Consider the following 41,573-nt stretch of genomic DNA (forward strand, 5'->3'; position numbering starts at 1 on the left):
CCAAGGTGCGTGGACCTTTATTGAACCCAACATTGAATGGGTCCTGTCCCGTATCGATGCAAAACACACGCGCCCGACCTATGCCGGTCGCGCCACATCGGCCTCGCCCGCAACGGGGCTGGCCAGCCAACACAAAGCCCAACAAGAAGCGCTGGTAAACGAAGCGCTGAGCATTGAAGGAAAGTAAGCGATGACGATTGAAGTTCGTGTTCCCACGCTTGGCGAATCGGTCACCGAAGCCACAGTTGCAACCTGGTTCAAAAAGCCCGGTGATGCGGTCGCCATGGATGAGATGCTGTGTGAGCTGGAGACAGACAAGGTCACCGTCGAGGTTCCTTCACCCGCAGCGGGTGTAATGGGTGAAATCGTGGCAGCCGAAGGCGAAACCGTCGGTGTTGATGCCTTGCTGGCAACGATTGCGGCTGGAGAAGGCGCAGCGCCAGCTGCAGCTCCGGCAGCGGCACCTGCCGCATCGGCCGGGTCGGTTGACGTGATGGTGCCGACACTTGGTGAATCTGTGACAGAAGCAACCGTTTCGACCTGGTTCAAAAAGGTTGGCGACAACGTCGCGCAGGACGAGATGCTGTGCGAATTGGAAACCGATAAAGTCTCGGTTGAAGTTCCCGCACCGACTTCGGGTGTTCTTGCAGAAATCGTTGCTCCAGAAGGTTCGACCGTGGATGCGGCTGCCAAGCTGGCTGTCATCTCCGGAGCAGCCGCTGGTGCAACAGCCGCGCCGGCCCAGGCAGCGGCGGCTGCGCCCGCAGCAACCAGCACAGGAAAAGACATCGCAAACGCGCCGTCAGCCCAGAAGGCAATGGCCGAAGCCGGACTGTCAGCTGATCAGGTCACCGGAACAGGCCGCGACGGTCGCATCATGAAGGAGGACGTGGCCAAAGCCGTTGCAGCAGTTTCGGCCCCGGCACCTGTGGCGGCTGCCCCCACCCCTGTGGCCCAAGCCCCGCGCGCCCCTGTGGCTGCCGAGGACGAGGCACGCGAAGAACGCGTGCGGATGACCCGCCTGCGTCAGACAATCGCCAAGCGTCTGAAAGATGCACAGAACACAGCCGCGATCCTGACCACCTACAACGAGGTGGACATGACCGAGGTCATGGCCCTGCGCAATCAGTACAAGGACCAGTTCGAGAAGAAGCACGGCGTAAGGCTGGGCTTTATGTCCTTCTTCACCAAGGCCTGCTGCCATGCCCTGAAAGAAGTGCCCGAGGTCAATGCCGAGATTGATGGGACCGACATCGTCTACAAGAACTTCGTGCATATGGGCGTCGCCGCCGGTACGCCGCAGGGTCTGGTCGTGCCTGTCATCCGCGATGCGGACAGCATGTCCTTTGCCGCGATCGAAAAAGCCATCGCCGAAAAGGGCAAGCGCGCCCGTGACGGCAAGCTGAGCATGGCTGAGATGCAGGGTGGCACCTTCACCATCTCGAATGGTGGTGTCTATGGCTCGCTGATGTCCTCGCCGATCCTGAACCCCCCGCAGTCGGGTATTCTGGGCATGCACAAGATCCAGGACCGTCCGATGGTCATCAATGGTGAGATCAAGATCCGCCCGATGATGTATCTGGCCCTGTCCTATGACCACCGGATCGTCGATGGCAAAGGTGCCGTGACCTTCCTCGTCCGTGTGAAAGAGGCGCTGGAAGACCCGCGCCGCCTGCTGATGGACCTGTAAGCATGGCAACGCATGTCCTCTGGCAGGCCGATGTGGCCGATTTCAATGCTTGGCTGAAAGTGTTCCGCGAGGACAAACCGATGCGCAAGGCCGCGGGTATCCGCGACCTTCATGTCTGGCGCGACCCCGACCAAAAGGACCACGCCATCGCGATGTTCGAGGTTACAAACCTGGACAAGGCCAAAGCCTTCTTTGGTTCCGAAGAATTGGCGATGCATCACGAGCGGGGCGGAATTGCCCATATCTCGATCAAGCTGCTGGAACCTGTTTGACAAAGACTATTTCCGACCCGCCAAATCGGGCCGGGGAAGCGCCGGATCGTCCGGTCGATTTAGGAGAATGTAATGGCAAATTATGACGTCATCGTAATCGGCGCCGGACCCGGCGGCTATGTCTGCGCGATCCGCTGCGCTCAACTGGGTTTGAAAACCGCCGTGGTCGAAGGGCGCGAAACACTGGGTGGCACTTGCCTGAACGTGGGCTGCATTCCCTCTAAGGCGCTGCTACATGCCAGCCATCAGCTGCACGAGGCCGAGCATAACTTTGCCAAGATGGGCCTGAAGGGCAAAGCGCCTTCGGTCGATTGGAAGCAGATGCAGGCCTACAAGGACGAAGTCATCGACGGCAACACCAAGGGCATCGAATTCCTGTTCAAAAAGAACAAGATCGACTGGCTGAAAGGTTGGGGATCAATCCCTGCCGAAGGTCAGGTAAAAGTGGGTGATGAAGTCCACGTGACCAAGAACATTATCATCGCATCCGGGTCGGAACCATCTTCCCTGCCCGGTGTTGAAGTTGATGAGAAAGTTGTCGTGACCTCGACCGGTGCTTTGTCACTGAACAAGATCCCGAAGAAAATGGTTGTGATCGGCGCGGGTGTGATCGGTCTGGAGCTGGGATCGGTTTACAGCCGCCTGGGCGCTGAAGTTACCGTGATCGAGTTCCTCAAGGAGATCACGCCGGGCATGGACCCAGAGGTGCAAAAAACCTTCCAGCGCATTCTCAAGAAACAGGGCCTGACATTTGTCATGGGCGCGGCGGTGCAGAAAACCGAAGCGACCAAGACCAAGGCCAAAGTTACTTACAAGCTGCTCAAAGACGACAGTGAACATGTGATCGACGCCGACACTGTGCTGGTTGCCACAGGCCGCAAACCCTATTCGGATGGTCTGGGACTGGACGCTCTGGGCATCGAGATGACACCGCGTGGTCAGATCAAGGTTGGTGCCGACTGGCAGACCAACGTGCCGGGCATCTATGCAATTGGCGACGTGACCGAAGGCCCGATGCTGGCGCACAAGGCCGAAGACGAAGGCATGGCCGCAGCCGAGCAGGTTGCAGGCAAGCACGGTCATGTCAACTATGGCGTGATTCCGGGCGTGATCTACACCTGGCCCGAAGTCGCCAATGTCGGTGAAACCGAAGCGACGCTCAAAGAACAGGGTCGTGCCTATAAGGTCGGCAAGTTCATGTTTATGGGCAATGGGCGTGCCAAGGCGAATTTTGCGGCAGACGGGTTCGTCAAGATTCTGGCCGACAAGGAAACCGATCGCATCCTGGGTGCCCATATCATCGGCCCCGGCGCGGGCGATCTGATCCACGAAGTTTGTGTGGCAATGGAATTCGGTGCTTCTGCCGAGGATCTGGCGCTCACCTGCCACGCGCATCCGACGTATTCAGAAGCGGTGCGCGAGGCTGCCCTGGCCTGCGGAGACGGCCCGATCCACAGCTAACACCCCTGACCCCGGCGGCGATCAGCTTGCCGGGGTCAGCCATGCATCCAGATATGTTTCCAGTCTGTCTGTGAACGTTGTCGCTGAATGCAGCGCGCAATATTGTAAGGACATGGCCTGAATGGCAAAGGCCTGCACGCCTTCTGCCAACAGCTCAGATGGTACATCCTTGCGCACCTCTGCGGTTTCAAGCCACATCATCACGACCCGAAAATATCGTTCAAAACAATAGGCAATCGGCCCAATATCTGCGATAGCCGTTGCCCCCGAGTATCTGATCAACAGATCGAACACGTACCGTTCGGACGTCATGAATTCGTGGACCGGTTCCAGCGAAGCGATGATCTCTGGTACCGTTTTGGGTGGAGTTCCGGATTGGGCCAGATCCAGACACGCATTCAGCTTGTCCGCTATCAAGATTTCCATCAGCGCGTCCTTGTCGCGGAAATGCGCAAAGAAGGTCCCCTTGGCAACACCCGCGGCCTTTACAACTTCATCCACCCGCAAAGCTTCATATCCGCCGTGTCGGATAACCTCTTCCGCAGCTGAGAGAAGCTTGGCGCGGGTCTTGATGGTACGTTTCTGGATCGTTTTTTGCATAACGCCCAATCGCACATTTTTTGACCGTGGTCAAATTTTATATTGACCGTGGTCATTTTTTGATTCTATAAACTGACCACGGTCATTTTTAGGAGAACTACAATGCACCCCAAGAAAATCCTCATCCTCGATGGACATCCTGCAGAAAGCAGCTTGTCACGCACATTCGCAGAAACCTATGGCGAGGCAGCCCGCAAAAACGGACATGACGTCCGGATAGTCCATCTGAGCGACCTACAGTTCGATTTTGATTTCGGTCAGGGCAACTATCACGACTTCAAGCCGCTTGAACCGGTTCTGGAACACGTGTTGCAGGACTTCGAATGGAGCGATCATTTGGTCCTGACCACACCTATGTGGTGGGGCGGGCTGCCTGCAAAACTCAAAGGATTGATTGACCGGATGTTCATACCTGGACGGACATTCGACACCCGCAACACGACGATGGCCGGCCTGCCAGCCCCGATGCTGACCGGACGCACCGCGCGCGTTATCCTGACCTCAGATACGCCCGGCTGGTTCATGCGTCTGATGTACAGGCAAGCGCTTATTCGGCAGGTTCGCGGCCAGATCCTCGGGTTTGTTGGCTTCAAACCAACGCGGTTTACGTACTTTTCAGGCGCAAGCTATCCCAAACCGGGCAGCGTTGATCGCTGGATCAAAAAGGTGTCCAGAATCGGAGCCGCCGCAGCTTGACTGAACAGCCGTCCGTTACCTACCACATTGTTTTGGCGGCGCGTGCAGCCCAGTCTTTGTCATATTGCGCGCCGCCCTCTTCACCTTCTGACGCCTCGGACAGAAGCTGCCCAATCGTCGGAAGGTCCTTGCTTTCGTCGCCACAAGTCCAAGTTCGGGCGCGTATCAGTGCACGCGCGCACTGGCTGTAAATTTCATCAATCTGCACAACGATAACCGTCGCCGGAACCTTGCCAGCCTTTTCGAACTGGTTGCGCAATGCCGCGTCTGCGGTCAATCGGGCCGTTCCGTTCACCCGAACGACATTGTCAGAGCCCGGCACAAAGAACATCAGCGAAACGCGCGGGTCCCGAACGATGTTACGCAAGCTGTCCAGGCGGTTGTTTCCCCGCCAGTCAGGCAGCGCCAGTGTTTTTTGGTTCAATTCGCGCACAACAGCACCATCGTCCCCGCGTGGGCTTCCGTCCACCCCCTCGGGACCAACTGTACTGAGAATGCAAAGACGCGAGGCTTCAATCCACTTGCGATAGAGCGGAGTTAAGTGTCGAACGACCTTTCGTAACGAAGCAGCACCTGGCGTTCCGTACAACGCCTCGAGAGCTTCTACTTTTTCAATGAATTCCATCAGGATCAAACCCCACTTCGCGCATCAACTCGTTCGAGCGTGTTTCAATCACTTTCTCCAACCGCGCGAGGAACTCATCGCGGGCAACACCCGGTTTGATCGGCTCCAGAAAATCTACAATGGCAAGGCCGGGTTTACGCAAAACGCCTGTGCGGGGCCAGAACACGCCAGCATTCGTCGCAACCGGAACGCACGGAAAACCAAGGCCTTCATACAGAATCGCCGTACCAACCTTGTAGGGTTTCTTTGCGCCCGGCGCCACACGCGTGCCCTGCGGATAGATTACCAGCTGTCCAGGTTCAGAAAACTCTTTTGAGACGTCCTTGACCATTTTTGCCACAGCCGCACCGCGCTTGCCTCGATTGACCGGGATACAGCCAAGGCGTCGCGCATACATGCCAATAACGGGTGTGAACAACAGCTCGCGCTTCATGATAAACTTGCCGTGCGGAATGGCGTCGAAAATCATGATGATATCAAGAAACGACTGATGTTTGGCCCCGATGACCACTTCATTCGTCGGGGCATTGCCCCGCACCTCGCAACGGATACCAACCATCCACCGGGCCAGCCACATGGTGCTTTTGGCGTAGGTTTTACACGCTTTCAGCGCACCGTTTCTGGAAAACAGCGCATAAGGCAGAAACGCGATGCCAAGGACCAGCATCCAGGCATAGATTACAATCATGAAGATGAGGGAACGAACCCACTGAATTGCCATCAACATCAGGAAAGCTCCTTCAACTTGCGTCGGGCTGCGGCCCATGTGGCAACAAAGGCAACGGCTGCCCCAAGGACGGGGATAAGAACCGGCAACACCCAGTCTTTACCCTGAAATCCAACTCCGGTCAGAAATCCACCCGCATCCGAAGCTTCGGGCAAAAGCAAGACACCTGTCATTCCCAGAAGGGTCCCAACCGAGGCGCCGAAAAACGCGCGATAGGTAAACCGCCGTACAAAAGCACCTGCGATGAAACCATCCTGCGCGCCAACCAATCGCAGAACTTCGATAATCTGCGCATTGGCCGCGAGTGATGCGTTGGCCGCAAGAGTGATCATCGCAGCGGTCGCGCCACCGATCAGCAGGATTGATATCCACCCCAGACGACGCAGGGACATCGCAGCATCGACCAGCGGTTCGCGCCATCGCGTGTGATCATCAAGAACCGCGCCGGGCACCTCGGCCCCCAATCGCAATCGCAGTCCGATTGCATCCAGCCCCGGTTCACCCTCGATGATCTCTATCAGCTGCGGGATTGGCAAAGTATCCAACGGCAGGTCCGGCCCGAACCAAGGTGACAGCAACGCGGCTTGTTCATCTGCGCTAAGCGCACGGGCAGACGCGACACCGGGTGTCTGGCTGAGGACGGTCAATGCCGCTTCTGTTTGGGCAGCAAGCTGCTCGGCCGGTGCATTGATGCGTAAGGTTACGGCGCCCGCCAGTTCCGAAGCCCACCGATCCGCGATGCGGCCAGAGGCGAGGGACAAAGCCAAAGCGAAAACAGCAAGAAATGCCATGGCACCAGCGACAAACAGGGTCAGGTGGGCGGTGTAGCCGGTTGGCGGAACAACGCGGTCAGCACGGGTATCGCCGCGCAGCAGGTTTCGGATATCAGCCCCAGTCACAGGTCTGCCCCCGCCAGATGCAGCTTTCGCTGCGAAATCCGCAAAACACGCGCCTGAACATGGCTTTTTGCAGCTCGGATCAGGCTCAGGTCATGGGTGGCAATCAGAACGGTCTTTCCCATGCGGTTCAGCTCAACCAGCAGGTGCAGCAAACGTTGCGACATCTCCCAATCGATATTGCCCGTGGGTTCATCCGCCAATATGACATCGGGCGACAGGATGACGGCACGCGCCAGAGCTGCTCGTTGACGTTCACCGCCGGATAATTCCGGTGGCCGTGCTTCGAGACGTGCACCAAGCCCCACCCAGCTAAGCAGTTCGGTCAGATTGTCTTGCCCGGACGATTCCCCGCGCCCGGACACCATCAGTGGCAAGGCGACATTTTCAGCAAGCGTCATATGGTCAAGAAACTGGCAATCCTGATGCACAACGCCGACACGGCGGCGCAGCACGGCCAGCTGATCCCGATCAAGGGTCGAGACGTCCTGATCAAACACGCTAAGACGCCCTGAGGTCGGCAACAGCGCCCCGTAACACAACTTGAGCAATGTCGTCTTGCCCGCCCCCGACGGCCCGGTCAGAAAATGGAACGACCCTGGCTGTAATTGAACCGAGACATCGCTCAGCAACTCGCCGCCACCGTAGGTATAGCTGACATTTTCCAGCTCGATCACACGTGCCCCCAATATTTTGCCGCTCTTCTTGCCCGAGCAGGGCGACGGTTTCAATGGCTCTACCGAGTCCAATTGGTGACACTTGACCTATGAAACCGAAAACGCCCTTTGCTGTTGGGTCTTAACGGAATATCATCCCTGAAAAAACTATTATCGGCCCTTCACCCGGTCGAGGAGGCAGTATGCGTCTTACATGTCCGAATTGCACTGCGCAGTACGAAGTTCCTGACGAGGTCATCCCCGAGGAAGGCCGCGACGTGCAGTGTTCGAACTGCGATCAAACCTGGTTTCAGGCCAAGCATCCATCCGAGCCGACGGTTGAACCGAACGCGCCCGAGGACAAGCCTGTTGTGGCAGATACACCTGACACCGAGGTCGAGGCCCAGAAGGACGCCGAGCCCGCAGAAAAAACAGCGCCAGAGGTTGAAAAACCTGCTGCATCCACAGGAAATGTTGCCCCATCAGTCGCCAGTATCCTGAAAGAAGAAGCCGCACGAGAAGCAGAGTTGCGCGCGCAGGAAGGCGGCGGCCTGGAAAGCCAGCCCGATCTGGGCCTAGAAGCCCCACCAGAGCCAAAGGTCAGGCCCAAACGCCCTGCAACTTCGGAAACCGCCGTTGATGCCGGGCAAAAGGATGCACTGCCGGATGTCGATGCCATCAACTCGAGCATGCGGTCCGACCCCGCAGAAGATGTGGCGCAGGCGCCCCGCAAGTCCGGTGGGTTCTTGCGTGGTTTTGCGCTGATGCTGATCATCGGCGTGGTTCTGTACCTGATCTACGGGAATGCCCGCCAAATCAGCGAGGCTGTACCGCAGGCCGATCCGCTGCTCAGCTCATATGTGTCGCTGGTGGATCAGGCGCGAATCTGGCTCGAAACTCAGGCAGGATCTGGAGCGCAGAACTGAGAGCTAGAACCGCTCCAGCAACCGCTTGAGGTATTCCAACTCGATCTGGGGACGGTCTGTTTCACCGGTCCGGCGACGGATTTCATCCAGCAACTCGCGGGCCCGGCGATAGACATCTTCGCCTTGCAACAGGTTCTCGTCGGTTGAAATCGAACCCGCAGCACCCGGGTTTCGGCCCAGCGGATCGCGGTTGTTGGCCTGCATGTCGCCGTCTTGTGTTCCCTGCCCCGGTTGGTTCTGCTGTTCCTGCGCCATAGCTTCACCCAGCGACCGCATCCCTTCGCGCAACGCTTCCATCGCTTCGGACTGACGGTCGATAGCTTCGGCGAGATCATCGCCACGCAGGGCCTGCTCGGCCTCGTCCATGGCACGCCCGGCCCGATCCAGCGCTTCGCGGGCGGCGTCACCTTCGGGTGTGCCGACACCGGGCAGTCCTTGTTGCTGGCGACCCAGCTCGTCTCTCAACGCTTGCTGTCGGTCGGCGAGCGAACCTTGCCCCTGCTCACCGTCTCCGGCCTGATCCGAACCTTCACCCTGTCCGCCCTGCCCTTCGTGGCTTTGCCCCCGACCTTGACCACCGTTGCGACCTTCGTTCCCTTGGCTTTCACCTGATTGCGCGCCGGGGTTGAACTGTTCCTGCAAATCACGAAAGGCCTGATCGCTAAGACCCTGCTGTTCGCGCAGGGTTTCGGCGAGACCTTCCATGGCCTGCTGGCCTTCAGATTGCTGCCCTTGGCCCTGACCCTGAGTTACACGCATGTTCTCCATCATCTGCTGGAATTCTTCCAGCGCCTGCTGAGCTTCGGCCATGCGACCTTGTTCCATCAGTTCCTGAATACGGTCCATCATGCGTTGCAGGTCATCCTGCGTCATTTGCAAAGATTCACCATTCTGGCCGGGCTGACGCTCGCCGTCTTCACCATTTTGCTGTGCCAGCCGTTGTAATTGCTGCAGGTAATCCTGCGTCGCCTCGCGCAATTCCTGCATCAACTCCGCTATTTCTTCATTGCTGGCCCCGTTCTTCATCGCTTCGGTCAGACGTTCCTGCGCGCGGCGCATTCGTTCCAATGCATCCGCCAGCGTCCCGTCCTCGATCAGTACGGCAAGGTCCCACAGGGCCTGTGCAATCTCCTCTTGTTGTTTGGGTTTCAACCCGTATCGATGAAAAGTTTCCAATCGCCGCAGAACAACCCGCAGACGCAGATAGGCTGTGTCAGAACGAAACAGTTCCTCAGGGCGGTGCGACACAGCCCTCAGGACTTGCGAGACACGAGGCGCATTGGAACGCGACCAAAGCAAGTCGCGCCTTTGCTCAATCACGGCTGCCGCCAGCGGATCAAAGAAGCGCCGTGCTGGCAATGCCGTCGCATAGGGATCCGAAGACGTTTGCTGATCCGCTGCATCTGTTGCCCTCAAGGTAATCCTGACCGGCAGATGCGCCCACGGATGTTGCGAGAAATCCTCGATCAGGTCTTCGGTGAAATCTGCGCGGTCACCGGTGATCGGCATGGGTAATTCGATTTCGATCACCTCGCGCGGCTCTGGCTCGACCGCCAGTCCGTACCGACGGTCAATCGCCGCCTGATCCAACTCGATCCGGGCCAAGCCCGAAACCACGCCGTAATCATCGCTGGCGGAAAATGGCAGCTTCATCTGCCCGCCCGCTTCAGACTCGGCGGTTCCGGAAACCGCGATCTTCGGAGCCGCGTCATCAATGACCAGCACCGACCAGTCCTGCCCCGCCGGTCCATCTATGCGCAACTGACCCGAGCGTTCGGCGACAAACTCCAGTTCCGGGTCTGTTGCCGCCTCGGTTCCGCTGGCAGAACTGCTCTCGGTCAGACTATGTGCGCCGACCTCACCGTACAGTCTCAAGGTGATGCGACTGCCCTTGGGAACAGAAAGCGCCGCCCCCGTTTGGTCGGCAAGATATAAGGTCGGCAAACCTGTGTATCTGGGGGGTTCCACCCATCCTTCCCAAGTTGGACCCTGTCCAGCCACGGCCGTGCCCGGGGTCATGTCCGCCACTGAACCCACACGCCACAACGATCCAAAGATCAGCGCCACAACAAATGCCAGCAGAGCGGCATAGCGCAACGCATACGGGTCGCGCGACGCAAGCCGAAGATCTGGTTTCACAGCCTCAGCAGTGGCCGCACGCTGTGCCATGCGGGCTTTGTGCGCCTGCCACAAGGCAACCGAGTCCCCATCGTTGGCACCGATTGCCTGATCATCGAGCAAAGCCTGAATCGGTCGACCGGGCAGAGCCTCATCCAGCCGCGCCAGCGCATCAGCGCGGGACGGCAGTTTGAATTTCGTGACACCCCGGACAGATGCTGCACCAAAAGATATCAACGACAGCGCACCAGCACCCCAGACAATTTCAACGGGCAGATGATCCTGCAACCCCAGCATCAGAGCGGCGAGCAAAGCCAGAACAATCGAGAACGCAGGCCAGAACGCGCGCAGCACCTGTTCAGCCACCATACCGAGATGGGTTAGCCACAGGGACAGGCGCGGAATGGGCAGGTTCGTTCTGTTGGTCAAGACGGGCCTCCGGGACGGGCCCGCGCGGTTATCGCGTCAAAGCCACGATGGTATGGTATCGCGGTTTATGATTTCGTCAAAGCTTGGCCGTTCACGAATGACTGCAAATTGATCGCCATTCACCAGAACTTCGGGGATCAACGGGCGGGTGTTGTATTCGCTGGACATCACCGCACCGTATGCACCCGCGCTGCGAAATGCGACCAGATCACCCGATTTCAGCGGCGGCATATTGCGCTGCTTGGCAAAGGTATCCCCGGATTCGCAGACCGGACCGACAATGTCGTAAGGGCGCTGTTCCACACCGGCGACAGGTTCCTGCACCGAAACGATATCGTGGTAAGCTTCGTACATTGCGGGGCGGATTAGGTCGTTCATCGCCCCATCAAGGATCAAAAAGTCGCGACCTTCGCCTGATTTCACATAGATCACCTTGCTGACCATGATCCCGGCGTTGCCCGCGATCAGGCGTCCGGGCTCAATCTCGATCTCACAGCCCAGATGGCTCAGTGTTTTCTTGACCAGCGCACCATATTCAATCGGCAATGGGGGTGCGTTGTTCGACCGGGTGTAAGGAATGCCCAGACCGCCACCCAGATCAAGACGCCGAATGTTGTGACCTTCAGAGCGGAGTCGTTCGGTTAGCTCGGCCACCTTTGTGTAGGCCAGCTCATACGGTTCAAGTTCGGTCAGTTGCGAGCCAATATGAACGTCGATGCCGATCACCTCCAGCCCCGGCAGGCTGGCGGCGTGGGCGTAAACTTCCGAGGCACGGGCAATCGGAATGCCAAACTTGTTCTCAGACTTGCCGGTGGCAATCTTAGCGTGCGTCCTGGCATCGACATCCGGGTTCACCCTGACGGTGATCGGCGCGATTACGCCAAGCTCAAGCGCAATGGCGTTGATCACTTCCATCTCGGGCTCGGACTCGACGTTGAACTGGCGAATGCCACCGCTCAGCGCTATGCGTATCTCGTCCGCTGTTTTCCCCACACCTGAGAACACGATTTTGTCACCGGGAACACCAGCCGCCTTCGCCCGCAGATATTCTCCGCCCGAGACCACGTCCATCCCAGCGCCTGCTTGGGCCAATGTCTTAAGGATCGCCTGATTGCTGGCCGCTTTCATCGCGTAGCAGATCAGGTGATCGGTGCCGTCCAACGCGTCATCGAACAGTTTGAAATGCCGCAACAATGTAGCCGTGGAATAGACGTAGAACGGTGTTCCAACCGCGGCTGCAATTTCGGAGACGGGGACATCCTCGGCGTAAAGCGCGCCGTCGCGGTACAAAAAGTGATCCATGCTTGCGCGCTTAGACCATAAAAGGACTTCGGATCAATGGATTCCGTATCCTTGGTCGCGGTTTAGTTTTGAGTTGAAACACCAACTCGGCCATAGCCCGAGATAGAAATGCCGGTGCCCGATTGTTTTGGTTCGGCCGCAGGTTCCGGGCGTCGCGCTGACGAAGGCTCACAGGCCGCCAAAACCGCAAGTGCACAAACCAGTCCCAGAATTCTCATCTCAATACCATTCCTTTGTGTGACAGGTTATCGATACGCGCGCGCAACATGAGGTGTCAGGACCGGAGGCGCAACACGCAAAGGGGTCAGAATCCAAGATAAATGCCCAGCGGCCCGCGACTTAGCCCGACACCTCCGCCGACATACGCACCGCTTGATCCAACCCCGATTGTGGCACTGACCGTGGGCTGAGGGGCAGTTGGTTGGTCAGGCTCGCCATCAGCCCCGCACCCGGCCAGTACCAGGCCGGAAACCGTAATCAGGATCGCACGTAGCGCGGTCGTCATACCATTGCCTTCCATCGTTCGATCTGGACCCGCACCTGATCGGGGGCGGTACCGCCGTAGGACTGGCGCGAGTTTACCGAATTGTCGACGCCAAGGACAGAGTAGACGTCATCCGAAATTTCACCATGGACCGATTGCATATCGTCCAGTGTCAGGTCGGGCAGGTCACAACCCATACCCTCGGCCATGGCCACCAGTGATCCGGTGACGTGATGCGCATCCCGGAACGGCAGGCCCAGCACGCGTACCAGCCAGTCGGCCAGATCCGTCGCGGTCGAGAAACCCGAGCCGGCGGCGGCGGCAAGGCTGTCGTGGTTGGCGGTCATGTCCTTGACCATCCCTTCCATCGCCGCCAGCGCCAGCATCCAGTTGTCGGCGGCGTCAAAGACCTGTTCCTTATCTTCCTGCATGTCCTTTGAATAGGCCAGCGGCAGGCCCTTCATCACCATCATCAGCGCGGTGTTGGCCCCATAGATGCGCCCAACCTTGGCGCGGATCAGTTCAGCTGCATCCGGGTTCTTTTTCTGCGGCATGATCGACGAGCCGGTCGAAAACCGGTCGGACAGGGACACGAAACGGAACTGGGCCGAAGACCAGATCACCAATTCCTCGGCAAAACGCGACAGGTGCAAGGCGCAGATCGAGGCGGTCGACAGGAATTCCAATGCAAAATCGCGGTCGCTGACGGCATCCAGCGAGTTGGCGGCGGGGCGATCAAAGCCCAACGCCCGCGCTGTCATATGGCGGTCGATGGGGAAGGATGTGCCTGCCAGCGCGGCAGCCCCCAACGGGGATTCGTTCATTCGGGCACGGGCGTCGCGGACTCGGCTCAGGTCGCGGCCAAACATCTCGACATAGGCCATCATGTGATGCCCCCAAGTTACGGGTTGCGCAGTTTGCAGATGGGTAAAGCCCGGCATGACCCAATCGGCGCCTGCTTCGGCCTGCGCCAAAAGCGCGCGGATCAGGGCCAGAATACCGGACTCCGCCGCATCAAACTGATCCCGGACCCACAGTTTGAAATCCGTCGCCACCTGATCGTTACGCGAACGCCCTGTGTGCAAACGGCCTGCCGGCTCGCCAATGATCTCTTTCAGCCGCGCCTCGACATTCATGTGGATGTCTTCCAGCGCGGTCGAAAACTGAAACGTGCCGCTCTGGATTTCTGACAAAACGGTGAGCAGCCCTTCCCGAATGGCCTGCGCATCACTATCACTTATGACGCCTGTGGCAGCCAACATGGCCGCATGGGCGCGCGAGCCTGCGATGTCCTGGGCTGCCATCCGCTGATCGAACCCGATCGAGGCATTGATCGCCTCCATGATCGCGTCTGGACCGGCGGCAAAGCGGCCGCCCCACATCTGGTTCGAGGATTGATCGGTCATGTAAGAAAACCCGGAGTTGATATGCGCCTAATTCGTTTGATCCCCCTTTATATGGCCCTTGCGCTGGGTGCAAACGCCGCTTTTGCGACCGATGCAGAAACGCTGGCTCCTCTGCGGGAAGACAGCCTGAAACGTCTGATCCTGCACGAGGAGCCCAAACCGGCAAAAGTGATCGAGTTTCAGCGGGAAGATGACGGGGGTGTCGGCACGCTGGCCGATTATGAGGGTAAGTATGTTCTGCTGAACTTCTGGGCCACCTGGTGTGCCCCCTGCCGCAAAGAAATGCCGCAGATCGCCGAATTGCAGGACGAGTTTGGGGGTGACAAGTTTCAGGTCCTGACCCTTGCCACAGGCCGCAACTCACCAGCAGGGATCAAGAAGTTCTTTGAAGAGAATGGCATCTCCAACCTGCCGCGTCATCAGGACCTCAGCTCGGCTGCCGCGCGCGAGTTTGGCATCATCGCGTTGCCCATCACGGTCATTCTGAATCCCGAAGGTCAGGAAATCGCGCGGCTGATCGGTGATGCTGAATGGAACTCGGATAGCGCGAAGGCGATTATCTCGACGCTTGTTGGCGCAGAAAACTGAGGAAATAGCCTTAATATCAGCAAATCTTGATTTCCTCCGGGCATTCAACTCGGAGGATTTTTGATGAATTCTATTGCAGGAGTTGCCGCGATGGCGGGTGTTTTTTGGATGGCCACCGATGCTGCTACCACCAAAGATGTACGCAAGAGAGGCAAGGGAGATCAAGTAACCTACATGATCTCCGACTAGTATTCCTGCTTGTCGGATGGCTGCGATCAAAGCCTTGGTTTTGGAACACAGCTGACGCGACGCCACCTTTGACAGTGTTTCGACTCCTTTGCACTCTGCGCTAAGGAGGACGGAATGCCGCTGGAAATTCTATTGGTGTTGGTCGTTGGGGGCATAGCCGGGATTACGCTGTTGCTGCATCTGACAGGCAAGTCGCGGTTGCATGTGCTGACGCCGGACACGGCGCCACGCCAGTGGCTCCGGCATTTTCCCGATGACACGGTGATCGGCGTGACAATCGCCCATGACGGTCACGCGGCGCTGGTGCGGACACAGAATGGGGCCGGGTTGATCTGGTCCTTCGGGGCCGACACCGTTGCGCGGCAACTCCAGGATTTCGACTGGCTTGAGACTGCCAATGGCATCGAAGTTCGGTTTCACGACTTCAGCACCCCACGCGCGACCCTTCACCTTGACCAGACCGAACGCCAACACTGGCAACACTTGATGAGGCCCGCATGACAGACCAGGTAAGCTTCCCCGATGCGGTGCAATGGGCCGTCCCGTTTTTCATCGCTGCTATTCTGGCAGAATTCCTGTGGATCGCAGTCAAAGGCAAAGGCGGTCGGTATGAAACGCGCGATGCGGTGACCTCGCTGATCATGGGGGCCGGGAACATCGCGTCGGGCTTTTTGCTGGGCTTTATCGCCTATGCGTTTTTCATGTGGCTTTGGCAGATCACTCCTCTGGATCTTGGCACGTCAATTCCCGTTATCATTCTGTGCTTTGTTCTGGATGATCTTCGCTATTACTGGGTACATCGTTTTGGGCATCGCATTCGCTGGGTCTGGGCCAGCCATGTCAACCACCACAGCTCGCAGCACTACAATCTGACCACAGCGCTGCGGCAAACTTGGACCTATACCTTTACGTTCATGATGGTCGTTCGCGCGCCGCTGATCCTGCTGGGTTTCCATCCGGCCATGGTTCTGTTCGTTGGCGGATTGAACCTGATCTATCAGTTCTGGATTCACACCGAGGCCATCGGCAAGATGCCCCGATGGTTTGAGGCGGTCATGAATACCCCCAGCCATCATCGCGCGCATCATGGCCGAAACGCACGGTATCTGGATTGCAATTACGCCGGAGTTTTCATCATCTGGGACAAGATGTTCGGGACATTTGTGCCTGAACAGGAAAACGACCGGGTCGATTACGGGCTGGTTCACAATATCGGCACCTTCAACCCTTTGCGCGTTGCGTTTCACGAATGGGTCGGCATCTGGCACGACGCCACGCAGCCCGGCCTGACACTGCGGCAACGTCTGGCCTATTGTTTCGCACCGCCGGGTTACAGCCACGACGGCAGCCGCGACAACTCGGAACAGATAAAAGCTAAGCACCTGGCTCGCCACCCCGAGGACCGGGGAACGCCCGGATTTGAGCAGGTCGACAAGATCCTGCCGAAAGGACAGGCGGAACAGGCCTGACACAGCTGTCAGGCCCCACTACGACTTGAACTCCAGCCTTTGCACGCCATATCGGTCATTGAATGTGGCGCATAGTTGAGCGAGGGGCGGCATGAAACGTTTGGCAACCATTTCGACCTTCGTCGGGTTATTTGGCCTGTTGCTGGCCATGCTTGCCGCGCTCGGCAGCTTTGTTGGCACGCTGATCGCACTGGGTTTTGTCCTGATGATTCTGGGTGCGACAGGAGCCCTTCTTGGAGCCGCGGTATCACTGGCCCGTGCCGGACATTCCGCGCGCTGAAACCGCATTAAGCAACTTCTTCTGACGCTTTAACCGCAGATTCATCTGTTTGCCCCGAAACTGTGTCAAAACACCTGTTTCGGACACAAGAGAATCTGCGCCTATGGGAAACAAAAAGCTCGCCAATCTTCCCGAAGGGTTGGACACCCCTTTGAATGCAGCAGTGTCAACACGGGATCGTTCGGTGGTTCAGATGGCAACCGATGCTGTGAAGCACAAGCAATGTCGGTTGGCCTTTCAGCCAGTTGTTCAGGCGCACCCGCCGCATGGCATCGCGTTTTATGAAGGGTTCATTCGCGTGATGGATGAAACAGGGCGTGTTATACCCGCCCGCGAATTCATGCCGCAGGTTGAAAACACCCCGATCGGACGTGATCTCGACTGCGTCGCGTTGGAACTTGGTCTGCGCACGTTGGTGAAGAACCCCCAGATCCGCCTGTCGATCAACATGTCCGCCCGCTCGATCGGTTATTCCAACTGGTCCAGTATACTGGACCGGTTTCTGAAACGGGACCCGCAGCTGGGCGAACGGCTGATCCTAGAAATCTCCGAAAGCTCTTCCATGCAGGTGCCTGAATTGGTGGTCGACTTCATGGACCGCCTTCAGGATCGCGGCATCGCCTTTGCGCTGGACGACTTTGGTGCCAGCAACTTCAGTTTCCGCCACTTTCGCGAATTTCTGTTCGACGCCGCAAAGATCGATGGTCAGTTTATCAGGGGTATCAGCGACAGCCCCGACAACCAGGCTTTGGTGCGGGCCTTGATTGCCGTGGCGCGTGAGTTTGAAATTCTGGTCACTGCCGAATCGGTCGAAACACAGAAGGATGCGGCATTTTTGCTTGCAAGTGGCGTGGATTGCATGCAGGGCTTTTTGTTCGGTGCGCCCAGTGTTTCACCCCCGTGGAAGCAGGAAAGAAGTTCAAAAACAGCAAGTTGATCCGTGGGTGATCGACATTTTTCCGCCATTTCCCAAGCTGAGACAAGCTGCCCGTTGCTGCAAGTGCAGCATTACGCTATTGCAGAAGTACTTGAGCGGGGGATAACGGGGCGCTCTTGTTTCGAGAGGGAAACTCTCGGCCTGCGCCGTCAGACATTCCGCCAGATAATGACGGTAAAGGACTGATCATATGACCAACGTAGTAATCGCATCCGCCGCACGAACAGGTGTTGGCAGCTTTAGTGGTTCGTTTGCGAACACCCCCGCACATGATCTGGGCGCGGCCGTCCTGCAAGCAGTTGTCGAGCGCGCCGGGATTGAAAAAGGCGAAGTCAGTGAAACCATCATGGGTCAGGTTCTGACTGCGGCTCAGGGCCAGAACCCGGCTCGGCAGGCGCATATCAACGCCGGTTTGCCGCAGGAAAGCGCCGCCTGGGGAATCAACCAGGTTTGTGGCTCGGGCCTGCGTGCCGTCGCATTGGGCGCTCAGCACATCCAGCTGGGCGATGCCGATATCGTCGCCGCTGGTGGCCAAGAGAACATGACCCTGTCACCCCACGCCGCCGCCCTGCGCGCGGGTCACAAGATGGGCGATATGAAGTATATCGACACCATGATCCGCGATGGTCTGTGGGATGCCTTCAACGGCTATCACATGGGTCAGACGGCGGAAAATGTTGCCGAGAAATGGCAGATCAGCCGCGACATGCAGGATGAATTCGCTGTCGCTTCGCAGAACAAGGCCGAGGCGGCGCAAAAAGCTGGCAAGTTTGTCGACGAAATCGTGCCCTTCACCATCAAGACCCGCAAGGGCGACATCGTGATGGACAAGGACGAATACATCCGCCACGGCGCTACAATGGAAGCCATGGCAAAGCTGCGCCCCGCCTTTACCAAGGACGGATCGGTCACAGCTGCAAACGCTTCGGGCCTGAACGACGGCGCCGCCGCGACCCTGTTGATGTCGGCTCAAAACGCAGAAAAGCGCGGAATCGAACCTTTGGCTCGCATCGCGTCCTACGCAACTGCCGGGCTGGACCCGTCGATCATGGGCGTTGGCCCGATCTACGCTTCGCGCAAGGCATTGGAAAAAGCAGGTTGGTCCGTCGACGATCTGGACCTGGTTGAAGCCAACGAAGCCTTTGCGGCGCAAGCCTGCGCAGTGAACAAGGACATGGGCTGGGACCCGTCGATTGTGAACGTGAACGGCGGCGCAATTGCCATCGGCCACCCGATCGGTGCATCAGGTTGCCGCGTTCTGAACACGCTGCTGTTCGAAATGAAGCGCCGCGACGCAAAGAAAGGTCTGGCCACTCTGTGCATCGGCGGCGGCATGGGTGTCGCCCTGTGTGTGGAGCGCGACTAAGTGCGCCAATAACCAAATAGAAAAGGGCGTCCATGGGACGCCCTTTTTTGTTACACTGGGGTCGTACCCCTTAGATGCGACGATATTGCCATCCGAAATAAACACCTTAACGACGAAACAATATTGCGCACAAGCATCTCTCAAAGTAACAGCATTACCAAGGCGACTAAAATTGGAGGAGTCCTAAATGGCACGTACAGCACTCGTTACCGGCGGTTCTCGCGGCATTGGCGCAGCAATTTCCAAGGCGCTCAAAGCCGAAGGATATAACGTTGCGGCCACCTATGCAGGGAATGACGAAGCCGCCGCGAAATTCACCGAAGAGACCGGCATTAAGACCTACAAGTGGAACGTCGCCGATTATGACGAATCCAAAGCAGGTATCGAAAAGGTTGAGGCCGAGGTTGGCCCCATCGATATCGTTGTCGCCAACGCTGGCATCACCCGTGATGCACCTTTCCATAAAATGACACCCGATCAGTGGAAAGACGTGATCGACACCAACCTGACTGGCGTGTTCAACACTGTGCACCCTGTCTGGCCTGGCATGCGCGAGCGCAAGTTTGGCCGTGTCATCGTCATCAGCTCCATCAACGGTCAGAAGGGCCAGTTCGCTCAGGTGAACTATGCTGCGACCAAAGCTGGCGATTTGGGCATCGTGAAATCTCTGGCGCAGGAAGGCGCGCGGGCGGGCATCACGGCCAACGCAATCTGCCCCGGTTATATCGCAACCGAGATGGTGATGGCGGTGCCTGAAAAGGTACGCGAATCGATTATTGGCCAGATCCCTGCCGGTCGTCTGGGCGAGCCTGAAGAGATTGCACGCTGTGTGACCTTCTTGGCCTCGGACGAATCTCAGTTCATCAACGGCTCGACCATCTCGGCCAACGGTGCTCAGTTCTTCGTCTGATCCAGGCTTGTGAACAAAAAAACGGGCCGGCCCCTTTGGACCGGCCCTTTCTGATCCCGTAAGAACGCGCGCGCTGCGATCAGCGGGAACCCAATACCCAATTCCACATCTGCCGGACCACCTTGCCACGCTCTTCATGAGCGCGCAGGATCGCCACTTGGGCGGCGGGATTTGTTGTCATCTCGATCATGGCAGCCGCCTTTCAATTCAGTTTTGCTTGACCTGATGTGAATATGAAGGTCACTTAAAGCCGTGACAAACGAAGTTTCCTGAACCTTCAGTTAAGAATTTCTTGGCTATGAGTGATTATCTGCCCCCACTTACCGCGCTTCGGGCTTTTGATGCCGCGGCCCGGCACATGTCCTTCGCGAAAGCGGCGGAAGAGCTGCACGTGACGCCAGCGGCCCTGTCCTTTCAGATCAAATCGCTTGAGGAGCATCTGGGCCGCCCTCTGTTCCGCCGTCTGAACCGCGCTGTGGAACTGACCGATGCGGGCCGCGCCCTGGCCCCCGGCGCGGCAGAAGGCTTTGCCACCTTGCAAGCCGCGTGGCGTGCCGTACGCAGGCAGGAGGATGGCACCGGACTGACCGTCACCGCAGGTCCGGCGCTGACCGCAAAGTGGCTGGCGCCTCGCCTTTACGAGTTTGCCCGTGCGCATCCGGAAATCGATCTGAAATTCTCGGCCACGTTGCGCAACATGGATCTGGAGCGGGATGATGTAGATGTTGCCATCCGGTTTGGCAATTCCGCCGATGAGGGGCTGTATTCCGTACCTGTAAGAAAGGAGTGGCTGACCCCAGTCATGACCCCGGAGCTGGCGGAACAATTCACCACGCCAGACAGCCTGCGCGACGCACCGTTGATCCACGACGATTCGATCAACTTTCTGACCCCACCCTGCGACTGGCCTGCCTGGTTCCGCGCTGTGGGTATCGATTTCATACCCACTCATGGGGCGTATTTTTCCAACGCAGATCACGCGATTGACGCCGCTGTCGCCGGTGTTGGTGTCGCCCTTGGACGGCGTGCCATGATCCTCAAGGACTTGACCGAAGGTCGGCTGGTTGCCCCCTTCAAGGTCGCGCTGGAAACGCAGGGCCGGTTCCGATTCCTGTGCCTTCCGGGGGCCGAGAAACGTCCTCAGATCGCAGCATTTCGGGATTGGTTCCTGACCGAGATTGAAAAGACCGCACATATTTCGGATGAGTTCGACATTATTCCGATCGAAGAGGTTCCCGGATCATGACCAAAACGCGCGCAACAGCCATCGGTTTTGGGGCCGTACTATTATGGGCTTTGCTGGCGCTTTTGACCGTCGGCTCTGCACCTACACCGCCTTTGCTGCTGAACACGATCTGCTTTTCGATTGGTGGTACACTTGGGTTGATCTGGACAGCCGCAACCGGTGGGTTCAGCGGGTTGAAACAGATCCCCTGGACGACCTACCTGTTCGGTTCATTGGGCCTGTTCGGGTACCACGCATTGTATTTTTCAGCCCTACGCATGGCCCCCGCGGCCGAGGCCGGACTGATTGCCTATCTCTGGCCCCTTCTTATCGTTCTGTTTTCCGGCCTGCTACCGGGCGAGCAGCTTCGCGCTGGTCACTTGATTGGGGCGTGCCTTGGCTTTGCTGGGGCTGCTTTGATCATCACCGGAGGCGGGAGCGCAGGTTTTCAGGCGCAACATCTGCCAGGATACACATTGGCCCTGCTTTGCGCGATGACATGGTCAGGCTATTCAGTTCTGTCACGCAGATTGGGTGATACACCCACCAGTTCGGTTGCGGTCTTTTGTCTGATGGCTGCGTTGGCTTCGGGTCTGCTGCATCTGGCCGTTGAAGACACCGTGCTGCCCGACTCGACACTAGGGTGGGTTTCTGTACTGGCACTTGGCCTTGGGCCCGTTGGGCTGGCCTTTTATGTTTGGGATATCGGGGTGAAGCAGGGTCATATTCAAATGCTCGGGACCTCATCTTACGCGGCCCCGCTATTGTCGACACTTGCTTTGGTGATGGCCGGGATCGCTGCCCCATCCTGGGGGCTGGCGATCGCGGCTTTTCTGATTACCGGCGGGGCCTTGATCGCGGCCCGTTCCAGTTTGAAATCTTAAGCAGACAGTCGCTCGATCTCTTCCTTCAGCTTGAGCTTCTGTTTCTTCAGCTGGGCTATGTGGAGATCATCGATGCCTGGCGAGCGTTGGGCTTGTTCTACTTCTAGACCGAGAGATTCATGCTTTTTCTTCAGTTCTGTCAGATGTGCGCTCACGCTCATTGCGATCCTCCTTTTATACGTGTCTGTATGTCACGTAAGAAGTTGATCACATCGTTTCCACCCTGTCACGCTGCAGACGCACAGAATCTGAAACAAATCCGACAAAATCGGCTGGACATTGCCGGTCGTCGTCAGAACCCGGGCAGGGCAGCGGCCTTCCGAAGCACAGCCGAAACCGCATCCGTATAGCTTTCGCCGTCTTTTTTGTGACGTTCACCCGCGTGCAGAATCAAAGGTGGGTGGAGGCGAAATGCCGCACGCCCTCCTTTGCGGGCGCGCAGAATGATCAGTTCAGCCTCTCGCCCTGTCCGTGGGCTTAGCGGCAACAACTCTACCGATCCCAATCTCCCTTGGCACGCTGCCAGCATGTCGGGCAGTCGATCGGCTTTCTGGATCATGTGCAGGTACCCTTTTTGCGCAAGGCGTCTGGCAGCCACTGCAATCCAGTCGGCCAACTGGGTGTCTTCGCTCAGGGCCACACTTCTTCCAGCATCCTTTGCAGGGCTATGCGCCCCCGCCCGATAATAGGGCGGATTCGCAATGACGTGATCGAACTGGCGCTGCCGAAGCGCCTCGGGCAAAGCGGTCAGGTCAGCTTCGACAACTTCCAGTTCTATCCCGTTGATTTCCGCGTTTCTACGGGCCAATTCCGCATAGGCGGGCTGGAGCTCGATACCTGTCACGTGCAAACCGGGCACTCGTGAGGACAAGCAAAGAATGGCGGCACCGGCACCGCACCCCAGCTCCAACACAGACTGACCTGCCCTGACCGGAACGGATGCGGCAAGCAATACCGGATCGACCCCGGCACGATAACCCGACTGAGGTTGCAGCAACCGGATCCTGCCCCCCAGGAAATCATTGCAGCTGAGTTCACTATCGGAAAACCGGTTCATCGGCCCAGCGGAATTTCATTGTCGCGCATCACACGTTCGGCACGGGTCAGGTCTTCGGCGCGAACCATCAGTCGGCGGGGAAAGATCCCGATCCCACCTTCGAGGATGCTCATATTTACGTCCATCTGAAAGCAGTCTATATCCTCGCCTTCAAGGAGAGCGGATGCAAAGGCCAGGATCGTCGGATCGGTACTGCGCAATAGTTCTTTCATGGGGATGGATGTAAGGGCAAGGCGGGGCGGAAGTCGAGCCTTGTATCAGGAGTGTGATGACCGTCGGCATGATCTCAAAACCGCATGAGCGCCTCGCTGAAATTCTGGCGGGTGAAATGGAGGCTGTGAACACGTTGATCCGCGCCCGGATGGCGTCGGACCATGCCCCACGTATCCCCGAAGTGACCCAGCACCTGGTCGAGGCAGGCGGAAAGCGCCTGCGCCCAATGCTGACATTGGCAGCGGCGCGGCTGTTTCGCTATTCAGGTGAGCACCACGTGCGCCTTGCTGCCACGGTCGAGTTCATCCACACCGCCACCCTTCTGCACGACGACGTTGTGGATGAGAGCGCCCAACGGCGCGGACGCCCGACCGCAAATCTACTTTGGGATAACAAATCCAGCGTGCTGGTCGGTGATTACCTGTTTTCCCGCAGCTTCCAATTGATGGTCGAAACGGGTTCGCTGCGGGTTCTGGATATCTTGGCTAATGCCTCAGCAACCATCGCCGAAGGCGAGGTGCTGCAAATGACCGCGGCAACCGACCTGCGTACAGATGAAAGCGTTTACCTACAGGTCGTGCGCGGCAAGACAGCAGCTTTGTTTTCAGCTGCGACCGAGGTGGGTGGCGTGATCGCCGGTGCATCGGAAGAACAGATCAAAGCTCTGTTCGATTATGGTGACGCATTGGGGATCGCATTCCAGATTGCGGACGACCTGCTGGATTATCAGGGTGACAGCAAGACAACCGGCAAAAATGTGGGCGATGATTTCCGCGAACGAAAGCTGACCCTGCCTGTCATCAAGGCAGTTGCACAGGCCACGCCCGAAGAACGCGCGTTCTGGGAGCGTACGATCGAAAAGGGCCGCCAACAGGAAGGCGATCTGGATCATGCGCTGGGCCTGATGGACAAATACGCAACGCTGGAAGAAACCCGGCAGGACGCATTGGGCTGGGCGAACAAGGCAAAGGCATCTTTGGATGTTCTACCTGATCATGAAATTCGCAGCCTGCTGCGCGAACTGGCCGATTACGTGGTCTCGCGCCTTAGTTAAGCTGCGTCGCGCGGCACCACCAATCAGGATGCGCCGCACCGATCTCATAGGCCGCGAAATGCGCGTCTTTCATTGTGGGGTACAGCGCATAACAGGTCGAGCCGGAGCCCGACATGCGCGTTACAAGGGCACGATTGGTCATGTTCAACTCGTCCAGAACCTGCTCGATCTCAGGTGCAACGCCCATGGCAGGTACCTGCAGGTCATTGCGTTGATCACGCAACCACAGGGCACAGACTTCAGCGTCTACAAAATCTGGGACTAACTCAGGCATCGGCGGATTGTCTCTGGACGACAATGCGTTGAAAACGGCATTTGTCGGCACCGGCACATTCGGGTTGACCAAAAGGGCGGGTAAGTGCGGAAGGTTCACCGCCGCCAAACGATCGCCAATGCCTTGCATTCTGATCGCCCGGCTTTCCAGGCAAACGGGCACATCTGCCCCCAGTGACAACGGCAAGTCAGGCGGGACGTCACATCCCTGCCCTGCCAATGTCCAAAGCGTGGCGGCCGCATCCGATGACCCACCCCCTATACCTGCCCCGTGGGGCAGCGACTTGATCAGGTCTACATGCCCGGTCCAGCCGACGCCTTCGGCCGCTTTCCAGACCAGATTACGGTTGTCCGTGGGCACGCCTTCAGCAAACTCCCCAATCACGTCCATAGACAGTTCGGGGCCGGGTGTGAATGTCAATTGATCGCCCAGATCAGCAAAAACCACTAACGAATCCAACAGGTGATAACCGTCCTTACGACGTCCGGTCACATGGAGGGTCAGGTTGATCTTGGCGGGCGCAAACGCCTTAATTTCCATTTGCGACTTTCAAAGGTTCCGCACCTTCTTCGGCCAGAACGGCGCTTAGTCCGACTTCGATCTTGCGTCGAATGCGATCCGGGTCAGCCTCGCCATCCGTGTCTTCGGGGTCAACGAAGGACAGAGCCCGTTTCCACTGGAACTCGGCCTCACGCGCTCGTCCAACAGCCCAATAGACGTCCCCCAGATGATCATTGACGACCGGATCAACGGGCATCAGCTCGACCGCGCGCTCCATATGCTCGACCGCTTCTTCGTAACGACCCAGACGGAACAAAACCCAACCCAGACTATCCACGATGTAGCCACTATCCGGGCGGGCCTCGACCGCGCGCTGGATCATGTCCAGCGCTTCATCCAGCTTTTCTTTCCTTTCTACCAAAGAATAGCCCAGATAGTTCAGCACCTGCGGCTGATCCGGATTCAACTCCAGCGCCCGGCGGAAATCGGATTCAGCCTGATCCCACTGCTTCAGCCGCTCGTGGCTTATACCGCGCGCGTAGTGCAGGAACCAATTCCCGCCTGCCTGACTGTCCGTCAAACCAATCGCAGTGTCATAAGAGGCAACCGCAGCCGCATAGTTTTCCTGACGACGTTGAAGATCTGCCAGAGAAACATGGACGCTGGGTAAATCAGGATTTTGCAGCGCCAGGTTTTGCAGAACTTCAATGGCCGCATCGGTTTTTCCGGACTTGTCCAGGATTTCGGCCCGTCCAAGTTCTGCGGCATGGTGGTCATTACTGCCGGCTGGGACCATGCGATAGGCGGCAACAGCCAGATCATACTGTTGAAGCTTATCCAGCAATTCCGCGCTCAGCAGAATGGCGTCCACGTGGTCAGGGCGCAGAAAACTCGCCAGTCGTGCGTAAAGCAGGACGTAGTCAGCCGAAGCCTCGCTGTTCAATGCGGCACCAACGGTAAAGAATATTTCCGCCATTCCATCCAGCGCAGAACCAGCGTGGGTGAACGGAAGCGTCTCGCCCGCAGTCAATTGGCCGGTATAGGCTTCAATGGTCGGATCGCTACCGGAAACAAACACATCGTCCAGAAACTGTATGGCGTCTTCGTTGCGATCCAGCTGTGACAGCACCTCTGCACGGGCCAGCGCGGCCCGACGCGAGAACCGCGCAACCGCGCCGTTGTTATCCGCAAAAATCACCTCGGCACCTTCGAAATCGCCGATAGAGGCCAGTGCCATGGCTTTGTGATACAGCGCAAATTCCCTGAGGCCTTCCTGCGTTGCCACGGCATCGAACTGATCCATGGCCTTTGTCATTTCACCTTGCCCCAGATGGGCCCATGCGATCATCAGCCCATCAACCAAAGGACCGATCCCCTGCGTTTCAGGGTCACGCGCCAGAAGTTCGTCAAACTTGCCGTCTGCGATCAAATTGGCCGAAATCGCCATGCGTGCGGCCTGGCTTGGAATGTTGGCTTCCTCGATCTGCTTTGCAACAGGCAAAGCACGGGCAATTTCCCCCAGCGCAAGGCGGGCGACAACAACGCTTTCCAAGAGCAGCGCGTTTTCCGGATCAAACCTGAGAGCTTGGGCGTAGTATCTTTCCGCCGCAGAATAGTCGCTTTCGTAGATCGCCTGACGCCCGGCCAGATAAGAACCGGCACCCGATTCTGAAAAGGCCGGAACTGCGACCGACGACATGAGCAGCACGGACAATGCCGCGCGACGAACCAGGGAAACCACCGAAATCCTGCCTTGCTATCGTTGACTGACGGTTAAGCTAGGGCTTCGGTCGGCAAGAGGCAATGGCAGAGCCTTCACGACCCTGCCATTACCGGTTTTTTGCTTACATGTTCGGATAGTTTGGTCCGTCGCCACCCTGCGGCGTGGTCCAGGTGATATTCTGGCTTGGATCCTTGATGTCGCAGGTTTTGCAGTGAACGCAGTTCTGGAAGTTGATGACGAATCGCGGACCGTTGTCATCCTCGACCATTTCGTACACGCCTGCCGGGCAATAGCGCTGCGCCGGTTCGTCGAACTTGGGCAGGTTGACCTTGACCGGGATATCCGGGTCCGTCAGGCGCAGGTGGCAGGGCTGGCTTTCCTCGTGATTGGTTGCCGCAAAGGACACGTTGGTCAGACGGTCAAAGGACAGCGTCCCATCGGGCTTGGGATAATCGATCGGCTTGTGCTTGCTGGCTTCCTCAGTCGACTGGGCATCGTTCTTGCCGTGTCCCAGCGTACCAAAGAACGAAAAGCCCAATGTGTTGGTCCACATGTCCAGACCACCCAGCACTAGCGAGGGGATCATGCCCCACTTGGACCACATCGGCTTGACGTTGCGCACCTTCTTCAGGTCCTTGCCAATCGCGCCATTGCGAACATCGGCCTCGTAAGCGGTCAGCTCATCGCCCGAACGGTCAGCATTGATCGCGTCATAGGCGGCCTCGGCGGCAGCCTTGCCCGATAGCATCGCATTGTGGTTGCCCTTGATGCGCGGCACGTTGACCATGCCCGCTGAACAGCCCAGCAGCGCTACGCCCGGCGCCACCAGCTTGGGCATCGACTGAAGACCACCCTCGGTGATCGCACGGGCACCGTATGCCACGCGCTTGCCGCCTTTCAGCAGCTCGGCCACCATCGGGTGATGCTTGAAGCGCTGGAATTCCATATAGGGGTACAGGTGCGGGTTCTTGTAGTTCAGGTGAACCACAAAACCGACATAGACCTGATTGTTTTCAAGATGGTAGATGAACGATCCGCCGCCTGCGTTGCCGCCCAGAGGCCAGCCCATTGTGTGCGTGACCGTACCTTCCTTGTGCTTGGCCGGGTCAATCTCCCAGATCTCTTTCATGCCGACGCCGTATTTCTGCGGCTCTTTGCCGACAGACAGGTCATATTTGGCGATGACTTCCTTGGACAGTGATCCGCGCACACCTTCCGACAGGAAGACGTATTTGCCGTGCAGTTCCATGCCCGGCTCAGTATTGGGGCCATAAGAGCCATCCGCTTCCAGACCAAAGACACCAGCCACGACGCCTTTGACTTCGCCATTGTCGCCGTAAACCAGCTCGGAACAGGCCATGCCGGGGAAGATTTCCACGCCCAGCTCCTCGGCCTGCTCGGCCATCCAGCGGCAGACATTGCCCATCGACACGATATAGTTGCCATGGTTGTTCATCAGCGGCGGCATCGGGAAGTTGGGGATTCGGATTTTGCCTGCCTCACCCAGCATGTAGAAATTGTCTTCATGCACCGGCACGTTCAGCGGAGCACCTTTTGCCTTCCAATCCGGGATCAAAGCGTCCAGCCCGCAGGGATCGAGAACTGCGCCAGACAGGATATGAGCGCCCACTTCTGAGCCTTTTTCCAACACGACAACATTCAGATCCGCGTCCAACTGTTTCAGTCGAATGGCCGCCGACAGGCCCGCAGGACCTGCGCCTACGATCACCACGTCATATTCCATTGCTTCGCGTTCAATCTCGGCCATCGCGGGCTCCCTAGCTTACTTTCCGAATTGGCGCTGTCACTGCAGGATCTGCGCAATTTTGTTTCACGGCTGATTACATGGTCAGAAAGACTTTGGTCAATCGAAACACGGCGTAACAAGGGCGCTATTCGACACATCAGTCCTCTGGTGCATCACCCATCAGGTATCTGGGACCGCTACCATGGGATTTTGCCCTGTCATCGGGGTTATAAAGCTTGCATTTCGGCAAGCTGAGGCATCCGCATCCGATGCAGCCGTCCAGATTGTCGCGCAATCGCATCAGGGTATCGATTCGCTGGTCCAGATGAGTGCGCAACCGCACGCTTATGGCTTTCCAATCCTGCGGTGTCGGTGTTCGCTTTCCCGGCAAGCCCGACAAGACCTCGCGGATTTCAGGTAAAGTCAGGCCGAACTGCTGCGCGATCATGACAAAGCTCAGCCGCCGGATATCTGCCCGCTGGTAACGTCGCTGCCTACCCGCATTGCGCCAGGGCGCAATCAAACCCTGTGCTTCGTAATACCGTATCGCTGAAACGGCCAACCCCGTACGTCGGGCCAATGCCCCGATTGCCAACCCTTCTGAAACAGCCATGTCATCCTCGAAGAAATACCTTGACCTAAAGTTAGGTTTAGAAATTACGGTGAGTCGAAACAAGCCAAAAAGGAGATCCCATGATGGCAACGCTTGAGCATACCAATTTCACTGTCAGCGACCCACAGGCCTCGGCCGCCTGGATGCAGCAGGTCTTTGGCTGGAAAACACGGTGGGAAGGGCCCGCAATATCAGGCGGATATACAGTGCATGTCGGATCGGCACACACCTATCTTGCGCTTTACAAACCCGATGCGCCGAAACCATTGGTCGAAAGCAGCTACGATGTCGTCGGCGGGCTGAACCATGTTGGTGTTCTGGTCGAAGATATCGACGCAACCGAGGTCAAGGTGCGCAAGGCGGGGTTCGAACCCCATAATCATGCCGATTACGAACCGGGGCGTCGGTTCTATTTCAGGGATGACAACGGCATCGAGTTTGAAGTGGTTCAATATGATTGAGATGCTGTGGCTCTGCACGCCTTCGAGGCGATGGTGCAAGGGCGGGCAACCGGACCATCGCCACAGGCCACACCCGAAACAATCCAGACGGCACGATGTTGCGAATTGATCGCTGCACCTGCTGACACCTCTTGCAATTCACGTGGTATTTGGGTCAGGTAATCGTCAACCTAGGACTCGCCCCGACGCTTCTGTGCGGCGGGGCGAGTCAGTTTATGCGTGGACGTAGAGAGTATGGAAAAGATCCCTATGACGCCTGCGGGCAATGCCGCACTCGCAGCTGAGCTGAAGAACCTCAAATCCGTTGAACGCCCTGCGATCATCGAAGCCATCGCATCGGCGCGTGAACTTGGCGACCTGAAAGAAAATGCCGAATACCATTCAGCCCGCGAAAAGCAGGGGTTTATCGAAGGCCGCATTAAAGAACTGGAAGGTATCCTTTCGCTAGCGGATGTAATTGATCCAACAAAACTGTCCGGCGCAGTCAAATTTGGCGCAAAGGTTACTTTGGTTGACGAGGATACCGACGAAGAAAAGACGTGGCAAATCGTCGGTGAATATGAAGCCAATATCGAAGCCGGCCTTTTGAATATCAAATCCCCCATCGCCCGCGCCCTGATCGGCAAGGACGAAGGTGACAGCGTCGAGGTGCGCACCCCTGGCGGCGTGCGTTCTTATGAAATTCTGAGTATCAAGTACGCCTGACCGGAGCGCATGTAATGTCGGGGCCCAAACCTGACCCGGAAACTGAAAGACCGACTTCGCTGGGCATCTATGACCGCCCAAAGGCACCGTCTGTCACCGAGATTGAGATTGCCGCACTGGTGCTCAGCCTAATTTGGCTGGTGGTGTCGGTTGTTTTTCTGGTGTTGCCAGATAAGGCGCAAAGCGGTGGTTTTGTTGTCACCTTTCTGGCCGTTTTCATGCCTGTGGCGATGATCTGGGTCGCGGCCACTGCCATGCGTGCCAGCCGCGTGATGCGCGAGGAAAGCGCGCGGCTGCAAACTGCGATTGATGCGATCCGTCAGGCTTATGTGGCGCAGCAGCAGCGCGCATCCAGCACCTACGAACCGGCAGTGGCCAAGAAACTGGATGAGATCGCAGCCGCGACGCGGAAAACCGAAAGCACGCTGGCAACATTTTCGACCAAGCGCACAACGCCCCCTTATGCCCCGGCAAAACCACTCGTTGCGGGTGCTCAGACCTCGCTTGAACTGGGCACATCTGCGGAAGAAATTGCGCCACCGCTGAGCACCGATATCTTTATCCGCGCCTTGAATTTTCCGGAAACTCAGAATGACACCGAAGGGTTCAACGCCCTGCGCGTGGCGCTGAAAGACCGCAAGACGGCACAGATCGTGCAAGCCTCGCAGGATGTTCTTACACTGCTCAGCCAGGAAGGCATCTATATGGACGACTTGCGCCCTGACATGGCCCGGCCCGAAATCTGGCGCCAGTTCGCGCAGGGCGCGCGGGGTCGCGCCGTTGCCGCGCTGGGGGGTGTACGGGACAGGTCCTCGCTGGCACTGACAGCTGCGCGGATGAAACAGGATCCGATTTTCCGCGACGCCGCCCACCATTTTCTCCGCCGCTTCGACAAGATGATGGCCGAGTTCGAGCCCAACGCAAGCGATGCAGAACTGAGCGCTTTGGGTGAGACCCGCACGGCGCGGGCGTTCATGTTGCTGGGACGCGTGGCCGGGACGTTTGATTAGTCCGATTTGACGACCCAAGACATCTTGGTCGCGCTGCTGAAACCAAACACGTAACTTAAAGGTCCGGTTTTTTCTTCACCCACAGGCCGAAATCCTTCGCGCTCATACAAAGCGCGGGCGCGGGGGTTTGTGTCGATAACGTCAAGCTGAACGACTGACATGTTTTGTTTCCGCGCCTCACGCTTAACGGCATCCAGCAAGGCCGTACCAACACCTTTGCCACGCGAGCCCGCGGCCACAAATATGCCATCCATCTGAAACACGCCGGGTTTCAGTTCGCGCTCCAAAATGCTGAGGATGAGGGCGCGCCAAATGGCCCCAAACCAGCCATAGACCTTTGCTAGGTCTGACATTCTGCCTCCGGCCAATGCACCATCGCGTGTCTTGAAACCTGCAAGCCCCAAAACCCGGTCTTCCTTGTCCCGTGCAACCAGCGCATAATCCGGGTTCAACGAAGTTTCGAAGAAAGCCAGCCCCTTTTCATCCGGGCCCATGACTTTATTCAGTTTCGCCGAAAATGCCTGCCAGAACAGGGTCGCCACCAGTGGGCGTTCAGCATCAGAAAAACCGCGTGAGACCGTGATTTTCACAATCCGAAACTTCCATACGGTATGAAGCGAACCATATCCCCGGGTTGGATGTGCCGAGCTCCATCTTCAATTTCGACCAGCCCTTCGGCCCAGCTGAGCCCGCTGATCCTGCCCGATCCTTCTGACTTGAAGACTTCAACCCGGCCTTCCCGTATGCGCGCGCGCAGGTATTCGCGGCGGCCCGGTTTCTTGCGCTTTTCAAAGGCCGCGGGAACTTCGAACCCTTGCGGTTCGATCCAGCCTTCGCCAGACATCAGGCCCAGCGCCGGTCGCGCAAAGATCAAGGTGCAGACCAAGGCGGCAACGGGATTGCCGGGCAGTCCAAAGACAGGGGTTCCGGACCACAACCCCAAAGCCAGAGGGCGACCGGGTTTCAAGGCGATCCTCCAGTGTTGCATCGCCCCCGCCTGGCGCAGCAAGGCAGATACGTGGTCTTCGTCACCAGCAGATGCGCCACCACTCGTCAGTATCACATCTGCCTGTTCCGCAGCCTGATCCAGCCGTTCCCGCAGGGCGTCCCGATCATCTGAAACACGCCCCATATCCACAGGTACAAACCCCAGCCTTTCGACCAGAGACAACAGCATCGGGCGGTTGGCGTCGAATATCTGACCCGGTCCGGCGCGCGCTCCGGCGTCGATCAGTTCATCGCCGGTCGATACCACGGCGACACGCAGCGGCTTGCGCACATTCACCTCGGCAATGCCCAAAGCGGTGAGTAACGCAAGATCAGCCGGTGTCAATCGGCGTCCTGTAGGCAGGGCCAGATCGCCTGCGGCCACATCCTCGCCCGCTTGCCTGGTATTTGCCCCCTTTTTCAGCGGACCATGGAACGCGATATGCCCGTCTTTAACTGTGACATCTTCTTCCAGAATAACCGTATCCACCCCGTCAGGCAGCGCCGCACCCGTCAGAACGCGCAATGCCTGGCCCACGGGAACGTCACCTTCAAACGGGATACCGGCTGCTGCGCGCCCATCGACCAGCGGCAGGATCTGTGGCCCATCTGAAACCGGACCAGCGAACCCGAACCCATCCACGGCTGTATTCGGTTGCGGCGGGTTGGAACGTTGGGCTGTAACATCTTCTGCCAGAATGCGCCCACTCGCCTTATTCAGCGCGACCGTGTCAACCGAGGTAATCGGATGCAACCTGTCGCGCAAATAGGCCAAGGCGTCATCAACCGGCGTCCACTCCACACCCGCTGGCAGCGCAAAACAATCGTTGCGCAACGGTGGCGGGGCTATGTTCGGCTTGTTCTGTGTAACACCCAATATCCAGCCTTCCTCTGCCGCAGAAACATCTAATTGCGCATTCAACTCCTGCTCTGTCAAACGCGACAGAGTCAAGGCGACCTGTTCGACTTGCCAAGCATCCTTGATCCGCCCATCTGGTTGCGCTCCCAAGGTGAGCGACGGCCAGATCTCCACAAAGGCGACGGGTTTATCCAACGGCTCGAACGGCCAGACCGCGACTTGTCCGGCAAAGCGATGGCGGAGCCTGCTTAGGACTGGAAGCCCCATCATCACCTGCCCACCGACCGCGCCTGCACCCGCCATCTGCCAGCAGGTGAAACTGCCTTTTGCCGAGGCTTCAACCGCACGACGGTCGGAAAACGGATTGGAATAGCCCGTCTTGGTTCGCGGCAAACCATCAATTTCGCGCCCAAGGCCATTCATCCAAAATGGGCCTCTTCCTCCGAATTGTCGATTGATCCGGCCTGCCAAGTCGAAACGATTGTTCGTTTTCGGACCGTCCTCGACATGCTGTTCGAACCAATCCCACAAGACCAAGGGGTCATCCGTTCCGGTCATCGCGCGGGCAAAACCCTTCGGGTATCCAAAAGGGAAGTCAAACCCCAGAAATAGGCGTCGGCCTGCTTTCAGTTCGGTGTGGATCAGGGCATCCAGCCACGCCTCGGCAAGCGCCCGGTTGCGTAGGTATTCAGGTCCCTGTGCCCGCCCTTCACGCGCAATACAGACCCAGATCGCGTCTTTGCGCGGTGTTGGCCCGGTGTCATTTCCACCAGACCAGTCCACCATGGCAAAGGTCTGGAACAGGGTCACAAACCGACCTCATCCAATATGAAGTCCGCGATCCTGACTGTATCATTCAAGTCGAAAACCGGGCAATCCAGTTCCAGCGCCGTGTCGCTGGCAACGGCTCGAACGGTATCGTTTTCAATCGCGATCAAAGGGTTTCCCGCCTCGGCGCGAAACGCCTCGATCTTTGGGTGACCTTCCCGCTTGAAGCCTTCGACCAGCACCAGATCAACCGGAGAAAGCCGCGCCAGCAATTCGGCCAAAGTTGGCTCGGGCGCACCGCGCAGCTCTTGCATCAAGGCGACGCGCTGCCCCGACGCAAGCAACACCTCGCTGGCACCAGCAACGCGGTGACGATGACTGTCCGTGCCCGGCTGGTCCACATCGACGCCGTGATGCGCATGTTTGACAGTTGAGACGGTAAAACCCCGCCCCGTGATCTCGGTCACCAGCCGTTCCATCAGCCCGGTTTTGCCTGCGTTTTTCCAGCCAGTGACACCGTAGACTCTCATACCTGCTCCAACAGTGTCCGGGCGCGGTCCAAATCGTCAGGTGTATTGACGTTGAAGAACGGATCAAACGGGTCAGCCTGGAACATAGCCTCGCGTCCGTCATGTTTATCAGTCCACAGCACGACCTTGCGCAACCCGTCCGTCAGAGCCGCCCGCAGATCATCGCGCAGAGCCACAGGCCAGAGCCCAAAGGTCGGGTGCCGGTTGACCCGCCTGCCCCCTCCGGATTTCAGCGCTTCGTCGCCCGTTCGCGGAGTAGTGGCCAAGACCAGAGGATGCACCTGCCCCTCTGCCGCCTCTTGCAGGCGCGCCACCAAATCACGCGGGAAGAACGGTGTATCTGCGGCAGCCGTTACGATACTGTCGGCCCCCTGATCTGCCGCCCAGTCGAGCCCCGCCAGAACACCGGCCAAAGGGCCAGCGAAGCCTTCAATCGTGTCAGGCAGAACGGGTAGCGTCAAATCGCTGAAACGCTCGGGGTCACCATTTGCGTTCAGGGCCAAACCACCGACTTGAGGAGACAGCCGATCAACGACATGGGACAGCAGGCTCCGCCCGCCAATCTGCAATAAACCTTTGTCACCACCACCCATCCGGGTGGCCTGCCCGCCTGCGAGGATGACGCCGAGAGGTTTTTTGTTTTCATCACTCATTGGCTACTCTTCCGCCGGTGTTTCCTGTCTTCGGCCACAACCGTCGACGGGTCCACATCGCGAACCAACCGTTCCTCACCGGAAAGACAAACAAAGCGCTGTCCGCGCATCCGGCCGATCAGCGTAAGGCCGAGCTCACGCGCGATCTCGACACCCCAGGCGGTGAAGCCGGAACGGGACGCCAACACAGGAATACCCATCATCGCCGTTTTGATCACCATCTCGGATGTCAGGCGACCGGTGGTATAGAGGATCTTGTCCTCTGCCGTCGCCCCCTCGGACAGCATCCAGCCTGCGATCTTGTCGACGGCATTATGGCGACCCACGTCTTCCATATAAACCAGCGGACGGTTTTCGCGGCACAATACAGTCCCATGAATTGCCCCGGCCTCAAGATAAAGCGACGGGGTGCGATTGATCTTGGCCGCCAGTTCGTAAAGCCACGAGGTACGCACCTGCACTTGCGGCAGCTGAACGCCCTCAAGACCCTCCATCATGTCCCCGAACACCGTTCCCACAGCGCAGCCACTGGTGCGCGTCTTTTTCTTCAGCTTGTCCTCGTACGAAGTCGCGCGTGCGGTGCGGACAACAACGGTTTCAAGATCATCATCGTAATCGACACGGGTAATCTCATCATCGGCCAGCAACATGCCCTGATTTCGCAGGAAACCCAGCGCCAGATATTCGGGATAGTCGCCAATCGTCATCGCCGTCACAATTTCCTGCGCGTTGAGGAAGATCGTCAGTGGGCGCTCTTCAACCACTGAAATCTGACTGACCTCGCCATTCTGGTCCACCCCCTCGACGGCACGGGTCAAGCGGGCCGCGCCCGGATCAGGAGCGATTACATAGTCTGACACGTCGGTTTCGGTGACCAATTGCAACCCCTCCACAAGACCGATACTGCTGCTGGCGTCACCATAGGATTTAGCCATGGCCTCTGCCACATCCAAGTCTTACTTCTGGAAAGGTTTTCGCGACGGCACGCCGTTTGTCTTCGTGGCTGTGCCTTTTGGCCTGTTGTTTGGTGTCTTCGCGACAGAAGCCGGGCTGAATATCGTGCAGACCATTGCCTTCTCCGTCACCGTTTTTGCAGGCGCGGCGCAGTTCACAGCTCTGCAACTTCTGCAGGATGAAACGCCTACAATCATCGTTTTGATTTCGGCGCTGGCAGTGAACCTGCGGGTTGCGATGTATTCCGCATCGCTGACGCCGTTCTTGGGTGCCGCCCCCTTGTGGCAAAGAGCATGTGCGGCTTACCTGATCGTGGATCAGTCTTACGCCTGTTCAATCGTGCAGTTCGAAAAAGAGCCTGATCTAACGATCCCCCAGCGAATGGCATATTTCCTGGGTTCGATCACTCCGATCACACCGCTGTGGGTTCTGGGAACCTGTCTGGGTGCCGTGCTGGGCGCTCAGATTCCAGAGAGTTGGGCGCTGGACTTTGCCCTGCCGATCACCTTTCTGGCGATGATCGGGCCAATGATGCGTACGCTGGCCCATGTCATCGCCGCCCTGGTCGCCATTGTCGTTGCCCTGCTGACCGTGAGTGTGCCGTTCAATCTGGGCCTGCTGATCGCAGGCGCGGCAGGGATGATGGCCGGCGCGCAGGCGGAATTGATGCTAAAGCGGAACACGCCATGAACCAGATCGATCAGACAACAATATGGATCATCATCGTGGGTCTTGCGGTGGGCAGCTATGCTTTGCGCTTTACCTTCATCGGTCTCGTCGGTGATCGCCCAATGCCGCCCTGGTTGTTACGTCACCTTCGATATACAGCCGTGGCCATCCTGCCCGCACTGATCGCGCCGCTGGTGGTTTGGCCTGCGGCCACCGAAGGACAACCGGATATACCCCGTATGTCGGCCGCAGCGGTTGCATTGTCTGTGGGCATTCTAACCAAGAACGTGCTGGCGGCCATTTTTACCGGGGCGGCAACACTTTACACATTGCTGTATCTAGTTGGATGAAGCCGCGTCCAGCTGGTTCAGGCGCGCATTGTTGAACGCCAGTCCCTTTTGCAGGTCCGCGTCGTCGTTTTCACGGTATTCCGCCGTTTGAACACCTTGCAACGCTCCAAACTGATCCGACAGTTTGACCGGATAGAATGTAGTCGTGATCTGTTCGAACCCCGGAACCTGCTGCAACAGTTGCGAAGTAGAGTTCGCACAGAAAGCACCAGCCACCGGGCCCATCTGCTTGGCCAGTTGCAATGCAATTTCGGCCTGTTGCGGGGTGACCTCGATCGTCTGGATGCGCGCATAATGTGTTTCGCGGGCGTGGCTGCTGCGATACGCACGTTCGACATTCGGAGTGATTCCGTACAGCACGTCGTTCCTGATCGGTACAACATCCGCCCGGAACGATCCTGCCGGGTCGAAAATAACCCGCTCACTGCCGCTGATCATCAACGACGTATGCGCGCCCGAACCGGTCCGGGTGCTGATCATCGTGTACAAGGTCAGGGTCGATGGCCCCGGATCGCGATAGGAACGGGACGTTATTTCAGTCTGATCCGCTTGCGGGCGCTGTGATGCAGCGCAACCAGCCAGCGTTGCGGCCACAAGGCACGCAGTCAATATCCTGAGCAAAGCCGCCCCCGAATTGCTTACGAGGCGAAAACTGCCAGGAACAGGCACAACAAGGCGATCGCGACCACACACCAGGTGGTGGCTTTGATGAAACCGTTGAAAGTTTTGGTTTGAACGTCGATGTTCATTTCGCCGTGCTTGTATTCAGCCATGAGTCTCAGAATCCCAATTCGCGTGTTTGATTTGTTGGATAATGGAAAACAAAACGCCTGTCACCACGTCATTCGCGCGCAGGGCGCGCTTACTTGAGGACCGAGCATCCGGGATAACCGAACCCCCATCGCCAGGGCAGGCCGCTGCACGGCCCGCCACCGAAACGAACCGCCCCATACATGGCATCCGCGGTGATCGCGTGAATGGTGCGGATCTGGTCAGGTTCCATATCATAGCGATCCGCGTATTCGTCGGCATACAGATCTCCATGCGCCTTAACACAGGCATGCAGGGCATCATCCGCCGCCAAACGCGCGTCATAGCTTTCCTCGGCCGAATCCGCGCCGCCGGCATTGTGATATGCCCGGTCGTGGATCACACAACAGTTTTCCCAAGGCGGATGTTCTTCAAAAAGCTCGCCAACCTGCGGGAACTGCTTTGCCACCCAGCGCCAGCTTGCGGACAACCCACCCGAACACCCGTCTGTTTCGAATGGTTGCAGCTCGGCGCTTTCGCTCTGGTCCATCAAGGCGCGATGGGCAGGCATTTCGAACCGGCGCATCAAGTCCTGTGCCAAGGCGGCGTGCGGAATAACGAGCAACAGCAGCGAAAGATTAAGGGCTTTCATCGCGCATCGCCTTGGTGTCGACCTGCAATCCGAAAGTCGTGGCCAACCACAACATCAGCCGCTCTGCTGGTCCCATTTCGGCACGCACGCGCAGAACCTCATTGGCCATGGCCGGGCGGTCGGTGATCAGACCATCAACGCCCATAGACGCCATTTTGGACATTTGCAGCGGATCGTTCACTGTCCAGACATAGATATCCTTACCGGCATCGTGAACCTTTCGGATCAGGCCCGGAGTTGCCATCCCTGCATTGATTGCGACAAACTCGCCCTCCAACCCCGACAGATCACCAATGGCTGTGGCCGCCAATACACCCGAACGCCAGTCCGGGCGCAGTTTCTTCATCTTTTGGACGGCCGGATATTTCAACGACATGGTGGCGACCTCGTCCTGCATCTCCAACTCTTCCACCAGATTGATCACCCGGTTTTCCAGATCAATATCATGGCCATAGTATTTCAGTTCGATAAGAACCCTGGACTTGCCTTTGGCCGCCTCCAGCACATCACGCAGAGTTGGCGTTCGTTCCGAGGCGTATTCCGGATCAAACCAGCTGCCGATGTCGATATCTGCCACATCCGCCATCGTTGCATCCCAGACCTTCAGGTTAACACCCGCCAGCTTCATGAAATCGCTGTCATGGGCCACGATGATCACATCATCCGCAGATTCCTGAACGTCGATTTCAACCCAATCCGCGCCGTCCTCGATGGCTTTCAGAACCGAGGCCATCGTGTTTTCCGGCCGCAAGGCCGCTGCACCCCGGTGGCCAATGACCTCGGCATGATCCGGGGCCTGCACACGTTCCAGCAGACTTTGACCTGACCAAAGGCCAATAACCAACGCGGCAAGGGATGCGCCCACTGTCACAAATACAGGCGCCCGAATTTTCCGGGGTTCTGGGTGGGCGATCTTTTTTGCGTCAATATCGAAAAACCCGTCCAACAAGACGGCCAACGCGCCCAGCGCCGTTGCCGCCAGAACCAGCCCCGCCAATGACCATAGCCCTGCGACGACAAAACTGAAGGTCAGGGCCAGCTTGAGGTTGCTGCCGTCCTGCACGGGTACGAAAGTAAACAAAAGGCTGGCCACTGCGGCAATCAAAGCGGCGATGACAAGGCGCATCCCCAGCCAAAGGGCAAGTTCGATCTTCAACCGCCCGCGCCTGCCTTCCATCTTCTGCGCACTTTGGGCAAACGCCGTTCGGGGCGCAGTTCGTTCGAAAAGGACCAAATGCAGGGCCAGCGCCCAGGCGGACAGGCGACGGATCAAAAGCCACGCCAGTACAAGAACAACCACTCCGATCAAAAGAACCGCCACCTTGAAGGCGGGGGGGCGGAAGGTCAGGTAATAGTTGATGTCATATTCAGTCAGCGTCCACCACGCGATCAGGCCAGCGACAGCCACGAATGGCAGGGCAAGCAACAGGACACGCAGGATGAAACGCACGGCAAATCCGAACAACGCCGGGAAACGGGACAGGATCAACGCGAGCGCCGCACTGCCAGCGCGCCAGGGATCTTGTTCGCCCATACGCAGCGACCCGGCCATGACCGAGAACACAAAGACCTCGGCCAGCAGAAACAGGCTCAGAACTACAAAAGACGAGATAAACCCGACCGGAGACAGCAGGAACATGGCAATGTCCTGATCCGTCAAGGCCGTCTGGTCAGACAGAGAGACTGCCAGATTGACCGTCAGTGCCACCCCTGGCGCAATCAGCGCAACAAGCAGTAATCGCACAGCGATATAAATTGGCACAAAAACCCGACGCCGGGCCCAAGCCCCCGCGTAGGCATGTGTTACGGCATGGAAATATCTGTTCACGCGGTCGCCTCCGAACTGATTCATTCATTCAAAGGCGCGCAAACGTGAATTGCAAGTCAGCTGTCTTTCAGGTCCGCAGCCAGGCGGAACCCGATGCGGTTGGCTGGCTTGTCTTCAACCGATTTGGGAAGCGCACGCAACATCACGTTCAACTGGCTGACATGTTGCACCAGTTGCGTGCGGGCTCCGGTCCCGTCGGACCCGTAAAAGGTTATCATGTCGGGGTCGAAATAACCCATCCCCTCGATCCGCATCACGCCTGCATCGCCGCCAGTGAAACCCATGGCGACCTCATGATCGCCGTCCAATGTCTGTTCGAAATTCTGGATATACAGGATTAGCCGCTCGTAGGCCCATTGTGCGGGGCTTTTGCTGGCCACCGGTTTTTTCAGCGTCTCTGGCAGTTTTTTGGTTCCGGATTCGGCTTTCGGATCGGCGTGCACCTCGTAACATCTTGGCAACGCTGCGGCTTCTGCGGCCTCGGCCGAGGTTTCGATCTGGTCCTGCATTCGTCTACCCTTTGCGCTGATACAGCCATGCCCCATCCGCGCGTTGCGTCCGGGTTACTGCACCAATGTGGTAGAGGTGATTTACATGTGCAACCGCCTCAACCAGCGCAAGGCCATACTCACCCTCTTGGATTGTACGTTTGAACAGCGGCATAAAGCAGTCAGCGGCAGATTTGGGCTGATCCAGATGATCCAGCAACCGTTCCAGCGCGCCATGGTGGTTGTCAATCAACTGCTTCATGCGCAACGGCAGACCGGTGAAGGGCAATTTGTGCCCGCCTAAAACCAGATGATCGGGACGGGCGAGTACCTGAAGCCTCTCACAGGCCTCCATCCATCCTGACACCGGATCTGCCATGGGTTCGGTCGCATAGACACCCAGATTGGGACTGATTGAACTGAGGATCTGATCACCGCTGAGTACCAGATTGTCATCGCGGCTCCAGAAGGTGGCGTGTTCCGGCGCATGGCCATTGCCCATATGAAGGTCCCAGTCACGTCCACCCATACGGATCACGTCACCCTGCTTGATCCCGGTAAAACCCAGCGGCATGGGATAGACCGTGTCGG

At 57.8% G+C, this 41,573-nt stretch carries 49 protein-coding genes; 22 read left to right on the plus strand and 27 right to left on the minus strand.

Annotated elements, in window-relative coordinates; genetic code table 11:
• The 4 genes from AC2FLZ_RS14590 to lpdA form a co-directional block, all read left to right on the plus strand.
• Positions 1-187, plus strand: a 187-nt coding sequence (locus AC2FLZ_RS14590) for a hypothetical protein (RefSeq protein ID WP_496882340.1), incomplete at its 5' end; no start/stop codon positions are given.
• 3 nt (positions 188-190) lie between these two features.
• Entirely contained in the window at positions 191-1,690 is a 1,500-nt protein-coding gene (gene odhB, locus AC2FLZ_RS14595; protein WP_480518439.1) for a 2-oxoglutarate dehydrogenase complex dihydrolipoyllysine-residue succinyltransferase, read from the plus strand.
• A gap of 2 nt (positions 1,691-1,692) precedes the next feature.
• Positions 1,693-1,962 (plus strand): hypothetical protein, encoded by a 270-nt coding sequence (locus AC2FLZ_RS14600; RefSeq protein ID WP_480483134.1) that lies wholly within the window; start codon positions 1,693-1,695, stop codon positions 1,960-1,962.
• Positions 1,963-2,034: 72 nt separating this feature from the next.
• Complete coding sequence (gene lpdA, locus AC2FLZ_RS14605) at positions 2,035-3,423, plus strand: dihydrolipoyl dehydrogenase (protein WP_480554216.1); 1,389 nt, start codon at positions 2,035-2,037, stop codon at positions 3,421-3,423.
• Between the two features lie 21 nt (positions 3,424-3,444).
• Here lpdA and AC2FLZ_RS14610 read toward each other — a convergent pair whose 3' ends face one another.
• Positions 3,445-4,023 carry a TetR/AcrR family transcriptional regulator gene (locus tag AC2FLZ_RS14610; RefSeq protein ID WP_480475070.1) on the minus strand — a complete coding sequence of 193 codons (579 nt, stop codon included), beginning with the start codon at positions 4,021-4,023 and terminating at the stop codon, positions 3,445-3,447.
• Positions 4,024-4,125: 102 nt separating this feature from the next.
• On the opposite strand from AC2FLZ_RS14610, the gene AC2FLZ_RS14615 reads away from it, so the two are divergent.
• Positions 4,126-4,719 carry an NAD(P)H-dependent oxidoreductase gene (locus AC2FLZ_RS14615; protein ID WP_480518435.1) on the plus strand — a complete coding sequence of 198 codons (594 nt, stop codon included), beginning with the start codon at positions 4,126-4,128 and terminating at the stop codon, positions 4,717-4,719.
• A gap of 19 nt (positions 4,720-4,738) precedes the next feature.
• Here the strand turns inward: AC2FLZ_RS14615 and AC2FLZ_RS14620 are convergent, their stop codons facing one another.
• From AC2FLZ_RS14620 to AC2FLZ_RS14635, 4 genes are read right to left on the minus strand one after another with little or no spacing between them, the layout of a single operon-like run.
• On the minus strand, positions 4,739-5,344 hold the full coding sequence (locus AC2FLZ_RS14620) for a pyridoxamine 5'-phosphate oxidase family protein (protein ID WP_480475066.1): 606 nt from the start codon (positions 5,342-5,344) through the stop codon (positions 4,739-4,741).
• Complete coding sequence (locus tag AC2FLZ_RS14625; RefSeq protein ID WP_496808308.1) at positions 5,331-6,071, minus strand: lysophospholipid acyltransferase family protein; 741 nt, start codon at positions 6,069-6,071, stop codon at positions 5,331-5,333. The genes AC2FLZ_RS14620 and AC2FLZ_RS14625 overlap by 14 nt, the downstream gene beginning before the upstream one ends.
• Positions 6,071-6,970: a cell division protein FtsX gene (locus tag AC2FLZ_RS14630; protein ID WP_480475063.1), complete on the minus strand. Its 900-nt coding sequence runs from the start codon at positions 6,968-6,970 to the stop codon at positions 6,071-6,073. Before AC2FLZ_RS14630 ends, AC2FLZ_RS14625 begins: the two co-directional genes overlap by 1 nt.
• Complete coding sequence (locus AC2FLZ_RS14635) at positions 6,967-7,644, minus strand: cell division ATP-binding protein FtsE (RefSeq protein ID WP_480476894.1); 678 nt, start codon at positions 7,642-7,644, stop codon at positions 6,967-6,969. Before AC2FLZ_RS14635 ends, AC2FLZ_RS14630 begins: the two co-directional genes overlap by 4 nt.
• Before the next feature lie 182 nt (positions 7,645-7,826).
• Here AC2FLZ_RS14635 and AC2FLZ_RS14640 point away from each other — a divergent pair, with 182 nt between their 5' ends.
• Positions 7,827-8,549, plus strand: coding sequence for a zinc-ribbon domain-containing protein (locus AC2FLZ_RS14640; RefSeq protein ID WP_480475061.1), 723 nt, complete (start codon positions 7,827-7,829; stop codon positions 8,547-8,549).
• Between the two features lie 3 nt (positions 8,550-8,552).
• On the opposite strand, the gene AC2FLZ_RS14645 is transcribed toward AC2FLZ_RS14640, so the two are convergent.
• From AC2FLZ_RS14645 to argH, 4 genes are all read right to left on the minus strand, one after another.
• Positions 8,553-11,036 (minus strand): TIGR02302 family protein, encoded by a 2,484-nt coding sequence (locus AC2FLZ_RS14645; protein ID WP_496882347.1) that lies wholly within the window; start codon positions 11,034-11,036, stop codon positions 8,553-8,555.
• A gap of 96 nt (positions 11,037-11,132) precedes the next feature.
• The gene (gene lysA, locus AC2FLZ_RS14650; protein WP_496808309.1) at positions 11,133-12,398 is read right to left on the minus strand and encodes a diaminopimelate decarboxylase; all 1,266 of its coding nucleotides are present in this window, start codon (positions 12,396-12,398) and stop codon (positions 11,133-11,135) included.
• A 304-nt stretch (positions 12,399-12,702) separates the two neighbouring features.
• The gene (locus AC2FLZ_RS14655) at positions 12,703-12,903 is read right to left on the minus strand and encodes an argininosuccinate lyase (protein ID WP_480475057.1); all 201 of its coding nucleotides are present in this window, start codon (positions 12,901-12,903) and stop codon (positions 12,703-12,705) included.
• Positions 12,900-14,288: an argininosuccinate lyase gene (gene argH, locus AC2FLZ_RS14660; RefSeq protein WP_496882341.1), complete on the minus strand. Its 1,389-nt coding sequence runs from the start codon at positions 14,286-14,288 to the stop codon at positions 12,900-12,902. The genes AC2FLZ_RS14655 and argH overlap by 4 nt, the downstream gene beginning before the upstream one ends.
• 21 nt (positions 14,289-14,309) lie before the next feature.
• On the opposite strand from argH, the gene AC2FLZ_RS14665 reads away from it, so the two are divergent.
• From AC2FLZ_RS14665 to yddG, 10 genes are all read left to right on the plus strand, one after another.
• Complete coding sequence (locus AC2FLZ_RS14665; RefSeq protein ID WP_480554219.1) at positions 14,310-14,876, plus strand: TlpA family protein disulfide reductase; 567 nt, start codon at positions 14,310-14,312, stop codon at positions 14,874-14,876.
• 63 nt (positions 14,877-14,939) lie between these two features.
• Positions 14,940-15,065, plus strand: a complete 126-nt coding sequence (locus AC2FLZ_RS14670; protein WP_480554220.1) for a hypothetical protein — start codon at positions 14,940-14,942, stop codon at positions 15,063-15,065.
• Between the two features lie 114 nt (positions 15,066-15,179).
• Positions 15,180-15,566 carry a hypothetical protein gene (locus tag AC2FLZ_RS14675; RefSeq protein WP_480554221.1) on the plus strand — a complete coding sequence of 129 codons (387 nt, stop codon included), beginning with the start codon at positions 15,180-15,182 and terminating at the stop codon, positions 15,564-15,566.
• Positions 15,563-16,534 carry a sterol desaturase family protein gene (locus AC2FLZ_RS14680; protein WP_209506579.1) on the plus strand — a complete coding sequence of 324 codons (972 nt, stop codon included), beginning with the start codon at positions 15,563-15,565 and terminating at the stop codon, positions 16,532-16,534. Before AC2FLZ_RS14675 ends, AC2FLZ_RS14680 begins: the two co-directional genes overlap by 4 nt.
• Before the next feature lie 91 nt (positions 16,535-16,625).
• Entirely contained in the window at positions 16,626-16,814 is a 189-nt protein-coding gene (locus AC2FLZ_RS14685; protein WP_480475045.1) for a hypothetical protein, read from the plus strand.
• A gap of 103 nt (positions 16,815-16,917) precedes the next feature.
• Entirely contained in the window at positions 16,918-17,751 is an 834-nt protein-coding gene (locus tag AC2FLZ_RS14690) for an EAL domain-containing protein (protein WP_496882342.1), read from the plus strand.
• 190 nt (positions 17,752-17,941) lie between these two features.
• Positions 17,942-19,117 (plus strand): acetyl-CoA C-acetyltransferase, encoded by a 1,176-nt coding sequence (locus AC2FLZ_RS14695; protein ID WP_480554223.1) that lies wholly within the window; start codon positions 17,942-17,944, stop codon positions 19,115-19,117.
• A gap of 187 nt (positions 19,118-19,304) precedes the next feature.
• Positions 19,305-20,027 (plus strand): acetoacetyl-CoA reductase, encoded by a 723-nt coding sequence (gene phbB, locus AC2FLZ_RS14700; protein ID WP_209506587.1) that lies wholly within the window; start codon positions 19,305-19,307, stop codon positions 20,025-20,027.
• A 298-nt stretch (positions 20,028-20,325) separates the two neighbouring features.
• On the plus strand, positions 20,326-21,273 hold the full coding sequence (locus AC2FLZ_RS14705; RefSeq protein ID WP_480554224.1) for a transcriptional regulator GcvA: 948 nt from the start codon (positions 20,326-20,328) through the stop codon (positions 21,271-21,273).
• Entirely contained in the window at positions 21,270-22,136 is an 867-nt protein-coding gene (gene yddG / locus AC2FLZ_RS14710) for an aromatic amino acid exporter YddG (RefSeq protein WP_480554225.1), read from the plus strand. Before AC2FLZ_RS14705 ends, yddG begins: the two co-directional genes overlap by 4 nt.
• Here yddG and AC2FLZ_RS14715 read toward each other — a convergent pair.
• From AC2FLZ_RS14715 to AC2FLZ_RS14725, 3 genes are all read right to left on the minus strand, one after another.
• Positions 22,133-22,297: a YdcH family protein gene (locus AC2FLZ_RS14715; RefSeq protein WP_083445267.1), complete on the minus strand. Its 165-nt coding sequence runs from the start codon at positions 22,295-22,297 to the stop codon at positions 22,133-22,135. The two genes, yddG and AC2FLZ_RS14715, sit on opposite strands and share 4 nt — an antisense overlap.
• Positions 22,298-22,428: 131 nt before the next feature.
• Positions 22,429-23,193 carry a tRNA1(Val) (adenine(37)-N6)-methyltransferase gene (locus tag AC2FLZ_RS14720; protein ID WP_496882343.1) on the minus strand — a complete coding sequence of 255 codons (765 nt, stop codon included), beginning with the start codon at positions 23,191-23,193 and terminating at the stop codon, positions 22,429-22,431.
• Positions 23,190-23,405: a putative signal transducing protein gene (locus AC2FLZ_RS14725; protein ID WP_050604033.1), complete on the minus strand. Its 216-nt coding sequence runs from the start codon at positions 23,403-23,405 to the stop codon at positions 23,190-23,192. The genes AC2FLZ_RS14720 and AC2FLZ_RS14725 overlap by 4 nt, the downstream gene beginning before the upstream one ends.
• A gap of 56 nt (positions 23,406-23,461) precedes the next feature.
• Between AC2FLZ_RS14725 and AC2FLZ_RS14730 the strand changes: the two genes are divergently transcribed.
• Positions 23,462-24,460, plus strand: coding sequence for a polyprenyl synthetase family protein (locus AC2FLZ_RS14730; protein WP_480554227.1), 999 nt, complete (start codon positions 23,462-23,464; stop codon positions 24,458-24,460).
• On the opposite strand, the gene AC2FLZ_RS14735 is transcribed toward AC2FLZ_RS14730, so the two are convergent.
• The 4 genes from AC2FLZ_RS14735 to soxR form a co-directional block, all read right to left on the minus strand.
• Entirely contained in the window at positions 24,453-25,274 is an 822-nt protein-coding gene (locus tag AC2FLZ_RS14735) for a 4-(cytidine 5'-diphospho)-2-C-methyl-D-erythritol kinase (protein ID WP_480554228.1), read from the minus strand. The two genes, AC2FLZ_RS14730 and AC2FLZ_RS14735, sit on opposite strands and share 8 nt — an antisense overlap.
• Positions 25,264-26,976, minus strand: coding sequence for a tetratricopeptide repeat protein (locus AC2FLZ_RS14740; protein ID WP_496882344.1), 1,713 nt, complete (start codon positions 26,974-26,976; stop codon positions 25,264-25,266). The genes AC2FLZ_RS14735 and AC2FLZ_RS14740 overlap by 11 nt, the downstream gene beginning before the upstream one ends.
• 103 nt (positions 26,977-27,079) lie before the next feature.
• Positions 27,080-28,726: an electron transfer flavoprotein-ubiquinone oxidoreductase gene (locus AC2FLZ_RS14745; protein WP_496822373.1), complete on the minus strand. Its 1,647-nt coding sequence runs from the start codon at positions 28,724-28,726 to the stop codon at positions 27,080-27,082.
• A 136-nt stretch (positions 28,727-28,862) separates the two neighbouring features.
• Entirely contained in the window at positions 28,863-29,318 is a 456-nt protein-coding gene (soxR, locus tag AC2FLZ_RS14750) for a redox-sensitive transcriptional activator SoxR (RefSeq protein WP_496808315.1), read from the minus strand.
• Between the two features lie 80 nt (positions 29,319-29,398).
• On the opposite strand from soxR, the gene AC2FLZ_RS14755 reads away from it, so the two are divergent.
• The 3 genes from AC2FLZ_RS14755 (at position 29,399) to AC2FLZ_RS14765 (ending at position 31,494) form a co-directional block, all read left to right on the plus strand.
• Entirely contained in the window at positions 29,399-29,779 is a 381-nt protein-coding gene (locus tag AC2FLZ_RS14755; protein WP_480518401.1) for a VOC family protein, read from the plus strand.
• A gap of 234 nt (positions 29,780-30,013) precedes the next feature.
• Positions 30,014-30,484, plus strand: a complete 471-nt coding sequence (gene greA, locus AC2FLZ_RS14760; RefSeq protein WP_480518399.1) for a transcription elongation factor GreA — start codon at positions 30,014-30,016, stop codon at positions 30,482-30,484.
• 14 nt (positions 30,485-30,498) lie between these two features.
• Positions 30,499-31,494, plus strand: coding sequence for a hypothetical protein (locus tag AC2FLZ_RS14765; RefSeq protein WP_480518397.1), 996 nt, complete (start codon positions 30,499-30,501; stop codon positions 31,492-31,494).
• On the opposite strand, the gene AC2FLZ_RS14770 is transcribed toward AC2FLZ_RS14765, so the two are convergent.
• The 5 genes from AC2FLZ_RS14770 to AC2FLZ_RS14790 are packed head-to-tail and all read right to left on the minus strand — an operon-like array spanning position 31,491 to position 36,226.
• Positions 31,491-32,084, minus strand: coding sequence for a GNAT family N-acetyltransferase (locus AC2FLZ_RS14770; protein ID WP_480604700.1), 594 nt, complete (start codon positions 32,082-32,084; stop codon positions 31,491-31,493). The genes AC2FLZ_RS14765 and AC2FLZ_RS14770 overlap by 4 nt on opposite strands.
• Positions 32,081-34,150 carry a molybdopterin-binding protein gene (locus AC2FLZ_RS14775; protein ID WP_496882345.1) on the minus strand — a complete coding sequence of 690 codons (2,070 nt, stop codon included), beginning with the start codon at positions 34,148-34,150 and terminating at the stop codon, positions 32,081-32,083. The genes AC2FLZ_RS14770 and AC2FLZ_RS14775 overlap by 4 nt, the downstream gene beginning before the upstream one ends.
• Entirely contained in the window at positions 34,147-34,638 is a 492-nt protein-coding gene (gene mobB, locus AC2FLZ_RS14780) for a molybdopterin-guanine dinucleotide biosynthesis protein B (RefSeq protein WP_480494332.1), read from the minus strand. Before mobB ends, AC2FLZ_RS14775 begins: the two co-directional genes overlap by 4 nt.
• Positions 34,635-35,291 carry a molybdenum cofactor guanylyltransferase MobA gene (gene mobA, locus AC2FLZ_RS14785; protein WP_480494334.1) on the minus strand — a complete coding sequence of 219 codons (657 nt, stop codon included), beginning with the start codon at positions 35,289-35,291 and terminating at the stop codon, positions 34,635-34,637. Before mobA ends, mobB begins: the two co-directional genes overlap by 4 nt.
• Positions 35,288-36,226 (minus strand): formate dehydrogenase accessory sulfurtransferase FdhD, encoded by a 939-nt coding sequence (locus AC2FLZ_RS14790; RefSeq protein WP_480494336.1) that lies wholly within the window; start codon positions 36,224-36,226, stop codon positions 35,288-35,290. The genes mobA and AC2FLZ_RS14790 overlap by 4 nt, the downstream gene beginning before the upstream one ends.
• On the opposite strand from AC2FLZ_RS14790, the gene AC2FLZ_RS14795 reads away from it, so the two are divergent.
• Together AC2FLZ_RS14795 and AC2FLZ_RS14800 are read left to right on the plus strand one after the other, a co-directional pair.
• Positions 36,225-36,935: an AzlC family ABC transporter permease gene (locus AC2FLZ_RS14795; protein ID WP_496808318.1), complete on the plus strand. Its 711-nt coding sequence runs from the start codon at positions 36,225-36,227 to the stop codon at positions 36,933-36,935. The two genes, AC2FLZ_RS14790 and AC2FLZ_RS14795, sit on opposite strands and share 2 nt — an antisense overlap.
• A complete protein-coding gene (locus AC2FLZ_RS14800) occupies positions 36,932-37,264 on the plus strand; it encodes an AzlD domain-containing protein (protein WP_209506607.1) in 333 nt (110 codons plus the stop codon). Before AC2FLZ_RS14795 ends, AC2FLZ_RS14800 begins: the two co-directional genes overlap by 4 nt.
• On the opposite strand, the gene AC2FLZ_RS14805 is transcribed toward AC2FLZ_RS14800, so the two are convergent.
• The 6 genes from AC2FLZ_RS14805 to AC2FLZ_RS14830 form a co-directional block, all read right to left on the minus strand.
• Positions 37,253-37,885, minus strand: coding sequence for a hypothetical protein (locus tag AC2FLZ_RS14805; protein WP_480475007.1), 633 nt, complete (start codon positions 37,883-37,885; stop codon positions 37,253-37,255). The two genes, AC2FLZ_RS14800 and AC2FLZ_RS14805, sit on opposite strands and share 12 nt — an antisense overlap.
• A gap of 17 nt (positions 37,886-37,902) precedes the next feature.
• Positions 37,903-38,037, minus strand: a complete 135-nt coding sequence (locus tag AC2FLZ_RS14810) for an aa3-type cytochrome c oxidase subunit IV (protein WP_267364539.1) — start codon at positions 38,035-38,037, stop codon at positions 37,903-37,905.
• An 89-nt stretch (positions 38,038-38,126) separates the two neighbouring features.
• On the minus strand, positions 38,127-38,666 hold the full coding sequence (locus AC2FLZ_RS14815) for a hypothetical protein (protein ID WP_480483080.1): 540 nt from the start codon (positions 38,664-38,666) through the stop codon (positions 38,127-38,129).
• Positions 38,653-40,518, minus strand: a complete 1,866-nt coding sequence (locus AC2FLZ_RS14820) for a glycerophosphodiester phosphodiesterase (RefSeq protein WP_496808320.1) — start codon at positions 40,516-40,518, stop codon at positions 38,653-38,655. The genes AC2FLZ_RS14815 and AC2FLZ_RS14820 overlap by 14 nt, the downstream gene beginning before the upstream one ends.
• A 32-nt stretch (positions 40,519-40,550) precedes the next feature.
• Positions 40,551-41,003 carry a DUF6173 family protein gene (locus tag AC2FLZ_RS14825; protein ID WP_480475001.1) on the minus strand — a complete coding sequence of 151 codons (453 nt, stop codon included), beginning with the start codon at positions 41,001-41,003 and terminating at the stop codon, positions 40,551-40,553.
• 4 nt (positions 41,004-41,007) lie between these two features.
• The coding region (locus AC2FLZ_RS14830; protein WP_496882346.1) for an MBL fold metallo-hydrolase at positions 41,008-41,573 on the minus strand (566 nt) is incomplete at its 5' end.

It is taken from the genome of Ruegeria sp. YKSF131, from assembly GCF_059612645.1.

What these genes read in the sequence shown, in the direction of transcription:
- odhB (WP_480518439.1), top strand. Translation starts at nt 191, where the DNA reads ATGACGATTGAAGTTCGTGTTCCCACGCTTGGCGAATCGGTCACCGAA.
- AC2FLZ_RS14600 (WP_480483134.1), top strand. Translation starts at nt 1,693, where the DNA reads ATGGCAACGCATGTCCTCTGGCAGGCCGATGTGGCCGATTTCAATGCT.
- lpdA (WP_480554216.1), top strand. Translation starts at nt 2,035, where the DNA reads ATGGCAAATTATGACGTCATCGTAATCGGCGCCGGACCCGGCGGCTAT.
- AC2FLZ_RS14610 (WP_480475070.1), bottom strand. Translation starts at nt 4,023, where the DNA reads ATGCAAAAAACGATCCAGAAACGTACCATCAAGACCCGCGCCAAGCTT.
- AC2FLZ_RS14615 (WP_480518435.1), top strand. Translation starts at nt 4,126, where the DNA reads ATGCACCCCAAGAAAATCCTCATCCTCGATGGACATCCTGCAGAAAGC.
- AC2FLZ_RS14620 (WP_480475066.1), bottom strand. Translation starts at nt 5,344, where the DNA reads ATGGAATTCATTGAAAAAGTAGAAGCTCTCGAGGCGTTGTACGGAACG.
- AC2FLZ_RS14625 (WP_496808308.1), bottom strand. Translation starts at nt 6,071, where the DNA reads ATGTTGATGGCAATTCAGTGGGTTCGTTCCCTCATCTTCATGATTGTA.
- AC2FLZ_RS14640 (WP_480475061.1), top strand. Translation starts at nt 7,827, where the DNA reads ATGCGTCTTACATGTCCGAATTGCACTGCGCAGTACGAAGTTCCTGAC.
- AC2FLZ_RS14645 (WP_496882347.1), bottom strand. Translation starts at nt 11,036, where the DNA reads ATGGTGGCTGAACAGGTGCTGCGCGCGTTCTGGCCTGCGTTCTCGATT.
- lysA (WP_496808309.1), bottom strand. Translation starts at nt 12,398, where the DNA reads ATGGATCACTTTTTGTACCGCGACGGCGCGCTTTACGCCGAGGATGTC.
- AC2FLZ_RS14655 (WP_480475057.1), bottom strand. Translation starts at nt 12,903, where the DNA reads ATGACGACCGCGCTACGTGCGATCCTGATTACGGTTTCCGGCCTGGTA.
- argH (WP_496882341.1), bottom strand. Translation starts at nt 14,288, where the DNA reads ATGACCGATCAATCCTCGAACCAGATGTGGGGCGGCCGCTTTGCCGCC.
- AC2FLZ_RS14665 (WP_480554219.1), top strand. Translation starts at nt 14,310, where the DNA reads ATGCGCCTAATTCGTTTGATCCCCCTTTATATGGCCCTTGCGCTGGGT.
- AC2FLZ_RS14670 (WP_480554220.1), top strand. Translation starts at nt 14,940, where the DNA reads ATGAATTCTATTGCAGGAGTTGCCGCGATGGCGGGTGTTTTTTGGATG.
- AC2FLZ_RS14675 (WP_480554221.1), top strand. Translation starts at nt 15,180, where the DNA reads ATGCCGCTGGAAATTCTATTGGTGTTGGTCGTTGGGGGCATAGCCGGG.
- AC2FLZ_RS14680 (WP_209506579.1), top strand. Translation starts at nt 15,563, where the DNA reads ATGACAGACCAGGTAAGCTTCCCCGATGCGGTGCAATGGGCCGTCCCG.
- AC2FLZ_RS14685 (WP_480475045.1), top strand. Translation starts at nt 16,626, where the DNA reads ATGAAACGTTTGGCAACCATTTCGACCTTCGTCGGGTTATTTGGCCTG.
- AC2FLZ_RS14690 (WP_496882342.1), top strand. Translation starts at nt 16,918, where the DNA reads ATGGGAAACAAAAAGCTCGCCAATCTTCCCGAAGGGTTGGACACCCCT.
- AC2FLZ_RS14695 (WP_480554223.1), top strand. Translation starts at nt 17,942, where the DNA reads ATGACCAACGTAGTAATCGCATCCGCCGCACGAACAGGTGTTGGCAGC.
- phbB (WP_209506587.1), top strand. Translation starts at nt 19,305, where the DNA reads ATGGCACGTACAGCACTCGTTACCGGCGGTTCTCGCGGCATTGGCGCA.
- AC2FLZ_RS14705 (WP_480554224.1), top strand. Translation starts at nt 20,326, where the DNA reads ATGAGTGATTATCTGCCCCCACTTACCGCGCTTCGGGCTTTTGATGCC.
- yddG (WP_480554225.1), top strand. Translation starts at nt 21,270, where the DNA reads ATGACCAAAACGCGCGCAACAGCCATCGGTTTTGGGGCCGTACTATTA.
- AC2FLZ_RS14715 (WP_083445267.1), bottom strand. Translation starts at nt 22,297, where the DNA reads ATGAGCGTGAGCGCACATCTGACAGAACTGAAGAAAAAGCATGAATCT.
- AC2FLZ_RS14720 (WP_496882343.1), bottom strand. Translation starts at nt 23,193, where the DNA reads ATGAACCGGTTTTCCGATAGTGAACTCAGCTGCAATGATTTCCTGGGG.
- AC2FLZ_RS14725 (WP_050604033.1), bottom strand. Translation starts at nt 23,405, where the DNA reads ATGAAAGAACTATTGCGCAGTACCGATCCGACGATCCTGGCCTTTGCA.
- AC2FLZ_RS14730 (WP_480554227.1), top strand. Translation starts at nt 23,462, where the DNA reads ATGACCGTCGGCATGATCTCAAAACCGCATGAGCGCCTCGCTGAAATT.
- AC2FLZ_RS14735 (WP_480554228.1), bottom strand. Translation starts at nt 25,274, where the DNA reads ATGGAAATTAAGGCGTTTGCGCCCGCCAAGATCAACCTGACCCTCCAT.
- AC2FLZ_RS14745 (WP_496822373.1), bottom strand. Translation starts at nt 28,726, where the DNA reads ATGGCCGAGATTGAACGCGAAGCAATGGAATATGACGTGGTGATCGTA.
- soxR (WP_496808315.1), bottom strand. Translation starts at nt 29,318, where the DNA reads ATGGCTGTTTCAGAAGGGTTGGCAATCGGGGCATTGGCCCGACGTACG.
- AC2FLZ_RS14755 (WP_480518401.1), top strand. Translation starts at nt 29,399, where the DNA reads ATGATGGCAACGCTTGAGCATACCAATTTCACTGTCAGCGACCCACAG.
- greA (WP_480518399.1), top strand. Translation starts at nt 30,014, where the DNA reads ATGGAAAAGATCCCTATGACGCCTGCGGGCAATGCCGCACTCGCAGCT.
- AC2FLZ_RS14765 (WP_480518397.1), top strand. Translation starts at nt 30,499, where the DNA reads ATGTCGGGGCCCAAACCTGACCCGGAAACTGAAAGACCGACTTCGCTG.
- mobB (WP_480494332.1), bottom strand. Translation starts at nt 34,638, where the DNA reads ATGAGAGTCTACGGTGTCACTGGCTGGAAAAACGCAGGCAAAACCGGG.
- mobA (WP_480494334.1), bottom strand. Translation starts at nt 35,291, where the DNA reads ATGAGTGATGAAAACAAAAAACCTCTCGGCGTCATCCTCGCAGGCGGG.
- AC2FLZ_RS14795 (WP_496808318.1), top strand. Translation starts at nt 36,225, where the DNA reads ATGGCCTCTGCCACATCCAAGTCTTACTTCTGGAAAGGTTTTCGCGAC.
- AC2FLZ_RS14790 (WP_480494336.1), bottom strand. Translation starts at nt 36,226, where the DNA reads ATGGCTAAATCCTATGGTGACGCCAGCAGCAGTATCGGTCTTGTGGAG.
- AC2FLZ_RS14800 (WP_209506607.1), top strand. Translation starts at nt 36,932, where the DNA reads ATGAACCAGATCGATCAGACAACAATATGGATCATCATCGTGGGTCTT.
- AC2FLZ_RS14810 (WP_267364539.1), bottom strand. Translation starts at nt 38,037, where the DNA reads ATGGCTGAATACAAGCACGGCGAAATGAACATCGACGTTCAAACCAAA.
- AC2FLZ_RS14815 (WP_480483080.1), bottom strand. Translation starts at nt 38,666, where the DNA reads ATGAAAGCCCTTAATCTTTCGCTGCTGTTGCTCGTTATTCCGCACGCC.
- AC2FLZ_RS14820 (WP_496808320.1), bottom strand. Translation starts at nt 40,518, where the DNA reads ATGAATCAGTTCGGAGGCGACCGCGTGAACAGATATTTCCATGCCGTA.
- AC2FLZ_RS14825 (WP_480475001.1), bottom strand. Translation starts at nt 41,003, where the DNA reads ATGCAGGACCAGATCGAAACCTCGGCCGAGGCCGCAGAAGCCGCAGCG.